48 protein-coding genes (2 of these 48 cut by a window edge) are annotated in these 56,225 nt (G+C 69.4%); 13 read left to right on the forward strand and 35 right to left on the reverse strand.

All coding sequences use genetic code 11. The annotated features are described in order from the left end of the window. From ABDJ40_RS20905 to ABDJ40_RS20945, 9 genes are all read right to left on the reverse strand, one after another. Positions 1-8: the beginning of a hypothetical protein gene (locus ABDJ40_RS20905; RefSeq protein ID WP_347612555.1), read on the reverse strand. It extends 931 nt beyond the left edge of the window; 8 of the gene's 939 nt are visible here — the first part of the coding sequence; its start codon is at positions 6-8; its stop codon lies off the left edge, out of view. A 185-nt stretch (positions 9-193) separates the two neighbouring features. Continuing rightward, positions 194-1,408, reverse strand: coding sequence for an ABC transporter permease (locus ABDJ40_RS20910; protein ID WP_347612556.1), 1,215 nt, complete (start codon positions 1,406-1,408; stop codon positions 194-196). Further along, entirely contained in the window at positions 1,405-2,124 is a 720-nt protein-coding gene (locus tag ABDJ40_RS20915) for an ABC transporter ATP-binding protein (RefSeq protein WP_347612557.1), read from the reverse strand. Before ABDJ40_RS20915 ends, ABDJ40_RS20910 begins: the two co-directional genes overlap by 4 nt. A 14-nt stretch (positions 2,125-2,138) precedes the next feature. Beyond that, entirely contained in the window at positions 2,139-3,335 is a 1,197-nt protein-coding gene (locus ABDJ40_RS20920; protein WP_347612558.1) for an efflux RND transporter periplasmic adaptor subunit, read from the reverse strand. A gap of 24 nt (positions 3,336-3,359) precedes the next feature. Further along, positions 3,360-4,121 (reverse strand): hypothetical protein, encoded by a 762-nt coding sequence (locus tag ABDJ40_RS20925; RefSeq protein WP_347612559.1) that lies wholly within the window; start codon positions 4,119-4,121, stop codon positions 3,360-3,362. A gap of 2 nt (positions 4,122-4,123) precedes the next feature. Next, positions 4,124-5,494 (reverse strand): radical SAM/SPASM domain-containing protein, encoded by a 1,371-nt coding sequence (locus ABDJ40_RS20930; protein WP_347612561.1) that lies wholly within the window; start codon positions 5,492-5,494, stop codon positions 4,124-4,126. Between the two features lie 2 nt (positions 5,495-5,496). Further along, the gene (locus ABDJ40_RS20935; RefSeq protein ID WP_347612562.1) at positions 5,497-6,651 is read right to left on the reverse strand and encodes an LpxL/LpxP family acyltransferase; all 1,155 of its coding nucleotides are present in this window, start codon (positions 6,649-6,651) and stop codon (positions 5,497-5,499) included. Then, positions 6,623-7,795 (reverse strand): zinc metalloprotease, encoded by a 1,173-nt coding sequence (locus tag ABDJ40_RS20940; RefSeq protein ID WP_347612563.1) that lies wholly within the window; start codon positions 7,793-7,795, stop codon positions 6,623-6,625. Before ABDJ40_RS20940 ends, ABDJ40_RS20935 begins: the two co-directional genes overlap by 29 nt. 114 nt (positions 7,796-7,909) lie before the next feature. After that, positions 7,910-8,068 carry a hypothetical protein gene (locus ABDJ40_RS20945; protein ID WP_347612565.1) on the reverse strand — a complete coding sequence of 53 codons (159 nt, stop codon included), beginning with the start codon at positions 8,066-8,068 and terminating at the stop codon, positions 7,910-7,912. Between the two features lie 292 nt (positions 8,069-8,360). Here ABDJ40_RS20945 and ABDJ40_RS20950 point away from each other — a divergent pair, with 292 nt between their 5' ends. Then, the gene (locus tag ABDJ40_RS20950; protein WP_347612567.1) at positions 8,361-10,355 is read left to right on the forward strand and encodes a monovalent cation:proton antiporter family protein; all 1,995 of its coding nucleotides are present in this window, start codon (positions 8,361-8,363) and stop codon (positions 10,353-10,355) included. On the opposite strand, the gene ABDJ40_RS20955 is transcribed toward ABDJ40_RS20950, so the two are convergent. Further along, on the reverse strand, positions 10,341-12,338 hold the full coding sequence (locus ABDJ40_RS20955) for an acyltransferase family protein (RefSeq protein WP_347612570.1): 1,998 nt from the start codon (positions 12,336-12,338) through the stop codon (positions 10,341-10,343). The two genes, ABDJ40_RS20950 and ABDJ40_RS20955, sit on opposite strands and share 15 nt — an antisense overlap. 70 nt (positions 12,339-12,408) lie before the next feature. On the opposite strand from ABDJ40_RS20955, the gene ABDJ40_RS20960 reads away from it, so the two are divergent. From ABDJ40_RS20960 to ABDJ40_RS20980, 5 genes are all read left to right on the forward strand, one after another. Then, positions 12,409-13,173 (forward strand): histidine phosphatase family protein, encoded by a 765-nt coding sequence (locus tag ABDJ40_RS20960; protein WP_347612571.1) that lies wholly within the window; start codon positions 12,409-12,411, stop codon positions 13,171-13,173. Further along, positions 13,170-13,481: an EthD family reductase gene (locus ABDJ40_RS20965; RefSeq protein WP_347612572.1), complete on the forward strand. Its 312-nt coding sequence runs from the start codon at positions 13,170-13,172 to the stop codon at positions 13,479-13,481. Before ABDJ40_RS20960 ends, ABDJ40_RS20965 begins: the two co-directional genes overlap by 4 nt. A gap of 28 nt (positions 13,482-13,509) precedes the next feature. Next, complete coding sequence (locus ABDJ40_RS20970) at positions 13,510-14,772, forward strand: acyl-CoA dehydrogenase family protein (protein WP_347612573.1); 1,263 nt, start codon at positions 13,510-13,512, stop codon at positions 14,770-14,772. Between the two features lie 115 nt (positions 14,773-14,887). Then, complete coding sequence (locus ABDJ40_RS20975; RefSeq protein WP_347612574.1) at positions 14,888-16,441, forward strand: sensor domain-containing diguanylate cyclase; 1,554 nt, start codon at positions 14,888-14,890, stop codon at positions 16,439-16,441. Between the two features lie 37 nt (positions 16,442-16,478). Continuing rightward, positions 16,479-17,024, forward strand: coding sequence for an adenine phosphoribosyltransferase (locus ABDJ40_RS20980; RefSeq protein ID WP_347612576.1), 546 nt, complete (start codon positions 16,479-16,481; stop codon positions 17,022-17,024). Positions 17,025-17,066: 42 nt separating this feature from the next. On the opposite strand, the gene ABDJ40_RS20985 is transcribed toward ABDJ40_RS20980, so the two are convergent. After that, positions 17,067-18,584 carry a cytochrome P450 gene (locus ABDJ40_RS20985; protein WP_347612577.1) on the reverse strand — a complete coding sequence of 506 codons (1,518 nt, stop codon included), beginning with the start codon at positions 18,582-18,584 and terminating at the stop codon, positions 17,067-17,069. A gap of 275 nt (positions 18,585-18,859) precedes the next feature. Here ABDJ40_RS20985 and ABDJ40_RS20990 point away from each other — a divergent pair, with 275 nt between their 5' ends. Further along, complete coding sequence (locus tag ABDJ40_RS20990; protein ID WP_347612580.1) at positions 18,860-19,771, forward strand: dienelactone hydrolase family protein; 912 nt, start codon at positions 18,860-18,862, stop codon at positions 19,769-19,771. A gap of 40 nt (positions 19,772-19,811) precedes the next feature. Here the strand turns inward: ABDJ40_RS20990 and ABDJ40_RS20995 are convergent, their stop codons facing one another. From ABDJ40_RS20995 to ABDJ40_RS21040, 10 genes are all read right to left on the reverse strand, one after another. Continuing rightward, positions 19,812-22,964 carry an efflux RND transporter permease subunit gene (locus ABDJ40_RS20995; protein ID WP_347612581.1) on the reverse strand — a complete coding sequence of 1,051 codons (3,153 nt, stop codon included), beginning with the start codon at positions 22,962-22,964 and terminating at the stop codon, positions 19,812-19,814. Between the two features lie 9 nt (positions 22,965-22,973). After that, positions 22,974-24,566, reverse strand: coding sequence for an efflux RND transporter periplasmic adaptor subunit (locus ABDJ40_RS21000; protein WP_347612582.1), 1,593 nt, complete (start codon positions 24,564-24,566; stop codon positions 22,974-22,976). After that, positions 24,563-25,903: a TolC family protein gene (locus ABDJ40_RS21005; RefSeq protein WP_347612584.1), complete on the reverse strand. Its 1,341-nt coding sequence runs from the start codon at positions 25,901-25,903 to the stop codon at positions 24,563-24,565. The genes ABDJ40_RS21000 and ABDJ40_RS21005 overlap by 4 nt, the downstream gene beginning before the upstream one ends. A gap of 115 nt (positions 25,904-26,018) precedes the next feature. Beyond that, complete coding sequence (locus ABDJ40_RS21010; protein ID WP_347612585.1) at positions 26,019-26,372, reverse strand: hypothetical protein; 354 nt, start codon at positions 26,370-26,372, stop codon at positions 26,019-26,021. 239 nt (positions 26,373-26,611) lie between these two features. After that, a complete protein-coding gene (locus ABDJ40_RS21015) occupies positions 26,612-27,787 on the reverse strand; it encodes an MFS transporter (protein WP_347612587.1) in 1,176 nt (391 codons plus the stop codon). A 2-nt stretch (positions 27,788-27,789) separates the two neighbouring features. Next, positions 27,790-29,682: an arsenic resistance N-acetyltransferase ArsN2 gene (gene arsN2 / locus ABDJ40_RS21020; RefSeq protein ID WP_347612589.1), complete on the reverse strand. Its 1,893-nt coding sequence runs from the start codon at positions 29,680-29,682 to the stop codon at positions 27,790-27,792. Then, on the reverse strand, positions 29,673-30,188 hold the full coding sequence (locus ABDJ40_RS21025; protein WP_347612590.1) for a MarR family winged helix-turn-helix transcriptional regulator: 516 nt from the start codon (positions 30,186-30,188) through the stop codon (positions 29,673-29,675). Before ABDJ40_RS21025 ends, arsN2 begins: the two co-directional genes overlap by 10 nt. Positions 30,189-30,298: 110 nt before the next feature. Then, entirely contained in the window at positions 30,299-31,000 is a 702-nt protein-coding gene (locus ABDJ40_RS21030) for an aquaporin (RefSeq protein WP_347612591.1), read from the reverse strand. A 10-nt stretch (positions 31,001-31,010) separates the two neighbouring features. Next, complete coding sequence (locus ABDJ40_RS21035; RefSeq protein WP_347612592.1) at positions 31,011-31,514, reverse strand: arsenate reductase ArsC; 504 nt, start codon at positions 31,512-31,514, stop codon at positions 31,011-31,013. Between the two features lie 47 nt (positions 31,515-31,561). Continuing rightward, entirely contained in the window at positions 31,562-31,885 is a 324-nt protein-coding gene (locus ABDJ40_RS21040) for an ArsR/SmtB family transcription factor (protein ID WP_347612595.1), read from the reverse strand. A gap of 108 nt (positions 31,886-31,993) precedes the next feature. Between ABDJ40_RS21040 and arsD the strand changes: the two genes are divergently transcribed. Both arsD and arsA read left to right on the forward strand, forming a co-directional pair. Beyond that, positions 31,994-32,353 carry an arsenite efflux transporter metallochaperone ArsD gene (arsD, locus tag ABDJ40_RS21045; RefSeq protein WP_347612597.1) on the forward strand — a complete coding sequence of 120 codons (360 nt, stop codon included), beginning with the start codon at positions 31,994-31,996 and terminating at the stop codon, positions 32,351-32,353. 13 nt (positions 32,354-32,366) lie between these two features. Continuing rightward, a complete protein-coding gene (gene arsA / locus ABDJ40_RS21050; RefSeq protein WP_347612599.1) occupies positions 32,367-34,130 on the forward strand; it encodes an arsenical pump-driving ATPase in 1,764 nt (587 codons plus the stop codon). Positions 34,131-34,309: 179 nt separating this feature from the next. On the opposite strand, the gene ABDJ40_RS21055 is transcribed toward arsA, so the two are convergent. The 14 genes from ABDJ40_RS21055 to rpmH all read right to left on the reverse strand — a co-directional run bounded on the left by ABDJ40_RS21055 (position 34,310) and on the right by rpmH (position 49,957). Next, entirely contained in the window at positions 34,310-35,044 is a 735-nt protein-coding gene (locus ABDJ40_RS21055) for a type 1 glutamine amidotransferase (protein WP_347612601.1), read from the reverse strand. Positions 35,045-35,185: 141 nt separating this feature from the next. Further along, positions 35,186-35,887 carry a two-component system response regulator KdpE gene (kdpE, locus tag ABDJ40_RS21060; RefSeq protein WP_347612603.1) on the reverse strand — a complete coding sequence of 234 codons (702 nt, stop codon included), beginning with the start codon at positions 35,885-35,887 and terminating at the stop codon, positions 35,186-35,188. Next, positions 35,880-38,600: a DUF4118 domain-containing protein gene (locus ABDJ40_RS21065; RefSeq protein WP_347612604.1), complete on the reverse strand. Its 2,721-nt coding sequence runs from the start codon at positions 38,598-38,600 to the stop codon at positions 35,880-35,882. The genes kdpE and ABDJ40_RS21065 overlap by 8 nt, the downstream gene beginning before the upstream one ends. Next, positions 38,600-39,574, reverse strand: a complete 975-nt coding sequence (locus ABDJ40_RS21070) for a magnesium and cobalt transport protein CorA (RefSeq protein ID WP_347612605.1) — start codon at positions 39,572-39,574, stop codon at positions 38,600-38,602. Before ABDJ40_RS21070 ends, ABDJ40_RS21065 begins: the two co-directional genes overlap by 1 nt. A 63-nt stretch (positions 39,575-39,637) precedes the next feature. Continuing rightward, positions 39,638-40,462 (reverse strand): TorF family putative porin, encoded by an 825-nt coding sequence (locus ABDJ40_RS21075; RefSeq protein WP_347612607.1) that lies wholly within the window; start codon positions 40,460-40,462, stop codon positions 39,638-39,640. A 104-nt stretch (positions 40,463-40,566) separates the two neighbouring features. Beyond that, positions 40,567-41,145 (reverse strand): potassium-transporting ATPase subunit KdpC, encoded by a 579-nt coding sequence (kdpC, locus tag ABDJ40_RS21080; RefSeq protein WP_347612610.1) that lies wholly within the window; start codon positions 41,143-41,145, stop codon positions 40,567-40,569. A gap of 11 nt (positions 41,146-41,156) precedes the next feature. Beyond that, positions 41,157-43,274, reverse strand: a complete 2,118-nt coding sequence (kdpB, locus tag ABDJ40_RS21085; protein WP_347612611.1) for a potassium-transporting ATPase subunit KdpB — start codon at positions 43,272-43,274, stop codon at positions 41,157-41,159. 9 nt (positions 43,275-43,283) lie between these two features. Then, a complete protein-coding gene (kdpA, locus tag ABDJ40_RS21090) occupies positions 43,284-45,080 on the reverse strand; it encodes a potassium-transporting ATPase subunit KdpA (RefSeq protein WP_347612613.1) in 1,797 nt (598 codons plus the stop codon). Further along, entirely contained in the window at positions 45,081-45,170 is a 90-nt protein-coding gene (gene kdpF / locus ABDJ40_RS21095; RefSeq protein WP_285981846.1) for a K(+)-transporting ATPase subunit F, read from the reverse strand. Positions 45,171-45,514: 344 nt separating this feature from the next. Next, positions 45,515-46,921 (reverse strand): tRNA uridine-5-carboxymethylaminomethyl(34) synthesis GTPase MnmE, encoded by a 1,407-nt coding sequence (gene mnmE, locus ABDJ40_RS21100; protein WP_347612615.1) that lies wholly within the window; start codon positions 46,919-46,921, stop codon positions 45,515-45,517. Positions 46,922-47,221: 300 nt separating this feature from the next. After that, positions 47,222-48,940 (reverse strand): membrane protein insertase YidC, encoded by a 1,719-nt coding sequence (yidC, locus tag ABDJ40_RS21105; protein ID WP_347612616.1) that lies wholly within the window; start codon positions 48,938-48,940, stop codon positions 47,222-47,224. Beyond that, on the reverse strand, positions 48,937-49,212 hold the full coding sequence (gene yidD, locus ABDJ40_RS21110) for a membrane protein insertion efficiency factor YidD (protein ID WP_347612618.1): 276 nt from the start codon (positions 49,210-49,212) through the stop codon (positions 48,937-48,939). The genes yidC and yidD overlap by 4 nt, the downstream gene beginning before the upstream one ends. Before the next feature lie 52 nt (positions 49,213-49,264). Then, positions 49,265-49,597, reverse strand: a complete 333-nt coding sequence (locus ABDJ40_RS21115; RefSeq protein ID WP_347612619.1) for a ribonuclease P protein component — start codon at positions 49,595-49,597, stop codon at positions 49,265-49,267. Positions 49,598-49,822: 225 nt separating this feature from the next. Next, positions 49,823-49,957: a 50S ribosomal protein L34 gene (gene rpmH / locus ABDJ40_RS21120; protein WP_183106475.1), complete on the reverse strand. Its 135-nt coding sequence runs from the start codon at positions 49,955-49,957 to the stop codon at positions 49,823-49,825. Positions 49,958-50,433: 476 nt separating this feature from the next. On the opposite strand from rpmH, the gene dnaA reads away from it, so the two are divergent. From dnaA to ABDJ40_RS21140, 4 genes are all read left to right on the forward strand, one after another. Next, positions 50,434-51,918 carry a chromosomal replication initiator protein DnaA gene (gene dnaA / locus ABDJ40_RS21125; protein WP_347612621.1) on the forward strand — a complete coding sequence of 495 codons (1,485 nt, stop codon included), beginning with the start codon at positions 50,434-50,436 and terminating at the stop codon, positions 51,916-51,918. Between the two features lie 261 nt (positions 51,919-52,179). Then, entirely contained in the window at positions 52,180-53,304 is a 1,125-nt protein-coding gene (gene dnaN / locus ABDJ40_RS21130; RefSeq protein ID WP_269631214.1) for a DNA polymerase III subunit beta, read from the forward strand. A 107-nt stretch (positions 53,305-53,411) separates the two neighbouring features. Beyond that, positions 53,412-55,961 carry a DNA topoisomerase (ATP-hydrolyzing) subunit B gene (gene gyrB / locus ABDJ40_RS21135; RefSeq protein ID WP_347612624.1) on the forward strand — a complete coding sequence of 850 codons (2,550 nt, stop codon included), beginning with the start codon at positions 53,412-53,414 and terminating at the stop codon, positions 55,959-55,961. Positions 55,962-56,164: 203 nt separating this feature from the next. Beyond that, positions 56,165-56,225, forward strand: partial view of a restriction endonuclease subunit S gene (locus ABDJ40_RS21140; protein WP_347612626.1) — the start only. 533 nt of this gene lie beyond the right edge of the window; only the first 61 of its 594 coding nucleotides appear in the window; it begins with the start codon at positions 56,165-56,167; the stop codon falls past the right edge of the window.

A 56,225-nucleotide genomic window follows, 5' to 3' on the forward strand; every position in this document is an offset into this window, starting at 1 on the left:
AGGGTCATGCTGCCGGCGCCCATCGCCAGCAGGGCGAGGACCGTCAGGAGCAGGCGAAGGGGCGTCATCACCGTGTGAACGTGTCTGGAGGGCCAGGACCGAAGGCGCACCGTCCCCGGTGCGCCCGCTGCGGCGGCGAGTCTAGTGAGACTGGCGCCTCGGCGCTGCTGTCAGGCCTGACAGCAGCGAGCCCTCAATCCTGCCGCAGGCATTCGATCGGCAGCAGCTTCGAGGCGCGGCGCGCGGGGTAGTAGCCGAAGAACAGGCCCACCAGGCTGGCGAAGCCCACGGCCACGATCACATGCTGGGTCGAGAGGCTCACCACGACCTTGTCCAGCGCGTTGATGCCCAGGGCGCCCAGCGCGGCCAGGCCCAGGCCGATGAGGCCGCCGATCAGGCACAGCACCACGGACTCGCCCAGGAACTGCCACAGCACGTCCCGCGGCTTGGCGCCGATGGCCATGCGGATGCCGATCTCGCGCACCCGCTCCGAGACGCTCACCAGCATGATGTTCATGATGCCGATGCCGCCCACCAGCAGCGAGATTGCGCCGATCACGCCCAGGCCCACCGAGAGGCCGCGGGCGATGGCGCTGCCGGTCTCGGCGATGCTGGCGAGGTCGGTGATCGCGAAGTCGTCCTTCTTGTCGCCGGTGATGTGGTGGCGGTCGCGCAGCAGCTCCTCGGCGTCCTGGCGGGCATCGTCCATCTGGCTGGCGCTGCGGGCCTGCAGGCTGATGTAGTGGACCAGGCCCGGGCGGGCCAGGCGCAGGGGCATGGCGCTGATGGGCACCAGCACCAGCTCGCCCAGCTCGGTGCCATCCAGGGTGCGGCCCTTGCCGGCCATCACGCCGATGATGGTGAAGGGCTGGCCGTCCAGGCGCAGGACCTGGCCCAGGGGGTCGCGGTCGGCGTAGTACTTGCGGGCCAGCAGGGAGCCGATCACCACCACGCGGTTGGCGGACTGCACATCGCGCTCGTCCAGGGCCACGCCACGGTCGATCTGCCAGTTGCGCAGCTCCATCATCGCGGGGGTCACGCCCAGCACCGTCTGGTTGCTGTTGGCGTCGCCATAGTGCAGCTGGAAGAAGCCCTGCAGCGCCGGGGCGGCGCCGCGCAGGCTCGGCAGCTGGGCCAGGGCGCGGGCGTCGTCCACGGTGAGGTTGGGCACCTCGCCGGCGCGCCGGCGCACGCCGCCGTCCACCGGCGTGCCGGGCTGGACGATCAGCTGGTTGCTGCCCAGCACCGACAGCTCCTTGGCGATGAAGGCGCGCACGGAGTCGCCCACGCTGAGCATCAGCAGCACCGAGGCGATGCCGATCACCACGCCCAGCATGGTCAGCGCGCTGCGCAGGCGGTTGCCGTTGAGGGCGCGGAGGGCTTCGATGAAGATCTGCAAGGGGCTCATGCGTAGGCCTGTTCTTCAGGGCGCCCGTCGAAGGCGATCAGTCCGTCCTTGAGCCGCACCAGGCGCTTGGCCTTCAGGGCGACATCCGGCTCGTGCGTGACCAGCACGATGGTCAGTCCCGCCTCGCGGTTGAGGGTGTCGAAGACTTCCAGCACCTCGGCGGTGGTCTGGGTGTCGAGGTTGCCGGTGGGCTCGTCGGCCAGCAGCAGGGGCGCCTCGTTGCCCAGCGCGCGGGCGATGGCCACACGCTGCTGCTGGCCGCCGCTGAGCTGGTTGGGCATGCGCGAGGCCATGGCGCCCAGGCCGACCTGGTCCAGCATGTGACGGGCGCGCTCGCGGGCCTCGCCGCGCTTGCGCCCGGCATAGATCATGGGCAGGGCCACGTTCTCCAGCACGTTCATGCGCTTGAGCAGGTTGAAGCTCTGGAAGACGAAGCCGATCTGCTCGTTGCGCACGGCGGCATGCTGCGTGCTGCTGAGGCCGCTGACGTCCTGGCCCTGCAGGGTGTAGCAACCGTCGTCGCTGCGGTCCAGCAGGCCCATCAGGTTCATCAGCGTGCTCTTGCCGGAGCCGCTGGAGCCCATCAGGGCCACGTAGTCGCCGGGCTGCACGTCGAGGTCGATGCCGTGCAGCACCGGCGTCTGCACGTCGCCCGTGCGGTAGCTCTTGCGGATGCCGCGCATGCTCAGCACGGGCGGGCGCTGCGGGGGAGTCATGGCCGGGGCGAGCATCACGCGCCCTCGCGGCTGTCGGCCTTGGCGCGGCGGATCACCACGGTGTCGCCCGGCTTCAGGTCGCCGCTGAGCAGCTCGGTGTAGCGGGTGTTGGAGATGCCGATGGTGACCTCACGAGCCTCCAGCTTGCGGTTCGCGCCCTCGGTGTAGACCTTGAACACGCGGTCGCCGCCGCGCAGGCTGCTGAGCACGCCGTCATCGGTGGAGGTGGCGCTGGCCGTCGCTTCGGCAGGGGCCTTCTTGCCACCCTTGCCCGGCAGCTCGTCGTCATTGGGCTTGAAGCGCAGGGCGGCCGTGGGCAGGCGCAGGGCCTTGGGGCTGCTGGCCACGACGATGCGGGTCTGCGCCGTCATGCCCGGCTTGAGCAGGCCCTCGGGGTTCGACACGTTGACGATCACCGTGTAGGTCACCACACCCTGGGTGTTGGTGGGGTTGAGGCGGAACTGCTGCACGCTGCCCTCGAACTCGCGCGACGGGAAGGCATCGACCAGGAAGCGCACCTTCTGGCCCTCGCGGATCTGGCCCACGTCGGCCTCGCTGACATTGGCCTGGATCACCATCTCGTTGAGGTCGCGGGCGATCAGGAAGAGCTCGGGCGTCTGAAAGCTGGCGGCCACGGTCTGGCCGACGTCGATGCTGCGCTTGATGACCACGCCATCCACGGGGGCGCGGATGATGCTGTTGTTGAGGTCGGTGCGGGCTGCATCCAGCTGGGCGCGGGCGAGTTCGCGATCAGCGCGCGCGGCCTCGGCCTCGCGCAGGCTCTGGTCGCGCTGCGGCGTGGAGATGAACCCCTGGGCCGCCAGCGCCTCGTTGCGGCGCAGCGTGCCTTCGGCAAAGGCCAGGCGGGCTTCGGCAGAGGCCAGCTGCGCGCGGGCCTGGCGCTCGCGGGCTTCGAAGTTGGCCGAGTCCAGACGGGCCAGCACCTGACCCTTGACGACCTTGTCATTGAAGTCGACCAGGCGCTGCGCCACGGTGCCGCTGACGGGCGTGCCCACGGTAACGGTGGAGACCGGCTGCAGGCTGCCATTGGCCATGATGACCTGGGTGATGGCGCCCTCATCGATCTGCGCGGACTTGAAGGGCGAGGGTCGGGTGTTGCTCGAGGCCTGGCTGTTCCAGGCCCAGCCGGCGAGCACGGCACTGGTGATCACGCTGCCCAGCACGACCCAGCGGCGACGGTTCTTCAGCATTTTCATCTCCTTGGGGTTTCGGGCTCAGAGCAGGCGGAAGCCGATCAGGGCGACGGCGTGCTCGGGCAGGGTGAGGCGGACCTTGTCGTCCCAGGCGGCATCGGCCTTGATGCTGGCGCAGTAGAGGATGCGGCCGGTGGTCTGGCTGTGCTCCTTGAGCTTGTTGTCCAGCCGCAGGGTGGCCAGCTCGGTGCCGTCGGCGGCACGGGCCTGGATGGCCTGGTCTTCCTTGGTGGAGCAGACGTCGAAGCTGGCGTCCGAGCGCGAGAGCAGCCGCCACTTGAAGGGGAAGCGCTCGCGGTAGACGGCCTGGTACTCGCGCAGCACCTGGCGCACCCAGCCCATGTCGGAGGCGGGGCCGGCCAGCTGCGGGACCAGGGCGAAGTTGCCCACGCCCCAGGCGCCGTCGACGCGGTTGACGGTGAGGTCGGCCTGCTTGACGTCCACCGGCAGGTCATGCGGCACGACGTAGAGCTCGCCGAGGGTCGGCGAGATGGCCACGTCCTTGTCCTCGTCGTAGACGCTGACGCGCAGGGGCGTGCTCTTGTCGCGGCTGAAGAGGCGCATGCCCTGGCGGATGTGGCCGTGGCTGAGCTCGTGGATGGGGCGCACCGTGCTGGCCCAGGTGGCGTAGGGCATGACCGAGCTGCGCTTGCCGGCAATCTCGACGGCGTCCAGGCTGGCGGCGGGCTCGGTCTCGATGCTGGCGGGCGCGGCATGCGCCAGCAGGGCGCAGGACAGCAGCACGGTGCACAGCAGGCGGCGGGGCAGGGGGGAGGTGTCCATGTTCACAGGCTCCTGTTGACGAGACGGCCCTGGCGGTTCAGGCGGACCATCTCCAAGGTGAGGCGGGATTCGATGTTGTGCTTGATGGAGGGGCAGGGCGAGATGCCGTCCGTCCAGTGCTTGGGGCACTTGCCGCCGCAGATGGGCAGGATGCGGCAGCTGTGGCAGGGCACCTCGCCGGCCTGGATGCGGTCGTTCCAGTCGGCGAAGGGGCGCGGCCGGGCGACGGGTGCGGGAGGCTGGCGCACATCGTCCAGGCGGTAGAAACGCACCTCCTTGTAGGCCGGCACCTGCGAGATCTCGGTGCAGTTGAAGGCCTCGCCGTAGGGGTCGATGAGCTCGGCCTCTTCGCGCACGCTCATGCAGACGATGGGCTTGAGCGCCTTGGGCAGCAGGCTGGGCGCCTGGCCGGCCTCGATCAGGCGGGCCATCAGCTCCAGCTCGAACTCGGCATAGCGCTGCTGGCTCAACGAGCCCAGGTGGGCGTCATTGCCCCAGCTGTGGACCGGCGCGGTGTAGAAGCGGAAGTGGCGCAGCAGGTCATGCTCGCGCAGCACCTCGACCAGGGCCAGCGTGCCCTCGTGGTTGCGGGTGTCCACGTTGCAGCGGATGAAGACGGAGGCGCCGCAGCCGGCAAGTCGCGGATCCGCGGCAATGCCGCGCAGGTTGTTGAGGATGGTGTCGAAGGAGGGCCGGCCGTCCTTGGTGACACGGCGGCGGTCGTGGTACTCGCGGGCGCCGTCCAGGGTGATGTCGAAGGCCATCACGCGGTGCTGCTCCACCAGCTCGAAGAAGAGCTTGGGGGTGAGGGCCACGCCGTTGGTGGCCATCTGCGCGCTGTAGTCCAGCTGGTGCTCGCGGGCCAGGGCCTGCAGGCGCGGCGTCAGGCTGCGGATGGAGGCCAGGCCCAGCAGCGGCTCGGCGCCGAACCAGCCGATCTGCAGGCGCTGGTAGCCCTGGCGGCGGGCCAGCTTCTGTTCCGCGCGGCGCATCACGCCCTGCATGACCTCGTCGTCCATGCGCTTGTTCTCGTGCTGCTGGCCGCAGTAGTCGCAGCCCAGCTGGCAGTTGGCGGAGGGCGAGATGCCGAGGTAGAGCATGTCGTCGTCCCGGATGGCCGCCTTGTTGTGGGCGATCACCAGGGCCTGCTCGTCCTCGCTTTCGGGCACGAGGATCTTGTGCTCCAGCAGGGACTGGCGCAGCGCCTCGGGCAGGGCCTCGCAATGGCCTTGCTGGACCTGGGTCCAGTCCTCGTCGCTGACCAGCGCGGAGCGGGCGCTGCGCGTCGAATAGACCATGCGGAAGGCGCGGCGGCCGACGGCAGGGCTGATCGCCAGGTAGCGGCTGACGCGCAGGGCAGGAGTGGTGCTCATGGTCATTGGGCCACCAGCAGTTCGCTGGCGAAGATTTGTTGCAGGGATTGCGGGTCCTTGAAGAGCTGGCTCAGCCATTGGCCCGGGATGCCCTCGCGGCTGCCGCGCAGGCGGTCCATCCAGCCGGCATAGGCGGGTGGCACGCGCTTGAGCTCGTCCGTCTGCGCATCCAGCAGCAGGCCCTGGGCCGGCTCGTAGAGGTGGTAGCGGTCCTCGTTGAAGCGGTAGAGGCGCTGCGGCTCGAAGGCGTTCATGCGGCGCTGCTGGGCCCGGGTGCGGTAGCTGTACCAGCCCATCTCCCACTGCCGGGCATGGTGGACGGTCCGGTCCTCGAAGCGGGTCCACAGCTGCTGCAGGGCCAGGCGGGCGAAGTCGTCGCGCGAGCCTTGGGGCGGAATGGGCTCGCCGATCTCGGCGCTGACCGTGCCGTCGGCCTCGCGCCAGGACAGCATGGGCACCAGCGGCAGGCCCAGCTTGTGCGCCAGATAGGCCGCGCCCATGCGGGCCAGGATCTCGCGGCCGGCGAAGCGGATGGGCACGGCGTGGCGCTCCTCGTCGGCCGCGTTCATCTGGCCACGCTGGCCGCGCTGGCCGTCGATGCAGATGTAGAGGCTGCGCCCTTCGCGCAAGGCCCGCATCATCTGCATCAGGGCGCTGCTGCCGTCGCTGCTGATCACGCTCAGCTCGGCCTGCCACAGCTGGCGTTCGCGGCCCTGGTGGTTCATCTGCACCATCGCCCCGCCATGGTCCTGGGCCATGCCCGGGCCGGCCACGATGGCCATGGGGATGCCACGACGCAGCAGCAGCACGGGCTGGATGGCCCAGGCGCCCAAGTGGTAGGAGCAGTAGATGGCGGGACCGGCGGCGGGGCGGCCGCGCTGCAGGTTCAGCAGGCCGGCGGTCTCCAGGTCGCAGATGCTGCCGAACTCGAACTTCTTCATCTCGCGATGGCGGAAGTTGTCCCGGTACTGCTGGCGGCTCTGGCCATGGGCCTGCTGCGGGAAGAAGTATTCGTTGGCGATCTGGAAGCGCAGCCAGTCCAGGCGCAGGGGGCCCGAGGCGTCCAGGTCCAGGGCCGCGGCGAGGTCGCCGGCATCAAAGAAGGCCTTCTGATGCGCTTCCCTCAGCTCATGTAGTTTGGAATCTGCTTTTGACATGGGTATAGGCTCTCAGCAGGAAGGGGCGGGTGAAGATGAAGAGGACGACCAGGCTGATGGCGGAGGACACCAGCAGGCGGGGGTGCTCCAGGGCGAGAAACTCCCAACTGTGATGAACAAGAATCTCCAGGGTCTGGCTGAAATTGCGGTAACTGGAATTCAGCAGGCCGTAGCAGACAAAGCCGAGGAAGGAGTAATTGCAGACGGCGTAGACGGCGATGAACCATTCGGTGCCGCTGATGGCGGCTTTCTCCCGCAGTTTGCGGTAGACGATCCAGCACATGCCGCCGGCACGCTGGTACAGGTCGTGCAGGCCCAGGAAATCAGCCAGCAGCCAATAGCCGTCATTGCGGATGAAGGGAATCAGCACGAACAGGGCCGTGGCCAGGTTCGATTTGAAGGCCAGGCTGAGCCAGGCCTGGGTATGGCCCTCGGTCAGCGCGATGCCGATATAGAGAATCACCGACGCCAGCAACTGGAAGTAGATACCACCCAGATTCACCACGAATCTCGAATGGCGGTCCACCAGCCAGGCATTGCTGACATTGGCGAAGAAGACGGGGAATATCAGGTAGAAACCGAAGCCGATCTCGTGCGGCGGTTGCCCTACATGGCGCATGCCGGCAGCATGGCCCAGCTCGTGAAAGAGCAGCACGGCCAGCACGCAGAGGTAGCCCATCAGCAGGTCGCGGCCGCTCAGGTCCAGGCTGCGCAGCTGCGTGCCGCCCACCTGGTGGAAGAGGAACAGGTCGCCCAGGACCAGCAGGGCCAGCAGGCAGACGGTCCAGACCACGGGGCGGCGGACGAGCAGGGCCAGGTGGACGGACAGGCGCTGCACCAGCGAGGCGGGCAGCACGGTGACGGAGGCCTGGATGTAGGAGGTGCTGGCGCGTTCGGGGGCCAGGCGTGCGACCTGGTCCAGCAGTTCGGCCTTGAAGGAGGGACGGGATTCGGGGGCGATGCCCCAGCGCTCCATCAGGCGCTCGCTGCCGGCATCCACGCCGTCTTGCTGGAGGACACCCAGGGCCTCGTACATGCGGGGCTGGATCCGGAAGTGGCGGCCATTGAATGCGGCCTGGTAGGCACCATCGACGACCTTGACCTGCACCTGGGCGATCAGGTTTGAAATATCAAGGGTACTCATGATGGTCAAGGTTCCAGGAAAAATGGGGCGGGATGCACTGTCGTCATGGGCATGGCCGGCATGCATCCCGCAGCCTGAGAATCACCCGAGGTGAATCCCAGGCCTCGGGCCGGATTACTCGGCGGACGGCTCTGCTTCGCCCTTGCTGGGCGAGCAGATGAAGTTCTCGATGTCGACGATGGCCAGGTCGGGGGTGGCGTTGACCATTTCGAAACGCTGGTCCAGTTCGACGGTGGCCAGTTCTTCCTTCAGGGTGGCGATCTTGTTGTCCATGATGTTTCCTTTTGAATTGAGGTAGGATTTGAAATAGGCTTTTTGAGCCTGGGTTCCGGACGCCGGATATTCCCGGTGTCATGGCTTCTTGAAATTAGAGGCGACCTTCTTCTGCAGCTTTCCGGTTGCTTTCTGATATTCGTTCAGCGCATGGGTTGAACTCTAAAGATGACCCCGCCGGGTGGCTACTAACAAAAGTGGTAGGTGCAGGCTGGCGGCGGACGCTGCAGGCAGGGGCGGCGCCTGCGGGGTTTCGCGCAGAGGTCGGCAGGGCAGGCATTACCATGGCCGCATGAGTTCGCTGGACCTTGCCTTGCTGTATCTGGTGGCCGCCGTACTGGGCGTGGTCGCCTGCCGATCCCTCAAGCTGCCGCCCATGCTGGGCTACCTGACCGTGGGGGTGCTGATCGGCCCCAACGCCATGGCGCTGTCGGGGGAATCGGAAGGCGTGCGCTACCTGGCCGAGTTCGGCGTGGTCTTCCTGATGTTCGTGATTGGGCTGGAGTTCAACCTGCCCAAGCTGCGCAGCATGCGCGCCCTTGTCTTCGGCCTGGGTCTGCTGCAGGTGCTCATCACCATCCTGGGCACCATCGTCGGCAATGTGCTGCTGGACCATCTTTTCGACTGGCTGGGCATCCGCTGGGACCTGGGCTGGGAGGGCGCCCTGGTGCTGGGCGCGGCCATGGCCATGAGCTCCACCGCCATCGTCGTGAAGCTGATGGCCGAGCGCCTGGAGCTGGAGAGCGAGCATGGCCGCCGCGTGATGGGCGTGCTGCTGTTCCAGGACCTGGCCGTGGTGCCGCTGCTGGTGCTGATCCCCGCGCTCAAGAGCGATGGCGGCACCATGGCCGTCTCCCTGGCCTGGGCGGGCCTCAAGGCGGTCGCCGTGCTGGCCGTGCTGCTGGCCGGCGGCCAGAAGGCCATGCGCTGGTGGCTGACCCTGGTGGCGCGGCGCAAGAGCGAGGAGCTCTTCATGCTCAACCTGCTGCTCGTGACCCTGGGCCTGGCCTGGGTGACCGAGCACGCCGGACTCTCGCTCGCGCTGGGCGCCTTCGTGGCCGGCATGCTGATCGCCGAGACCGAATACAAGCACCAGGTGGAGACCGACATCCGGCCCTTTCACGACGTGCTGCTGGGCCTGTTCTTCATCACCATCGGCATGAAGCTGGACTGGCGCCCGGTGGTGGCGCAGTGGCCGCTGGTCGTGCTGCTGACCCTGCTGCCGCTGGCGGCCAAGGCCACGCTGATCGCGGTGCTCGCCAAGCTCTTTCGCGCGCCCACGGGCGTGGCCATCCGCACCGGCCTGTACCTGGCGCAGGCGGGCGAGTTCGGCTTCGTGCTGCTGAGCCTGGGCGCGCAGCACCAGCTGATCGCGCCGCAGTGGGTGAGCCCGGTGCTGGCCTCCATGGTCATCTCCATGCTGGCCACGCCGCTGATCGTGATGTACAGCAACCGCATCGTGATGAAGCTCTCGTCCAGCGACTGGCTGCTGCAGTCGGTGCAGCTCACCACCATCGCCAAGAAGTCCATCAAGGCCGATGCCCACGTGATCATCTGCGGCTACGGCCGCAGCGGCCAGAACCTGGCCCGGCTGCTGGAGACCGAGCACATCCCCTACATGGCCCTGGACCTCGACCCCGACCGCGTGCGCCAGGCCGCGGCCGCGGGCCAGAGCGTGGTCTTCGGCGACGCCGCCAAGGTGCAGAGCCTGATGGCCGCCGGCCTGGCCCGCGCCAGCGCCGTGGTGATCAGCTACCACGACACCCCCTCGGCGCTGAAGATCCTCCAGCTGGTGCGCGAGCACGCCGCTCATGTGCCGGTGGTGGTGCGCACCATCGACGACAGCGACCTGGAAAAGCTGCGCGCCGCCGGCGCCACCGAGGTGGTGCCCGAGGCCATCGAGGGCTCGCTGATGCTGGCCAGCCATGCGCTGGCGCTGGTGGGCGTGCCCATGCGTCGCGTGATCCGCCTGACGCGCGACGCCCGCGATGCCCGCTACGGCCTGCTGCGTGGCTACTTCCATGGCGCCGACGACGACAGCGCCGAGGAGCGCGATCAGGCCCGCCTGCGTCCCGTCACCCTGCCGGTGGCCTCGCCCTATGCCGGCGAGCCGCTCGGTGACCTGGTTCTGGAGGCCATTGGCGTGCAGGTGGTCTCGGTGCGGCGCGCCAGCGGCGCGGTGCGGCCGGCCCAGGACGGCCTGGAGCTGCAGGGCGGCGACACCCTGGTGCTGTCCGGCACGCCCGAGGCCCTGGCCCTGGCCGAGGAGAAGCTACTGCGCAGCTGAGGCCGCCGGCCAGGCCAGCCGGGGCAGCAGCCAGGCCGATCCGGCCTCGCTGAGATGGCCCTGGTCGCGGTAGAGCATCACCTCGTCCCGCATCACGTCGCAGCGGCCGTTCCGGCACAGCAGCGGCTCGAAGCGCAGCACCGGCAGCACGCCCTCTGCCTGCGTCAGCCAGGCCTGGACCGCGGTGTCGCTGGCGTCGCGGTGCGCGCCGTCGATGCGGCAATCCGGCGTGGCGCCCAGGGTCCATCGGCCCAGGGCCCGGCGCTCCAGGCAGGCCGCCACATTGAAGGCGGCCCGCGGCGGCGGCGCGACCAGCACCACCTGCCGGCCCAGGGCCCGCAGGCGCTGCGCGGTGCGACGCAGATCGTCCAGCAGGGCCTGGCGCAGCCCGGCTTCGTCCAGGGCCTGCCCGGACAGCTCGCCCTGCGGCGTCAGCCGGCGCGGGCTGTACTGGCGCGTATCCAGGTACTGGGTCAGCAGGCTGGACAGCACCACCGTCCTGACCTCCGGATGCCGTACCAGCCAGTCCAGCACGGACTCGTTGAAGGCCCGGCACTGGGCGATCCAGCGCGGCGCGAAGGTGGCGCCCGGCGCCGCCTCGGGCTTGTAGGGTGCAAGGTCCGGGAAGGGGCCGCAGGAGGACTTGGTGGCCTGGATGAGGCCCGGTGCGCCCTGCCTCTCCAGGTAGGAGGCAAGACCTGGCACCAGGTGCATGGCATAGGAGTCGCCCCACACCATCCACCGGGGCTGCCTGCCTTGCTGGCATTCCGGGCGCGGGGCGTAGGGGCGCTCGGCATCGCAGTGGGCGGAGAAGCCGTAGTTGGGCCGGGTGAGCCGGGCGAAGTCATGCCCCTCGGGCGCCTGCACCCAGCGCTGGGTGAGCACGGGCAGCAGGGCCAGGGACAGGCTGCCGGCGATCAAGGCGACCCATCCCGGTGTTCCCCGCAGCCCGGCCTTGCCGGGCAGCTCCACCCAGCGGTGCAGCAGCCAGGCCAGGGGCAGGGCGGTGGCCAGCGCAGCGAGGCGCCAGGCCATCAGCTCGGGTGGGGCATCCCGGCCGGTCCCGACCCAGGCGTTGTGCACCGCCGCCATCAGCGGCCAGTGCACGAGGTACAGCGAATAGCTGCGATCCCCCAGCCAGACCAGGGGCCGCAGGCCGCGCGGCGCGGGGTGATGGCCGGCCGGATGCTGCACCAGCAAGGCCGTGGCCAGGCAGGCGCACAGGGCCAGCGGCCCGGGATGCGGCCAGCCGGGCAGCTCCAGCAGGGGCAGCACCAGCAGGACGATCGCGGCCGCGACGCGCAAGCCGGCGGGCACCGCCCAGGGCCGCGGCCGCAGTGCCATCAGGGAGCCCAGCCCCAGCTCCCAGGCGCGGCTGGGCAGGGCATAGAAGGCCAGGTTCGCGTCGCGCATGAGCCAGTAGCCGCACAGCGCCAGGCTGGCCAGGCCCAGCGCTCCCACCGCGAGGCGACGCCAGCGCGGCGGGCTCAGCCACAGCAGGGCCGGCAGCAGCAGGTAGTACTGCTCCTCCAGCGACAGCGACCAGAAGTGCAGCAGCGGCTTGAGCTCCGCCGCGCCCTGGAAGTAGCCGCTCTGCTGCCACAGCACCCAGTTGCTGGCGAAGAGCAGGGCGGCGCGGGCCTGCGCGGCCAGGTCCAGCTGCTCGCGGGCATTCTGCAGCCAGGGGCTGGCCAGCAGGGTCAGCGCCAGCGTGACGTAGGCCGCGGGCAGCAGGCGGCGGGCGCGGCGGGCGTAGAAGTCCAGGAAGCTGAAGCGGCCGGCCAGGAGGGCGCGTTGCACCAGGCCCGTGATCAGGTAGCCGGAGATCACGAAGAAGATGTCCACGCCCAGGTAGCCGCCGGCAATGCCGGGCAGCTGGGCATGGTGCAGCAGCACCCAGGCGACGGCGAGGCCGCGCAGGGCCTGGATGTCCCAGCGCAGGGGCTCGGCTGTCGCCAAGGAGACGGAGTGGGGGGGCGTCATGTCGCGCCGCATTGTCGGGCCTGCCGCCTGCGCGACAGCCGGGCCTGCCGCGCTGGGCCACACTGCGCGCATGTCCCACGCCCCGAGTCCTCCAGGCCGACGCCGGCGCCTCTACCTGATGCGCCACGGCGAGGTCTGCTACTTCGATGCGGCCAGCGGCCGCCCGGTGCTGCCCGAGCAGGTGAGCCTCACGGCCCATGGCCAGGCCCAGGCCCGCGCGGCCGGCGCCTACCTGCGCGAGCAGGGTGTTCGACTGGACCGCGCCATCACCTCGGGCCTGCCGCGCACTGCCCAGACGGCGGCCCTGGTGCTGCAGGCCTCCGGCCACGAGGCGCTGCGGCCCGAGGCGTGGCCTGAGTGGGAGGAGATCCGCGGCGGCCGGCTGTCGGCCATCGCGCCGTCCGAGTTGCGGCAGGCCTTCTGCGGGCTGCACCAGGGGCAGGTGCCCGAGGACCAGCGCTTCCTGGCCGGGGAGTCCGTGGGGGAGTTCCTGGACCGCGTCCTGCCGGCCCTGCAGCGCCTGCGCGCCGATCCGCACTGGGACAGCGCCCTGCTGGTGCTGCACGGCGTGGTCAATGCCGCCCTGCTGTCCCACGCCCTCAGCGCAGGGCAGCGCCTGCTGTACGGCAGCCTCATGCAGAGCCCGGCCTGCCTCAATGTGATCGACGTCGGCGAGGCGCCCGGCGACTGGGTGCTGCGCGCCCTGAACATCGCGCCACTGGATGGCCTGCGGCACGAGGACCGTCTGACCACCATGGAGCACCTGCTGGCGCAGTACCAGCACTACCTGGCTCTGCGCCGTGCGCGGGAGCCCTCGACCAGGGAACAACCATGATCCGCGTGATGGGCCTCTACCACTGGGCCGACGGCGCCCGCTTTGACGCTGCCGTCTATGCCGGCGAACATGCCGCCCTGAGCCGCCGCCTGCTGACGCCCCTGGGCCTGCAGCGCCTGGAGCTGGCCCGCTTCCTGGGGGGCGCTGCGCCCCGGCCCGGCGAGCTGATCGCCGCCACCTTTGCCGACTTCCCCGACCTCGCCAGCGCGCAGGCCGCGCTGGCGGCAGCCGGTCCGGAGCTGGCTGCTCATGTGAGTCGTTATTCAAGCATTCAGCCGCAGATCCGCCTGTGCGAGCTGCTGACCTGAGCCTTCCCGTCTTACCCAAGGACCCGCCATGAACTTCGACTACAGCCCCAAGGTCCAGGCCTACCGCGAGCGCCTGCTGGCCTTCTTCGATCAGCACATCTATCCCAACGAGCGCCGCTTCCACGAGGAGGTGGAGGCCAACCGCCGCGCCGGCAATGCCTGGGTGCCCACCCGGCTCATCGAGGAACTCAAGCCCCTGGCCCGCGCCGCCGGGCTGTGGAACCTCTTCCTGCCGCAGTCGGACCGTGCGCCGGAAGGGCTGTCCAACCTCGAGTACGCGCCGCTGTGCGAGATCATGGGCCGGGTGTCCTGGGCGCCGGAGGTCTTCAACTGCTCCGCGCCCGATACCGGCAATATGGAGACCATCGAGCGCTACGGCAGCGAGGCCCAGAAGGACTGCTGGCTGGAGCCCCTGCTGCGCGGCGAGATCCGCTCGGCCTTCCTGATGACCGAGCCCGAGGTGGCGTCCTCCGATGCCACCAACATCCAGTGCCGCATCGAGCGCCAGGGCGACGAGTACGTGATCAACGGCACCAAGTGGTGGTCCAGCGGCGCCGGCGATCCGCGCTGTGCCCTCTACATCGTGATGGGCAAGACCAATCCGGACGCCGGCCGCCACGAGCAGCAGTCCATGGTGCTGGTGCCGGCCGATGCGCCGGGCGTCACCGTCAAGCGCGCCCTGCCGGTCTTCGGCTATGACGACGCGCCGCACGGCCACATGGAGATCGAGCTGAAGAACGTGCGCGTGCCCGTTTCCAGCATCCTGCTGGGCGAGGGCCGCGGCTTCGAGATCGCCCAGGGTCGCCTGGGCCCGGGGCGCATCCACCACTGCATGCGCTCCATCGGTGCGGCCGAGCGGGCGCTGGAGCTGATGTGCCAGCGCGCCGTCGCCCGCGTGGCCTTCGGCAAGACGCTGGCGCAGCAGACGGTGACGCAGGAGCGCATTGCCGAGGCCCGCTGCCTGATCGAGCAGTCGCGCCTGCTGACGCTCAAGGCCGCCTACATGATGGACACCGTGGGCAACAAGGTCGCCAAGGCCGAGATCGCGATGATCAAGATCGTGGCGCCGAACATGGCGTTGAAGGTCATCGACTGGGCCATCCAGGTCCATGGCGGCATGGGCGTCTCCGATGACACCCCGCTGGCCATGATGTGGGCCCATCAGCGCACGCTGCGCTTTGCGGACGGCCCCGACGAGGTGCACCGCAATGCCTTGGCCAAGCTGGAGCTGGCCCGGCACATGAAGCTCCCCTCAGACAAGGTGTCGATGCCGGTGACGCGCGGCGCCTGAGGCCGCTCCCCCTAAGGTTGGGGGCCTGGACGGGGCTTGCCCATCTGGGCAGAGGCAGGGCTTGTCCCTAGGATGCCGGCTTTGCCCGGCCTGCCGCTTCGGCCCCTCCAGCCCCATGACCCCCCGCCCTGCCACCGTCCCCCCGCGCCGCCACCCACGGATGCGCTGGCATGCCGCCCTGCGCGGCACACAGGACCTGCTGCTGCGCAAGGGCATGGCCGTGCTGCTGCTGGCCTGCCTGCTGCTGCAGCTGGGCTGCTTCGTGGGCGGCCTGCGCGCGCAGGCCCTGGGCGAGCCGGTGCTGGGCTGGGCCATCGCCGGCATGGCGCCCGGACTGCTGGCCGCCGTGCTGGGCCTGCTGATGCTGGCCCAGGGGCGCCACCAGATCCAGCGCGCCTACGACCAGCTGGAGGAGGCCATCGATGCGCTGCCCGCCAGCGTCGAGATCTTCGATGCCGACGACCGCCTGGTCGCCTACAACCGCAAGCTGATCGAGATCTACCCGCACATGTGGGGCGCCTTCGACCGCGGCGCCAGCTTCCAGGAGATGGCGCGGGCCTCGGCCTACAGCGGCGGTGTGCCCGAGGCGCGGGGCCGCGAGGAAGCCTGGCTCGCCGAACGCCTGGCCCAGCGCGGCCAGCAGGTCGAGCCCCTGCTGCAGCGCGTGCATGACAACAAGTGGCTGCGCATCCACGAGCAGCGCACGGCCTCGGGCGGCATCGTGGGCGTGCGGCTGGATGTCAGCGACCTGGTCCAGGAGCAGCAGCGTCTGGCCGCGAGCCAGGCCCATCTGCAGGCCGTGATCCAGGCCGCGCGCAATGCCATCATCACCCTGGACACCGATGGCCACATGCTCGAAGTGAACCCCGCCTGCGAGGCCCTGTTCGGCTACACGGCCGGCGAGCTGCAGGGCGCGCACCTGGGCATGGTGCTGGACAGCGGCGAGCGCGGCGAGTCCCGCCTGCAGCCCCAGCTGCTGCTGGGCCGCCAGCACGAGCTCAACGGCCGCCACCGCGGCGGCACCGTCCTCGCCCTGCAGCTCAATGTGGCCGAGGTGAAGACGGCCACCACCCATCTCTTCGTCTGCATCATCGCGGACTTCACCGAGCGCAAGCGCCAGGAGCTGCGCCTGCGCCAGGCCAACGAGCTGCTGGCCCGCCAGACCACGACCGATGGCCTCACCCGCGTCGGCAACCGCCGCCTCTTCGACGAGCTGCTGCGCCAGGCCTGGCAGCGCAGCCAGCAGCAGCAGCAGCCGCTGTCCCTCCTGCTGCTGGATATCGACCATTTCAAGCAGTACAACGACTGCCACGGCCACGTGGCCGGCGACGACTGCCTGCGCCGCGTGGCCAGCCTGCTGCAGTCCTGCGTGGCCGAAGCCGTGCTGTGCCGCTACGGCGGCGAGGAGTTCGCGGTGCTGCTGGAGGAGGTGGACGCCAGCGAGGCCCGCCAGGTCGCCCAGCGCTGCCTGGACAGCCTGCGCCTGGCGGCCATCCCCCACGGCGCCAGCCCCCTGCGCGGCGGCGTGACCCTCAGCATCGGCCACGCCACGCGCGTGGCCCAGGCCGGTGAGGACGGCGGCCTGCTGGTCGAGCTGGCGGACGCGGCGCTGTATGCGGCCAAGCGCAACGGGCGGGCGCGGCTGGTGAGCGACAGTCGCTGCGCCTGAGCCCGCCGCGCCGGGTGGCGGCGGCACAATCCGGCCCATGAGCCACAGCGACCTCGACTTCATCCGCCAGCAGATCCGCACCGTGCCCGACTGGCCCAGCGCGGGCGTGCAGTTCCGGGACATCACGCCCCTGCTGTCCAGCCCCAAGGCCTTCCGGGTGCTGATCGACCAGTTCGTGCACCGCTATTTCGATGCCCGCCCCACGGCCATCGCCGGCCTGGATGCGCGCGGCTTCATCATCGGCTCGGTGCTGGCCTATGAGCTCAACATCGGCTTCGTGCCCATCCGCAAGAAGGGCAAGCTGCCCTTCACCACGGTGCAGGAGAGCTACGAGCTGGAGTACGGCAGCGCCACGGTGGAGATCCACACCGATGCCGTGGGCCCGCAGGACCGCGTGGTGCTGATCGACGACCTCATCGCCACCGGGGGCACCATGCTCGCCGGCCTGCGCCTGCTGCAGCGCCTGGGCGCCGAGGTGATCGAGGGCGCGGCCATCGTGGACCTCCCGGAGCTGGGCGGCTCCGACCGCATCCGCGCGGCCGGCCTGCCCCTGCACACGCTGGTGAGCTTCGAGGGGCACTGAGCACCCCCGGGCGGCGGCACAGCCCTCGGGCCGCGCTCCGGCTCAGCCACAGCGGCTGCTGAGCTTCCAGCGCAGGTCCAGGGCGGCGGGCCTCAGCGTCACCTCCAGCACCTCGGCCGGCAGCGGCGCCTGGCTGGGCAGCAGGTCCAGGGCCGGCGCCAGCAGGGCCAGCAGCGTCTTCATCTGCAGCAGGGCGGCGTAGCGGCCCGGGCAGGTGCGCGCGCCGGCGCCAAAGGGCATGGACGACGCGCAGGGCGCCTGGCCGTCCACGGCCAGCCAGCGTTCGGGGCGGAAGTCATGGCGGTCCTCGGGGCCCAGCTTCAGGGCGCTGTAGCGGTTGAGGGTCATCAGGCCAGCGCCCTTGGGCACCAGCACGCCGCCCACCACCTGGTCCTCGGCGGCCTGGAACATCAGCAGGCTGATCACCGGCTTCAGGCGCTGCGACTCCTGGATCAGGGCTTCGGCGTAGGGCAGGCGGCGCAGGCTGTCGTAGTCGGGTCCGTGGGCGGGACCGTCTGCGGGGCAGGCCTGGGCGATCTCCGTCTGCAGCTGCTGCCAGGCGCCGGGGTGGCGGCTGGCCAGGGTCATCAGCCAGGCCAGCGAATGGGCGCTCGTGTCCTCGCCAGCAAAGACCAGCTCGGTGAGCAGGCGCACCAGCTGCTCGTCGGACAGCTCGATGGGCTGCTCGCCCGCCTCAGGCCGGGCCTGGGCGATCAGCAGGGCGTCCAGCAGGTGGCGTGGCGTGGCCTCGGGCTGGGCGGCGCGGTGGGCTCGGGCTTGCTCGACGATGGGCAGCAAGGCCTGGCGCACGCGCTCGATGGCGGCATCGACGGCCCGCTCCGGGGCGGTCTTGAACCAGCGCCACAGGGGCACCGTCGCGTTGATGCGGCGCCAGACCTGGCCGATCAGGAATTCGATGTCGGCCTGCAGCTGCAGGCTGCCGGCGCCGGGCTGGCCCCGCCCGTCATGGCCGGCGCCCAGGTCCACGCCCATGGCCAGGGCCACACCCACTTCCAGCGAGAAGCGCGGCAGGTCGCGCGCCAGGTCCGGCTGGTGCCCCTGGCGCAGGGCCGCGACCCAGCGCTCGCGCCAGCGCTGGCCGATGGCCAGCAGGCGCGGATGAAAGCCGCGCAGCATCTCGGGCGTGAAGGCCCGCACCGTCAGGCGGCGCAGGGCCTGCCAGCGATCGCCCTCGCTCATGAAGAGGCCGTCCACGCCCAGTTCCTGGCAGACGCGGCGCGTCGTGGGGCTGCGCAGCACACGCTGGGGGCGCCGCCGCATGACGTCCTGGGCCAGTTGGTGGTCGGCCACGACCAGCACGGGGCGCCGGCCCAGCTGGAGGCGGTACAGGGCGCCATGCGTGCCGGCCCAGCACTCCAGCTGCTGCTGCAGACGGCGGCGGTCCAGGATGGGCAGGTGGCCCAGCAGCGGCCAGCCGGGCGGCCCGCCCAGCTCGCGCAAGGGCTGGGCCGGGCTGCTGAAGGCGGCGGGCCGGGGCAGGCCGAAGTCGGCGGGACCCGGTCGCGGTCCAGGCTCCGTGGCGTCACGGGTGGGTTTCATGTCTCACTCCCTCGTTGTGGCGCGATGGTAGTAGCGCTCCGAGGACGTGGCCTGGGGGCAGACCCTCAGGCTGTGAGCAAATGAAAGGCCCCGTGCGAGCGATGGACCGCTGCGGGATCAGACACGGCGCAGGGCGGGGGTCAGGACTTGCCCAGATCCGCGGGCGCACAAGGGACCGCGTTTTTCATGCTTGGCGCCTCGGTGCATCGGCCTTACGCTGCCCAGTCTGGGTGACCTGGCCGCCGTGGCGGATCGCCCGAAGCCAGGAGCCCTGAATGACCGATTCCCGCCATGCCTCTGCACCGCGCCTCAGCGCCGCCGACTTCAGCCCCGACATCCTCCGCCTCTTCGACCGCTATGTGCATGGCGACGCCAGCCGCCGCGACTTCCTCGACGCTGCCCAGCGCCTGCTCGGCAGCGCGGCCGCCGCCACGGCCACGCTGGTGGCGCTGAGCCCGCGCTTTGCCGCGGCCCAGCAGGTGAAGCCGGACGATGCACGCCTGCGCTCGCGCTGGCTCAGCATCGACTCGCCCGCCGGCCATGGCACGGTACGCGGCCTGCTCGCCGCGCCGGCCCAGGCCAAGGGGCCGCTGCCGGCCGTGCTGGTGGTGCATGAGAACCGCGGGCTGAATCCGCATATCGAGGACATCACGCGCCGTCTCGCGCTCGAGGGCTTCCTGGCCTACGCTCCGGACGCGCTGCAGAGCCAGGGCGGCTATCCGGGCGACGAGGACCAGGCCCGCGAGCGCTTTGCCAGGCTGGACCCGGTCAAGGTGCGCGCCGACTTCGTGGCCGCCGCCCAGGCGCTCAAGGCCCTGCCTGAGAGCACGGGCGCGCTGGGTGTGGTGGGCTTCTGCTTTGGCGGCAGCATCGCCAACTACCTGGCGACCCAACTGCCCGAGCTGCGCGCCGCTGTGCCCTTCTACGGCGGCCAGCCGCCGGTGGAGGACGTGCCCCGCATCAAGGCCAGCCTGCTGATCCACTACGCCGGCCAGGATGAACGCATCAACGCCGGCTGGCCGCGCTACGAGGCCGCCTTGAAGGCGGCCGGCGTGCACTACGAGGCCCATGTCTACGAAGGCACGCAGCACGGCTTCAACAACGACACCACGCCACGCTTCGACCCCCAGGCCGCTGCGCTGGCCTGGTCGCGGACGCTGGCGTTCTTCAGGAGCCGGCTGGGCTGAAGGCCGACGTGAGGTCGGTCCGCCAGCTCAGTCCCCTGGCTCAGTCCGCCGGCTCGACCAGCGCCGGCAGCGCTTGCCTCCGTCCCCGGCGGCGCAGGCCATGGGCCCAGCGGTACAGCAGCGGCAGCACCAGCAGGGTCAGTGCCGTGGACGACACGATGCCGCCGATGACCACGGTGGCCAGCGGCCGCTGCACCTCGGCCCCCGTGCCGGTGGCCAGCGCCATGGGCACGAAGCCCAGCGAGGCCACCAGGGCCGTCATCAGGACGGGCCGCAGGCGGGTGAGGGCGCCGTCGCGGACGGCAGCCTCCAGGCCCAGGCCCTCCTCGCGCAGCGAGCGGATGCAGGCGATCATCACCAGGCCGTTGAGCACCGCCACGCCCGAGAGCGCAATGAAGCCCACGCCCGCTGAGATCGACAGCGGGATGCCGCGCAGCCAGAGCGCGACGAGGCCGCCGCTCAGCGCAAACGGGACGCCGGTGAAGACCAGCAGGCCGTCCCGGACGTTGCCGAACATCGCGAACAGCAGGACGAAGACCAGCAGCAAGGCCACCGGGACCACGAGCTGCAGCCGCGCCGTCGCCGACTCCAGCTGCTCGAAGGTGCCGCCCCAGCTGATCCAGTAGCCGCTCGGCAGCTTGAGCTGCTCCTGCAGGCCGGCCTGCGCCTGCGCCACGAATGAGCCGATGTCGCGGCCCCGCACATTGGCCGTCACCACCACCCGGCGCTTGCCCTGCTCGCGGCTGATCTGGTTGGGGCCGGGCGCGATCTCGAACGCGGCGACCTCGCCCAGCTGCACATAGCCCCCGCCCGGCAGGCGGACCGGCAGCCGCTTCAGGGCGTCGAGGTCCCCGCGGATGCGCTCGGGCAGGCGCACCTGGATGTCGAAGCGCCGGTCGCCCTGGAACACGAAGCCGACCTCGCGCCCGCCGATGGCCGTTGCTGCCGTCTCCTGCACGTCGGCCACGCTCAATCCAAGCCGGGCCAGCCTGCTGCGGTCGATCTGCAGCGTCAGCATCGGCAGGCCCGCCGTCTGCTCGACCTTGACGTCGGCCGCGCCGGGCACGGCCTTGAGCAGGCGGGCGATCTGCTCGGCCGAGGCTTCCATGACCGCCATGTCGTCGCCGAAGACCTTGACCGCCACATCGCTGCGCACGCCGGAGATCAGCTCGTTGAAGCGCATCTGGATGGGCTGCGTGAACTCGTAGTTGTTGCCCGGCACCTGCTCCACCGCTTCCTGCAGCGCAGCCATCAGCGAAGCCGTGCTGCGCTTCGGATCCGGCCAGGCGCTGCGCGGCTTGAACATGATGAAGGTGTCGGCCACGCTGGGCGGCATGGGGTCGGTCGCGATCTCGGCCGTGCCGAGCTTGGCGAAGACCTTGTCCACCTCGGGGAAGCGCCGGATGACGTGCTCCAGCTCCATCTGCATGGTCACCGCCTGGCTGAGGCTGGTGCCGGGAATGCGCAGGGCATGCAAGGCGACGTCGCCCTCGTCGAGGCTGGGAATGAACTCGCTGCCCATGCGCGTGGCCAGCAGGCCGCTCAGGGCCACGGACACGCCGGCAATGGTCAGCACCAGCGGCTTGTTGGCGAGGCTCCAGTCCAGCAGCGGGGCATAGGCGCGCTTGGCCCATCCCATCAGCCGGTTCTCCTTCTCGTCGACCTTGTCGCCGATCAGCAGGGCCACGGCAGCCGGGATGAAGGTCACGGACAGCAGCATGGCGCCCACGAGCGCAGTCACGACCGTGAAGGCCATGGGGTGGAACATCTTTCCCTCGACGCCGTTCAAGGCAAACAGGGGCAGGTAGACCACCATGATGATCAGCTGGCCGAACAGCAGCGGGCGGCGCGCCTCGCGTGCGGCGGCAAAGACCTCGGCAAAACGCTCGCTGCGGCTCAGCGGCCGGCCCGCCGCCGCCTGCGCATGGGCCAGCCGGCGCACGCAGTTCTCTACGATGACCACGGCCCCGTCGACGATGATGCCGAAGTCCAGCGCCCCCAGGCTCATCAGGTTGGCGCTGACCTTGTTGCCCACCATGCCGGTGAAGGTGAACAGCATGGACAAGGGGATCACGGTGGCCGTGATCAGCGCCGCACGGAGGTTGCCCAGGAACAGGAACAGGATGGCGACGACCAGCACGGCGCCCTCGATCAGGTTCTTCCTGACCGTGGCAATGGCCTTGTCGATCAGGACGGTGCGGTCATAGACCGTCTGCGCGATCACGCCGGGCGGCAGGCTGCGGTTGATCTCCGCCAGCTTGCGGTCCACGGCCTGCGACACCTTGCGGCTGTTCTCGCCCATCAGCATGAAGACCGTGCCCAGCACCACCTCGCGGCCGTTCTCGGTGGCCGCGCCGGTGCGCAGCTCCTGGCCCAGCCCCACCTCGGCGAGGTCACGGATCCGCACCGGCACGCCTTGGGGGGTGCCGACGACGATGTCCGCGATGTCCTCGAGGCTGGCGACCTGCCCCGGTGCGCGGATCAAGTACTGCTCGCCACGCCGCTCGATGTAGCCGGCGCCGACATTGGCGTTGTTGCGCTCCAGCGCTCGCACCAGGTCGTCCATGCCGAAGCCGTAGGCCACGAGCCTGTCGGGCCGCGGGGCCACCTGGTACTCCCTGGCGTAGCCGCCGATGGTGTTGATCTCGGTGACGCCGGGGACGTTGCGCAGTTGCGGCTTCACGATCCAGTCCTGGATCTCGCGCAGGTCGGTGGGGGTGTAGGGCGTCCCGTCCGGCTTGAGCGCGCCGTCTCCGGCCTCGACCGTCCACATGTAGATCTCGCCGAGCCCTGTGGCGATCGGGCCCAGGCTCGGGCTCAGGCCGGCAGGGAGCCGGGCCTTGACCTCCTGGATGCGCTCCCCGACCAGCTGCCGGGCGAAGTAGAGGTCGGTCCCCTCCTTGAACACCACGGTCACCTGCGAGAGACCGTAGCGCGACAGCGAGCGCGTCTGCTCCAGCCGGGGCAGGCCGGCCATCGCGGTCTCGATGGCGAAGGTGACGCGCTGCTCGGCTTCCAGCGGTGAATAGCCGGGCGCCTCGGTGTTGATCTGGACCTGCACATTGGTGATGTCCGGCACGGCATCGATGGGCAGTCGCTGGTAGCTGAACACGCCCAGCGCGGCCATGCCCAGCACGGCCAGCAAGACCAGCCCGCGGTGGTCGATGGCAAAACGTATGAGTCTTTCGAACATGGCAGGCCCTCAATGGTCGTGCTCGGCACCGGCCTTGCCGATGTCAGCCTTGATCAGGAAGCTGTTCCGGGCGGCGTAGGCTTCACCGGCGTTCAGGCCCTTGATCACCTCGACGAAGCGGCCGTCGCTGCGTCCCAGCTCCACCGGCCGCGCCTCGAATTGCTGCCCGTATCGGCCGAAGACGACCGACCACGCTCTCAGCGTCTGGACCGCGTCCACGGCCACGGCCACGGGCACCTGCGCCTCGTCGCCCTTGAGCGTCACCTGGACTGGCAGGCCCGGCCGCCACAGGCCCTTGGGATTGGGCAGCACCACACGGGCGACGGCGCTGCGGTTCTGCTCGCCGATCAAGGCGCCCACGTAGCTCAGCCGGCCTTGCGCCTGGGCCTCGAAGGCCGAGGCTTTGACGAGGGCGCTGGCACCGATGGCCAGCTGGCCGAGGTCCCTGGCCGGAACCGCCAGTTCGACCCACACGCTGGACAGGTCCGCGACCTGGAAGATCGGCGCATCCTCCTTCAGGGCCTCGCCGACGCTGATCTTCTTCTCGATGACGACGCCGTCAATGGGCGAGCGGATCTCCAGCCGCGTCAGCCCTTGCGTCGAGGGTGTCGCTGCAGCACCCAGCGCGGCCAGCTTCTGGCGAGCGCTCTCCGCGGCGATCTCGGCCTCCTGGAAGGCCTGGCGCGCCTGCAGGTAGTCCTGCTCGGCACTGATCTTGTCCTCAAACAACTTCTTCTCACGTTCGTGGCTGGTGCGTGCCAGCGCCAGGCGCTTCTGTGCGGCGAGCAGCTCGCCGCGCTGGTCGGCCAGGGCCTGGCTGGAGAGCACGGCCAGCACCTGGCCGCGGCGCACGCGGTCCCCGGCGTTGGCCGCAACCGACTCCACCAGGCCTGCCAGGCGCGGGGTCACCAGCACCGTGCGGTCCTGGTTGAGCCTCACCTCGCCCAGCAGCTGCAGCGAGCTCGCGATGCGGGCAGGACCTGCGGTCGCGATCTCGATGCCGTTCTGCTTGAGCTGGGTCTCGCTGAGCTGCACCCGACCCTCGACCTGCTCGAAGCCGAAGGCGTAGTCCTTGCCCGCCGAACGAGCCTGGATGGCCACTTCAAAGGAATGCGGTTCCGCGACGACGCCGACGCCCTTCAGATAGTCCTTCTCGGGCTTGAAACGGAAGGTCTCGGCTTCCCGGCCCAGGCGCTGCAGCGTCACCGTCACGGTGGCTTGGTGGGGCGCCAGCGGTTTGCCATCCCGGTACAGATAGAGGCGGAACTCCGGCTCGACGTCGGTCTCGAAGATCGTCAGCTCCAGGCCGAAGCCTTCCTGCGTGAACAGCTTGCCGCCATGCGGACCCGTTTGCGGTGCGGCCTGCGCCGCAGTGGCATGGTGTTCCTTGTCTTCATGGCCTGCTTCGTGGGCGTGGCCCTCGCTGCCTTTCCTGCCGTGGTGCTCGTCGTCGGCAGGGGCTGCGCTCTGCGCATGGCCGTGCTCGTCACCCGCGGGCTTGGCCTTGTCGGTGCGGAGGATGGCGATGCCCAGCACCACCCCCAGGGCCAGCACGATGGCGATGGCCACCGGCGTCTTCTTGTTCTTGGTCGCTTCCATCATGGATTCACTCCGGCTTGGGGCTTGAATTCGGGGGGCTGGGGCGGTCGGCCCAGCAGGCGGTCCAGGTCCGCCGCGGCGCGGAAGGCCTCGGCGCTGTCCCGCCACAGCTGGCGGCGCAGCTGGAACAGCGTGCGCTGGGCGTCGAGCACATCGAGGAAGGCGAACTTGCCGAGCTCGTAGCCCTTGAGTGCTGCCTCGTAGGCGGTCCGGGCCGTCGGCAGCGCTTCCTGGCGCAGCAGCCGGACCTGCTCCCGGCTCAGCCGGAGCCGCTCCAGGGCCTGCGCGACCTCGGTCTGCAGGCGCAGCGTCGCAGCACTCAGGGTTTCGCGAGCCTGGTCTTCGCGCCGCAGCGCCTCCAGCAGATTCCCCTGGTTGCTGTCATGCACCGGCAAGCGGACCGAGAAGCCCACGACCGCCTGCGTCTGCCCCTGCTCGGCATCGCGCTTGGCGCCAAGGGTGAGCGTCAGATCGGGCACGCGACGGGCGCGCTCTGCCTCGACCAGGGCCTGGCGGCGGGCGATGTCCAGGCGAGCGAGCTGAAGTGCGGGCGCCTCGGCCATCCCTGCTCCGACCTCCTGTTCGGAGGGCAGCGCCGGCAGCGATTGCGCGTCGCTGCTGGCAGGGCCGATGGACTGCGGTGACTGCCCCCAGAAGGCGGCCAGCCGTTGCCGCGCCAGCAGTCGCTCGCTCTGCGCCTGGGCCAGCTCCGCGCGTGCGGCGGCCTCGGCGACCTGGGCCCGGGTCTGCTCCAGAGGCGGCACCTTGCCTGCCTGGAGCCGCTTGGCCGCCGCAGCGGCAGCACTGCTGGCCAGGTCCAGCGAGGATCGGGCCAGCTGCTCCTGCTCCTGCGCAGCCACCAGCTCGAAGTAGGCCGCCGTCACCTGGGCCCGGACCTCATTGCGCCGCGCCTGCAGCGCCACCGCGGCCTGCGCCCGGACCTGCTCGGCGGCGGCCATGCGGGCCGCGCGCTTGCCGCCCAACTCGATGGCCTGGGAGAGCTGCAGGGTGGTGGTGCGGGTGGCGCGATCCCTGCCTTCCAGCAGAAGCGCCAGCTCGGGATTGGGCCGCGCGCCGGCCTGCAGCGCAGCCGCTTCCGTGGCCTGCAGCTCGAGCCGGGCCGAGGCCAGCTCGGGGTTGTGCGCCTCCGCCAGGCGCAGTGCCTCGGCAAGACGCAGGACGGGAGCCTCGACGAGACCGGCTGGCGAAGCGGGTGTCAGCGAAGGCGGAGGCGCGGGATCAGGGCTCGCGGCCAGCGAAGAAGCGCCGGACAGGAGCAGGGCCAGAGCGCCCAGGGGCGCCGGTAGGCATTTCAACAAGCCAGGAACAGGGCTTTGCATCGAACTCTCCAAGGTTGCAGGACACAACGAGGGACGGTTCGGCGCGGCCGGTGCCGCCCAGACAGGCGGCACCACGCTGGATCAGCGTGCGAGGGAGGTCAGGCGGCGCGCCGAATCAGGCGCGCAGCCAGTCGGGGCGTTCGAGCCCTGAGGGGATGTGGGACTTGTGACGCTCGGCGGTGGCCGGCGTGGGCAGGGCCGCAGGGGCCGTCGCCGGCTGGGCCAGGGCCAGGGCCGGCGTTGCGCAGCCCGCGTGATGGCAATGGCAATGCCCCAGCTCACAGGCATGGGACGCCTCGCCGGGACTGCCCGCATGGGCGGTGTCCCCCATGAGCTGCATCGCCACCGGCCCTTCGTCAGCCGGCCCTTGCTTGCCGGCCAGCTCGCCCACGCAGCACAGCGACGCGCCCGCCCAGGACAGCTGGACGGCCACCATGAGGGTCAGGACCAGGACGAAGAAGCGGCGCATGGGCGGCAGTATATCGATGGCTCAGGGTTTCACCGGGGGCGAGGGCTCGATGGCTGCTGAGTCCCGGGGTCAGGTCTTGCGGGCCGGCGCATCGGATCCTCAACTGTCGACAGTTGAAAGCCTGTAGCAGCTCCGGAGTCAAGCGTGAAGCCGCGGACCGGCGGCCGCGCCCCTGTTTCAGCCGCTGCACCCACAGCTGCCGCGCCCGCGCAGCAGGGCGCTGCGGGCGCGCAGGGCGTTCAGGGCGGCGTCCGCAGACGCCCCAGCCCTATCAGCGTCCCGAAGGCCAGCAGGCCCAGCGCGGTGGTGAGCCAGAGGGCCTGCCCCTGCCAGCGGTCCAGCGCGAGGCCGAACAGCCACGGCGCGAAGGCCTGGGCGACGCGTGCCGGCAGCATCAACAGACCCTGGCGATGGCCGTAGCCTTGTGCGCCGAAGATCACCAGCGGCAAGGTGCCCTTGGCGATGGTCAGCACGCCATTGCCTGCCCCATGCAGGATGCCGAATGCCGCCCCCGCCGGGCCACCGAGGATCAGAAGACCGAGCGCGCCCAGCGGGTGCGCCAGCGTGGCCAGACGCGCCGACAGCAGCGGATGCACGCGGCGCAGGAATCCAAACTCGAACAGGCGCGCGGCCACCTGCGAGGGACCGATCAGTGCAGCAATGGCCACGGCACCCGCCACCCCAATGCCGAAGCCCTGGAGCAAGCGCGGGAAGTGCGCGGCCATGGCGGTGCTGGTGAACCAGGTCGTGGCGAACACCAGGGACAGGGCCACTACGGGGCCCAGGCCGGGCTCGGGGGTGGCCCCCAGCTCACCTGAATCGCCCTGGCTCGGGCCGGCCGCATCGTGTGCCGGTTCGGCCCGCGGCAGGCTCAGGTTCAGGGGCAACCCCGCCAGCACATGCAGCGCGGCCCAGGTCCAGCAGGCCTCGCGCCAGCCCCACTGCGCGCTCAGCCAGGCACTCAGCGGCCAGCCCACCGTGCTGGCGAAGCCGGCGATGAGGGTGATGCCGGTGATCATCTGGCGGGACTCCAGCCGATGCAGGCGGACCAGCGTCGCGAAGGCGGCCTCGTACAGCCCGCTGCCCATCGCGAGGCCCATGACCACCCAGGCCAGCAGCAGGCTGGTGAAGCCCGTGCTCGTCGCCATCAGCGCCAGGCCGGCCGCAAAGAGGCAGCTGGTGGCGGCGAGCACGCGCCGGCCGCCTTGCTGGTCGATCATCCGCCCCGCATGCGGGCCGACCAGTGCCGACACCACCAGGGCCACCGAGAAGGCCGCGAAGATGTCGGGTGTGGCCAGCCCCAGCGAGCGGGCCATGGGCTGGGCCAGCATCGCCGGGAGATAGTAGGACGAGGCCCAGGCCAGGGTCTGGGCCAGGCCCAGCGCGATGACCGTCGTGGTGCGGCGCTGGCGCATGCTCAGCCGCAGCACCGGGCGGCAGGCGCTGCCGCTTCCCGGGTGGGCTTGGGGCCGCAGCAGGACGAGCTTGCGGGGGCCGTGATCGAGAGGGGGGAGGCCCCCCCGGCAAGCGCCTCGGCGGCAGGCCTCGTCTCGGCCGGAGCGCCGCAGCAGGCGCTGCTGCCGGCATCCGCATCAGCGGCGCCGAGGGAGCACACGCCCGTCTCCGGCAGGTCCAGCTCGACCCGGTCGGCAGCTTCCAGGTCACCCGCCAGGGCGGCAACGACGGAGCGCGCCTGTTCGAAGCCGGTGGCCATCAGAAAGGTCGGCGCACGGCCATAGCTCTTCACGCCCACGGTGTAGAAGCCCGGCTCCGGATGCGACAGCTCGCGATGGCCGTGCGGCCGCACGGTGCCGCAGCTGTGCAGGTTCGGGTCGATCAGCGGGCCCAGGGCCTCGGTGGACTCCAGCCAGGGATCGAGCTTGAGGCGCAGCTCGCTGCCGATGCGCAAGTCGGGGCGCTGGCCGGTGGCGCAGATGATCTCGTCGATGCCGGGCACCTCGATGGGCTGCTGCTGCGCATCCGTGCCCAGGACGGTCAGCTGGCCCGAGGACTCCCGGCGGACCTCGGTGATGCGCAGGCCGCTGAAGAACTCCATCTCCGCGCTCTCGCGCAGGCGCTGCAGCGCGCTGCCGAGCTCGCCGCGCGCAGGCAGCGCATCCGCACTGCCACCGCCGAAGACGCGTTGCAGCGAGGGCGAGCGCACCGCCCACGCCAGCCGGGTGCCCGGGGCCTGCCGGGCCAGCTCGGCCAGGTACAGCAGGGCGTTGGCCGCCGAGTGCCCGGCGCCCACCACCAGGGTCCGCTTGCCCGTGTAGCGCAGGCGCTGCGCGCCGAGCACGTCGGGGATGCCATGGAAGATCTGAGACGCCGCTGCCGCCTCGCCGAGCGCCGGCAGGCCATTGGCGCCCAGGGGATTGGGCGTGCTCCAGGTGCCTGTGGCGTCGATGACGGCGCGGGCGCGCAAGCTCTGCTCGCGCCCGTCCTGCACATAGCGCACGACAAAGGCGGCCTGGTCTCGCCCGGTGCTCTTGACCTTGTCGTAGCCCTCGCGGCTGAGGGCGGTCACGCGGGCCCCAAGCTTCAAGGCACAGGCCACCGCAGGCAGTGCTGCGAAAGGCTTCAGGACGCGCTCGACCACCTCGGCCGCAAACGGCAGTTCGGCGTCAGGTGGAGCCATCCAGCCGGTCGGCGCCAGCAGCCGGGCCATGCTGGCGTCGATGTTGTACTGCCAGGGGGAGAACAGGCGCACATGGCCGTAGTCCTGGAGATGGGTGCCCACCTCACGCCCGGCCTCCAGCACCACGAAGGGCAGGCCGCGCTCGATCAGCTGGGCTGCCGCGGCCAGGCCCACCGGGCCCGCACCGAGCACGGCGACGGGCAGACCGTCCTGCGCCTTCGGCAGCTCACGCAGGGTCAGGCTCATGAAGGCGGCGCAGGCCGGGCAGGCGCCCTGGAACTCGGCCGAGGCCTTGAGGGCCGCCGGCGCCTCAGCCAGCGTGCCGCGCTTGAAGCCGTACTGTGCGAAGTACTCCGGCGCGGTCACGGTCAGCAGGTGGAGCGAGGCGATGTCCCGGGCGCGCGCCTGCTGCAGCAGGGTCTGCAGCATCAGCCGGCCGATGCCCTTCTTGTGCAGCCCCGGGGCCACGGCCACCGAGCGCAGCAGCGCCACGGCGCCATAGACCTCGGCGCCGGCACAGCCGACGACCCCGCCGTTCGAGACGGCCAGCACAGAGGTCGCGAGGTGCTCGCGAGCCCCTTCGGTGGGGAGCTTGTTGGCCAGCAGCAGGGCTTCGATGGCGGGCCAGTCGGAGGCGCCGGCCTGGCGAAGGGAGACTGGGTTCAGCAACATGATGGTTTGTCCTTGACGTTCTTGACGTCCTTGGCCTCGGGCGGCGGTAGGCAGCACATGGCCGCCTGGTCTTCCCGCAGGGCCTGAAGCAGCAGCAACAGGGATTGCTCGACGGCAGCGCGCTGGCGCTCGCCCAGGCGGTCCAGCAGCTGGTCCGCGTGGGCGTCGAGCGTGTGGTTCAGTTCACGGACGGTGCGCACGCCGTCGGCGGTGAGCGTGACGAGCCAGCTCCTTGCGTCGGACGGGTTCGGCTCCTTGGTCACCCAGCCACGGGCTGCCATGGCTTCCACCGCGCGCGACACCCAGCTCTTCTCCAGGCTGACCCGCGTGCCCAACTCCGACAGCGGCAAGGGCCCGGAGCGCGCCAGCTCGGTCAGCAGGTGGCACTGGGTGCTGGTGGTGCGACAGCAGTCCGCGACCACGCGCTGCGCTCGCGTGTAGAGGCGAGCCACTTCGCGCAGCAGGCTGCCGGGGCTGGATGCGGAGGAGGCGGGTGCTTTGGGCATGTGGGTGTGCAGGGCAACGACTTGGGCGCACGATAGAAAGCTCCTCATAGGTTGTCAATAGCAACTATCCGGGCCAAGAGAACGGGGCCGCGGCCCCGTCCGTCAGGGGGTCAGGTCTTGCGCGCTGGCCTGGCTTCTTCTTCCTCGCCCTGAGCTGATGCGCCCCTTGGGGACAGCAGGCGCGCCGCGCCGACGGCCAGGCCGGCGCCCACCAGCTGCGCCAGCACGAAGCCCGGTGCACTGGCCGGAGCGATGCCGGCGAAGCTGTCGCTGAACATGCGACCGAACACCGCCGCAGGATTGGCAAATGACGTGGAGGCGGTGAACCAGTAGGCCGCGCCGATATAGGCGGCCACCAGGGATGAGGCCCGCCCGGCAGGGGCCCGCAGGATCACCAGCAGCAGCCCGAAGGTGGCCACGGCCTCGGCGATCCACTGCCCCACGCCGCCCCTCAGCTTGCCGGACCACTGCAGGAGGCTCAGGTCGAACATGGCGTGGGCCAGCCACGCGCCTGCCATGGCACCGAGCAACTGGACCAGCACATAGGGTCCCAGTAGGCCCATGGGCAGCTCGCCGCGCGCGGCCATCACCAGCGAGACCGCCGGATTGAAGTGCGCGCCGCTGAGCGGGCCGAACACCTCGATGAGGACATAGAGGCCGCCCACGGTGGCCGCCGTATTGGCCAGCAGCGCGAGGGCCACGTTGCCGCCGGCCAAGTGCTCGGCCATGATGCCGGAGCCGATCACCACGGCCAGCAGCAGCGCCGTGCCCAGGCCTTCGGCCAGCAGCTTCTGAGAGGGGCGTGCAGTCATGACGTGCATCTCAGCTCTTGGCGATGGCGTTCAGGGCCGCCAGCAGTTCAGGCTTGCCCAGGGTTTCCAGCGGGAGCTGCAGCAGCTGCACCATGCGATAGCCGATGGCCTGGCGGGTCAGCTCGAAGGCGCGGCGCTTGCCCTCGTCGCCCCCTTCGGCATAGGAGGGATCGGGGTAGCCCCAATGCACCTTCACCGGCTGGCCCTGGCCGCCGAAGAAGACCGGACACTGTTCCGCTGCCGCGCTGTCGCAGACGGTGATCACGATGGACAGCGGCGGCGCCTCGGGCGTGGTGAACTCGTCCCAGCTCTTGCTGCGATAGCCGCTGACGTCGACGCCTGCGTTGCTCAGGGCCTCGAGCGCGAAGGGGTTGAGGCGGCCACTGGGCGCGCTGCCGGCGCTGAAGGCCTTCACGTCCTTGCCCAGCCTGGCGGCGAGATGGTTCAGCATGCCCTCGGAGAGCACGCTGCGGGCGGAGTTGTGGGTGCAGAGGATGAGGACGTTGGTGGTCATGGGGCGGACTTGGGTGGGTCGCGGGGCTGCCGGCGCAAAGCGTCCGCTCAGCAGGCGCAATGGGTCGTCGAGGCGGGCAGGCAGGCCTCGCCCTGGCAGCAGTTCTCCGTGAGAAAGGCCAGCAGCTCGTTCATGTGTTCGAAGGCGGCGCGGTACACCACATTGCGGCTGATGCGTTCCTGCGTCACCAGGCCGGCATGGCTCAGCTCCTTCAGATGGAAGGACAGCGTTGCCGCCGGCACTTCCAGCGCATCCGCGATGGCACCTGGCGTGAGGCCTTGCGGGCCTGCAACGACCAGCAGACGGAACACCTTGAGCCGATGGGCTTGCGCCAGGGCTGCGAGGGAACGGACGACTTGTTGCTCTTCCATAGCTTGATAATTCTATAGAATTGGAAATATTGATGCAAGACAAGGCGCAGGCCCGACCTCTGCGCGAACCTTGTGCCGGTTCGATGGCAACAAGCTCGGGAGTTCACGATGCCTACCCTCCAGATCTTTGATCCCGCCCTGTGCTGCAGCAGCGGCGTCTGCGGCCAGGATGTTGACGCCCGCCTGGTCCAGGCGGCGGCCGATGTCGACTGGGCCAAGGGCCAGGGCGCGTCCATTGAACGCTTCAACCTGGCCCAGCAGCCGCTGGTCTTCGCCCAGAACGAGGCCGTGCGCGCCTTCCTGGAGCGGTCCGGGCAGGACGCCCTGCCGATCACCTTGCTGGACGGCCAGATCGTGCTCGCGGGGCGCTACCCCAGCCGTCAGCAGCTGGCGCAGTGGGCAGGCTTGACGAGCTCCAGTGAGGGTGCAGGCGCTGCCGGTTGCTGCAGCGGCGGCAAGTGCTGCTGACCAGGGAGGCTCCATGAAATTCATTGAGCACCTGCCCCGCTTCGCGTTCTTCACCGGCAAAGGGGGCGTCGGCAAGACCTCCCTCGCCTGCGCCACGGCCGTCAAGCTGGCTGAGGCCGGCCAGCGGGTGCTGCTGGTCAGCACCGATCCGGCCTCCAACGTCGGCCAGGTGTTTGGCATCCGCATCGGCAACCAGATCACCGCGGTGCCCGAGGTGGCAAAGCTCTGGGCCATGGAGATCGACCCGCAGGCCGCCGCCCAGGGCTACCGGGACCGCATCGTCGGGCCGGTGCGAGGCGTGCTGCCGGCGGATGTCGTCAAGGGCATCGAGGAGCAGCTGTCCGGGGCCTGCACCACGGAGATCGCCGCCTTCGACGAGTTCACGGGCCTGCTCACGGATGAGTCGCTGGTCCAGCGTTTCGACCATGTCCTCTTCGACACGGCGCCGACGGGGCACACCATCCGCCTGCTCCAGCTGCCGGGCGCCTGGAACAGCTTCCTCGAGACCGGCAAGGGCGATGCGTCCTGCCTCGGACCCCTGGCTGGCCTGGAGAAGCAGCGCGCGCAGTACAAGGCGGCCGTGGATGCCCTGGCCGACCCGGCTCGCACGCGCCTGATCCTCGTGGCCCGCGCCCAGGCCTCGACCTTGCGCGAGGTCGCGCGCACCCACGAAGAGCTGGCCCGCATCGGTCTGACACGGCAGCATCTGGTCATCAACGGTGTCATGCCTGCTGCCGAAGGCGCGAACGATCCCTTGGCCGCCGCCGTGGTGCGGCGCGAGCAAGCCGCCCTCGCCGCCATGCCCGAAGTCCTTGGCGGGCTGCCCGTGGACCAGGTTCCATTGAAGGCCTTCGATCTGGTCGGTCTGGATGCGCTGCGCCAGTTCCTTGATGCGCCGCGGCCTCAGGAGCGGGCCGCCGATGCCGCGCCCGGCGAGCCTCTTGCTGCTCCAACGCTGGCCCAGCTGGTGGACGAGCTGGCGGCGCCGGGGCATGGGCTCATCATGGTGATGGGCAAGGGTGGCGTCGGCAAGACGACGCTGGCAGCGGCCGTTGCCGTTGAGCTCGCGCGACGAGGCTTGCCGGTGCACCTCACCACCTCGGACCCGGCCGCCCACCTGGCAGAGACGCTGGCGGGCCAGATGGAGCACCTGACCGTCAGCCGCATAGACCCTCGCGTGGAAACCCAGCGCTACCGCGACCAGGTCCTGGCGACCAAGGGCAAGAATCTGGACGCCCAGGGCCGCGCCCTGCTGGAAGAAGACCTGCGCTCGCCCTGCACCGAGGAGATCGCCGTCTTCCAGGCCTTCTCGCGCATCATCCGCGAGGCCGGCCGCAAGTTCGTCGTGATGGACACGGCCCCCACGGGGCATACCCTGCTGCTGCTGGATGCCACCGGGGCCTATCACCGGGAGATCGCCCGGCAGATGTCAGGCTCGGGTGTGCACTTCACGACGCCGATGATGCAGTTGCAGGACGAGGCGCGCACCAAGGTCCTGATCGCGACCCTGGCCGAGAACACGCCCGTGCAGGAGGCCGCCCTGTTGCAGGAGGACCTGCGCCGGGCTGGCATCGAGCCCTGGGCCTGGGTGGTCAACAACAGCGTGGCGGTGACGCCGACCCAATCGCCGTTGCTGCGTGCCCGGGCGGCCCGGGAGCGGCCCTTCATCGACGCGGTGGCGCAGCGCCACGCAAGGCGCCATGCCGTGGTGCCACTGATGGCGGAGGAGCCGGTCGGGGTGGTGCGGCTGCTGGCGCTGGCAGGCGGGCCGCGCTAGGACTGCCGCGGCCCCGGGGGGCATTTCCCGCTGCAGCAGGGGCAGTTCGGTCCAGAACGCGATGGACAGGGGCCTGTGGATGGAGAGCGTCCCGACTTGGACTCGCATTCGGACTCGGACAGGGGCGCTGCAGGGACCGATGGCATGGCAAGACCGGTCCCTACTGTGGCACGGCCGGATCACGCGCCAGCACCGGCAGGTACTCGCCGCCGGGGCGGTCCCTGCAACTGCCAGGCCCATTGGTGATACACCGCTCTTGCCATGCGCTGCAGCTGCATCGTGCGCGCCGGCAGGTCGCGCAGCATGTCCCCCCAGCGTTGCACCGCCGGGCCGCGCAAGCCCTCGACCTCCGCTCGGCCCGCCTCGCACCAACGACGCAGGCCCGCTTCGCTGGCCTCAAGATGGCACTGGAACCCCAGATGCGGGCCCAGCGCGAAGGCCTTGTTGAGGCAGTGCGCGCCGAAGAGCAGCCGCCTGGCGCCGCGCGGGATCTCGAAGGTGTCATAGTGCCAGTTGAACACCTGCAGCTCCTGCGCCCCGCAGAACAGGCGCCGGCCCTCCGGCGTGACCCAGACGCGCGACCAGCCGACGTTGGGCCAGGCGTTGCGACTCACCTGCGCACCGGCCACAAGGGCCAGCTGCTGCGCGCCGAAGCAGTGAGCCAGCACGGGCACCTCGTGCGCCAGCGCCTGCTGCAGCAGCACGCGTTCCGCCCCGATCCAGGACAGCTTGTCATGGACGCTGTGGTCGCTGCCCAGCACGGCGACACCTGCGAAGTCGCGCAGCTCACCCGGGATCCGGTCTCCCTGGTCCGGGCGCAGCACCAAGGTCTCCAGGCCCTCGTCGCCGAGGCATTGCTGAAGGAAGTCGGGGCCCTGCAGGTCTTCGTGCTGCAGGATGAGGATCGGTCTCATGGAAGCGGCCCGGGCCTGGCGCGGGCGGTGTTGCGATGAGGAGCAATCTACCGAGCGCTCCCTCAAGGCCTTGCAGAGACTGAGCCTCCCGGCATCAAGATGTTGTCAACGCTGGGGGCCGTCAACGCTGGGGTCTGACGCTCAAGGCACCAGCCGGTAGCCCACCGCCGTCTCCGTCAGCAGGTGCCTGGGGCTGGCCGGCTCCGCCTCCAGCTTCTGCCGCAGATTGGCCATGTAGACCCGCAGGTAGTGGCTGCTGTCGGTATGGCTGGGGCCCCAGACGGCCTTGAGCAGCTGACCATGCGTGAGCACCTTGCCCGCGTTGGCCACCAGGTGCGTCAGCAGGCGGTACTCGGTGGGGGTCAGGTGTACGGGCTGGCCGGCACGCAGCACGCGGCGGTGCACCAGGTCCACCTCCACCTCGCCGAAACGGAAGACGGTCAGCGCGGCCTCCTGGCCTCGCGTGGTGGTCGCCAGGCGGCGCTGGCAGACCCGCACCCGCGCCATCAGCTCGCCAATGCCGAAAGGCTTGCTCAGGTAGTCGTCGGCGCCCGCATCGAGCGCGGCGATCTTGTCGGCCTCGTTGCTGCGCGCCGAGAGCACGATGACGGTGACGTGGGACCAGCTGCGCAGGTCCCGCAGGTAATTCAGGCCGTCGCCATCGGGCAGGCCGAGGTCGAGGATGACAAGGTCCGGATGACGCGTACCAGCGTCGATCAGGCCCTGGCGCAGGGTCTCGGCCTCGTGGACGACCCAGCCTTCGGTCTCCAGGGCCAGGCGGACAAAGCGGCGGATGCTGGGCTCGTCCTCGACGATCAGGGCAACGGGATGCGGTTCACTCATGGTGTTCAGACAGGTCGGTCTCCATGGCCTCCAGCGAAGGCGGGTTGCCGCGGGGCAGGGCTATTTTGAAGGCGGCGCCGCCCAGGGCGCTGCGCTCGGCCCAGATGCGCCCGCCGTGGGCGTCGACGATGGCGCGGCAGATGGCCAGGCCCAGGCCCACGCCGGGGGTGCTGGACTCCTTCTCGCCGCGGCTGAACTTGTTGAAGAGATGCTCCTCGCGGCCTGCAGGCAGGCCGGGGCCGTCGTCCTCCACGCTGATGACGACCTGGTCTGGCTCCGCCACGGCGCTCAGGGCGATCTGGCAGCCCGCGGGCGTGTACTTCACCGCGTTCTCCAACAGATTGCACAGCACGCGCTCCATCAGTGCGGCATCCAGGTGCAGCAGCGGCAGGTCCGGCGGCAGGCGCATCTGCAGGCGGTGCTGCGAGAGGCTGTCGCCCAGGATCTGCAGCGAGGTGCCGACGACCTCCTCCAGCGGCTGCCATTGCCGGTTCAGCTGCAGGCTGCCGCTCTCCAGGCGGGCCATGTCCAGGAGGTTGTTGACCATGGCGCCCACGCGGCGCGACTGCTGCTGCAGGGTCAGGCTCAGCTCGCGCGCCTGGGCCGGCAGCCCCGGCAAGGTCTCCAGGGTCTGGGAGAGGCCGTAGAGCACGGCCAGGGGCGTGCGCAGGTCGTGCGAGAGCGCCGAGAGCAGGGAGTTGCGCAGGCGCTCGGACTCGATCTGCACCAGGGCCTGCTGGGCCACCTCCACGTAATGCACGCGCTCTAGGGCTTGGCCGATGATGCGGCCGCAGGTGGCGAGCTGGTCGCTCAGCTCGGGCTGCAGCACGGTGCCCAGCGCGCGCGGCCGCAGCGCCATCACGCCACGCAGGCGCATGGGCGCCTCCAGCGGCAGGTAGTGCCAGGGGCTGCCAGGCAGCGTGTCGGTCGAGAGCCCGGCCGCCTGGCGGTGGTCCAGCGCCCAGCGGGCGGTGCCGGCGTCGGGACGGTCCGCTTCGCTCAAGACGGCCTCACGGGGCGAGGGCTGCAGTTGATCTTTGAGGTCCAGGGTGTAGATCAAGACCTGACCCTGCACCTCGCGCGCCAGCGTGCGCTCGGCCACCTCCAGCACCTGCTCGGTCTGCAGCGCGCCGGCCAGGTCGCTGGTCAGCTCGAAAAGCAGGCGCGCGCGCCGCTCCCGCTCCGAGGCCACCAGGGCCTGGTAGCGCAGGCCGGCGGTGAGCTGGCCGGTCAGCAGGCCCACGGCCAGCATCACGGCGAAGGTCATCAGGTACTGCACGTCCGAGACCGCGAAGCTCAGCTTGGGCTCGACGAAGAAGAAGTCGAACAGGCCCACGCTCAGGAAGCTGGCCAGCACGGCGGGCCCGCGGCCCTGCCTCCAGCCCACCCACAGCACGGCCAGCAGGAAGACCATCACGATGTTGGTCTGTGCAAAGGCCCACTGCAGAGGCCAGCACAGCAGGGCCGCGCCGATGCAGGCGGCGGCGGTGAGACCGTAGCGGCGCAGGCGCTGCAGCCCGGGTTCGGCCTGCGCGGCCGTGGCTGCCGGCTGCTCGGCGCGTGCCGGTGTGCGGCGGGCGACCGTCAGCACGTCCAGATCCGGGCTCATGGCCTCCAGGGCGCGGGCCAGCGTCTGATGGCCCAGCCAGCGCCGCCAGGCCGGCAGGGCCTGTGCACGGCCCAGCACCAGCGTCGACAGATTGTGCAGGCGCGCATGGTCCTGCAGGGCCTGGGCGATGGACTGGGCACTGAGCACGGAGGTCTCGGCCCCCAGCTCATGGGCCAGGCGCACGGTGCGCAAGATGCGCTCACGCTGCGCGTCCGGCAGGCGGCTGAGCAGCGGCGTCTCCACGTAGACCGCATGCCAGCTGACATTGAGCTGCTGCGCCAGACGGGCCGTCTCGCGCACCACGCCGTCGTCCGAGGGGTCCGGGCCGATGGCGCACAGCAGTGCCGCCTCGGTCTTCCAGACCTCGCTCACCCGCTGGTTGCTGCGCCAGGCCTGGACGTCGTCCTCCACCCGGTCCGCCGTGCGCCGCAAGGCCAGCTCGCGTAGGGCCATCAGGTTGCCCTTGCGGAAGAAGTGCTGGGCTGCGCGCTCGGCCTGAGCGCCCATGTAAACCTTGCCAGCCGCGAGGCGGGAGAGCAGCTCGTCGGCCGGCGTGTCCACCATCACGACCTCGTGGGCCGCGTCGAAGAAGGTGTCCGGCAGCGTCTCCTGCACGCGCACGCCGGTGATGCCGCCGACGATGTCGTTCAGGCTCTCGAGGTGTTGGACGTTGAGGGTCGAGTAGACGCTGATGCCGTTGGCCAGCAGCTCCTCCACGTCCTGCCAGCGCTTGGGGTGGCGCGAGCCTGGCACATTGGAGTGGGCCAGCTCGTCCACCAGGACCAGGGCGGGCTTGCGCGCGAGGGCCGCGTCCAGGTCGAACTCCGGCAGCGTCTTGCCGCGGTACTCGACGGCCCTCAGCGGCAGCTGCGGCAGGCCCTCCAGCAGCGCTTGCGTCTCGGCCCGGCCATGCGTGACGACGATGCCCGCGAGCACGTCCACCCCGTCCGCCTGCAGCTTGCGCGCGGCGGCCAACATGGCGTAGGTCTTGCCCACGCCAGCCGAGGAACCGAAGTAGACACGCAGCCGGCCGCGCCGGGCCTCGCGGTCCTGCTGGTCGATTTGCGCGAGCAGGGCGTCGGGGTCGGGGCGTTGTTCCGTCATCACAGCCACCCCGCGCGCCGGAAGCGCCACCACAGCAGGCCGCAGACGCTGACGATCAGGCCCAGCGCCGCCGGGTAGCCCCAGGCCCACTTGAGCTCGGGCATCTGCTCGAAGTTCATGCCCCAGATGCCCGCGAAGGCCGTGGCCACGGCAAAGATGCCGGCCCAGGCCGCCAGGCGCTTGGTGACGGCGCTGTCGTCGATGGCGACCATGGAGAGGTTGGCCTGGATGGCCGTGGCCAGGGTGTCGCGCACGGACTCGATGGCGGCGTGGATGCGCGCCAGGTGGTCCGCCACGTCGCGGAAGTATTCGGTCGTGCGGCTGCACAGCAGGGGCACGCGACCGCCGTGCAACTTGGACAGCATCTCCAGCATGGGCGCCACCGCGCGGCGCAGGCGCATGAGCCGACGCTTGAGCTCGTAGAGGCGCTTGATGTTGTCCAGCTGCGCGCCGGGCGTGAAGATGCTCTGTTCGATCTCCTCGAGCTCGGACTCCAGCAGGTCCACGATGGGGAAGTAGCGGTCCACCACCGCATCCATGAGGGCGTAGAGCACGAAGCTCGGGCCCTGCATCAGCAGGTGGGGCTCGCGCTCGCAGCGCTCGCGCACGCCCAGGAAATGGACGCGGCTGCCGCTGCGCACCGAGATCACGAAGTTCGGCCCGCAGAACACCGCCACCTCGCCGATGCTGAGGTCCGCGTCCACCCAGTCCACCAGGTGCATCACGGCGAAGACCAGCTCGCCGTACTCTTCGACCTTGGGCCGCTGATGGCCGTGCGTGGCGTCCTCGACGGCCAGCTCGTGCAGATGGAACAGGCGCTGGAAGGGCTGCAGTTCCTCGGCGCTGGCGTCGCGCAGGGCGATCCAGACAAAGGTGTCGGGATCCGCCAAGTGGCGCCCCAAGGTGGCCTCGTCGTAGGGCGAGAAGTCCTCGACCTTGATGCCGGAGCGGTAGGCGGCGCAGTTGATCAGCATGCCGGCATTGTCAGCCTGGGAAGGCCGGTGTTTCCATCTTCACGTTCATGCGCTGCCCCGGCCTCAGAAGGTCTTGCCGACGCTGAGCACCAGCCCCGCCTTGCCCACGCGCTTGGCGTCCTGGCCGGCGGCGTTGCCCACCTGGTAGAGCGCCCGTTTCGCGTCGGTGGCGATGACGGCTGCCGTCCAGTTCAGCCCGATCATCTCCTGGGCCAAGGAGAGCTTGAGGTCGGTGTAGGACAGGTCGCCGTAATGGCGCACCTCGGTGCGGCCCACATGGGCGCCGAGGGTCAGGCCTTGCCCCAGGTCCACGGTGTAGTTCAGGTCCAGGTACAGGGTGCCCTTGGACGAGCCGTTCGCATCGAGCGCGCTGAAGTAGGCGTAGCCGGCGGTGTCGCCGTTGAGGCCGAAGTAGTCGGTGAGGGCATAGGAGAGCTTGCCGCTGAAGGCGCCCAGGCTCAGGCCGGCGTAGAGCTCCAGGTTGTCGTAGCGCTTGCTGCTGGCGACGCCGGGGGCGCTGTTGAGGCGCGCACCCGGGTAGACGTAGGCCAGGGCGCCCAGGTCCAGCGTGGCCTCGCCCATCACGGGCAGCTTCACGCCGCCGTAGAGGTCCAGCTCCAGGCCGGCGCCGTTGTTGTAGCTGTTGCCCGAGACGTTGGAGGCCCAGCTGCCGGCGTACCAACCGCTGCGATGCGCGTAGTCAAAACCGCCCTGCACGGCCGGCAGGGCCCAGGTCTGGCTGATGCCGCGGAAGCGGTAGTCGCTGACCAGGCTCAGGTTGCCGTTGAGGGTGTGCTCGGGCGCAGGTGCGGGATCGCTGCCCTGCGCCTGGCTGGCCAGGGAGGACGAGAGCAGGAGGGCGAAGGTCAGGAAGGAAAGCTTGTTCATGAAAGGTCGACAGTCAACGCGGCGGCCAGCGACGCAAGGCTGCTGGCACCGCAAGGGGTTCAAAAGAAGGGAGCTCGGTACCGGACGCGGGTCCGGGGGCTGAGTCAGCCTTGCCTGGCACGGTCCAGGGCGAGGTTGAGCTTCAGCACGTTCACCCGCGGTTCACCCAGGACTCGCAGGTCCGTGGGCTCGGTGTAGGCCTCGATCAGGCGCTGAACCTCCTTGACCGACAGCCCGCGCTCGCGGGCCACACGCGGCGCCTGGTAGCGCGCAGCAGCCAGGCTGATGTGCGGATCCAGGCCGCTGGCGGAGGCGGTGACCAGGTCCACCGGCACCGGCGCAGTGTTGCCCGGGTCCGCTGCCCGCAGCGCCTCGACGCGCGCTTGGACGGCCGCTTCCAGCGCCGGGTTCAGCGGCCCCTGGTTGGAGCCGGCCGAGTTGGTCGCGTTGTGGCTCATCGGGCCCGTGGCCGAGGGGCGACCCCAGAAGTACTTGGGGCTCGTGAAGGACTGGCCGATCAGCTCGGAGCCGACCACCTGCCCCTTCTCCTCGATGAGCGAGCCGTTGGCCTCCTTGGGCATGGTCATCTGGGCGATGCCCGTCACGGCCAGGGGGTAGAGCAGCCCGGTCACGGCGGAGAGCAGCAGCAGGCTCACCAGGGCGGGACGCAGATGTTGTTTCATGATGGATCTCCTCAGACCAGGTGCAGGCCGACCAGGATCAGGTCGATGGCCTTGATGCCGATGAAGGGCACGACGAGGCCGCCCAGGCCGTAGATCGCCAGGTTGCAGCGCAGCAGGGCCGCGGCACCGATGGCGCGGTAGCTGACGCCCTTCAGGGCCAGGGGGATGAGGGCGATGATGATCAGCGCATTGAAGATCACCGCCGACAGGATGGCCGAGGCCGGGCTGTGCAGCTGCATCACGTTGAGCGCCTGCAGCTGGGGGTACACGCCCACGAACATGGCCGGGATGATGGCGAAGTACTTGGCGACGTCGTTGGCAATGGAGAAGGTCGTCAGCGAGCCGCGCGTCATCAGCAGCTGCTTGCCCGTCTCCACGATCTCCAGCAGCTTGGTGGGGTTGGAGTCCAGGTCCACCATATTGCCGGCCTCCTTGGCCGCCTGCGTGCCGCTGTTCATGGCCACGGCCACGTCGGCCTGCGCGAGGGCGGGGGCGTCGTTGGTGCCGTCGCCGGTCATGGCGACGAGGCGGCCTTCGCTCTGGTAGTCGCGGATCATCTTCAGCTTGGCCTCGGGCGTGGCCTCGGCCAGGAAGTCGTCCACGCCGGCCTCGGCGGCGATGGCGGCGGCGGTGAGCTTGTTGTCGCCGGTGATCATCACGGTCTTGATGCCCATGCGGCGCAGCTCGGCGAAGCGCTCCTTGATGCCGCCCTTGACGATGTCCTTGAGCTCGACGACGCCCAGCACGCGCGAACCGTCGCTGACCACCAGCGGCGTGCTGCCGAGGCGAGCCACATCATCGACAGCCTGTTGGACTTCCGCCGGATAGCGCGCGCCCAAGGCCTCGACATGACGGCGGATGGCGTCGGCCGCGCCCTTGCGGATGCTGCGCAGCGGCGTGCTGGCGGTCTGCAGGTCGATGCCGCTCATGCGGGTCTGGGCCGTGAAGGGCACGAACTGGGCGCCGAGGCTGGCGAGCTCGCGCTCGCGCAGGCCGTAGCGCTGCTTGGCCAGCACGACGATGCTGCGTCCTTCCGGCGTCTCGTCGGCCAGCGAGGCCAGCTGCGCGGCGTCAGCCAGCTGCATCTCGCTCATGCCGGGTGCCGGCAGGAAGCGGCTGGCCTGGCGGTTGCCCAGGGTGATGGTGCCGGTCTTGTCCAGCATCAACACGTCCACATCGCCCGCGGCCTCGACGGCGCGGCCCGAGGTGGCGATGACGTTGGCCTGCATCATGCGGCTCATGCCCGCCACGCCGATGGCCGAGAGCAGCGCGCCGATCGTCGTCGGGATCAGGCAGACCAGCAGCGCCACCAAAGCCGTGATGGACACCACCGTGCCGCTGCCCGCGGCCTCCACGCTGAAGAGGGAGAAGGGCAGCAGGGTCACGGTCACGACCAGGAAGACCAGGGTCAGCGCCACCAGCAGGATGGTCAGCGCGATCTCGTTGGGCGTCTTCTGGCGCTTGGCGCCTTCCACCATCGCGATCATGCGGTCCAGGAAGGACTCGCCCGGGTTGACGGCGATGCGCAGCACCAGCCAGTCCGAGAGCACGCGGGTGCCGCCCGTGACCGAGGCGAAGTCGCCGCCGGACTCGCGGATCACCGGGGCCGATTCACCCGTGATGGCGCTCTCGTCCACCGAAGCCACGCCCTCGATCACCTCGCCGTCCAGCGGGATGAGGTCGCCCGCCTCCACCAGCACCACATGGCCCTTGCGCAGCTCATCGGACTGGACCGGGTGCCAGCGCGCACCATGCCGCGGCTCCTCCAGCTTCTTGGCCCAGGCCTTGGTCTTGAGCCCGCGCAGCGAGGCCGCCTGGGCCTTGGAGCGGCCCTCCGCCATGGCTTCGGCGAAGTTGGCGAAGAGCACGGTGAACCACAGCCACAGCGCGATGGCCAGCATGAAGCCCGAACCTTCGCTGCCGGCCACCGCCGGCTCGCCCAGGCTGGCCAGCCACAGTCCGGTGGTCAGCAGGCTCCCCGCGTAGACCACGAACATCACCGGGTTGCGCCACTGGATGCGCGGGTCCAGCTTGGCAATGGACTGGCCCAGGGCCTGCTTCATCAGGGCCGGGTCCAGCAGGGAAGTGCTGCTCGTTGCCGAGCTTGTTGCAGTTGTCGAATTGCTCATGATGATTCCTCAGGCGGTCCAGAGCATCAGCTGCTCGACGATGGGGCCCAAGGCCAGGGAAGGCACGTAGTTGAGAAGGCCGACCAGCAGCACGACGCCGATCAGCAGGGCCACGAAGAGCGGGCCGTGCGTGGGCAGGGTGCCGTTGCCGGTGGGGATGCGCTTCTTGGCGGCCAGACTGCCTGCCAGGGCCAGCACCGGCACGATGACGCCGAAGCGGCCCAGCCACATCACGATGCCCAGCAGGGTGTTGTAGAAGGGCGTGTTGGCCGAGAGGCCGGCGAAGGCGGAGCCGTTGTTGTTGCCGGCCGAGGTCAGTGCATAGAGCACCTCGGAGAAGCCGTGGGCGCCCGGGTTGGCGATGCCGGCCTTGCCGTCCGCCGCGAGCACCGCCAGGGCCGTGCCCATGAGCACGACCAGGGGCGTGACGAGGATGGCGACGGACACCATCTTCATCTCATGGCTCTCGATCTTCTTGCCCAGGTACTCGGGCGTGCGGCCGATCATCAGCCCGGCGATGAAGACCGCGAGGAGGGCGAAGACCAGCATGCCGTAAAGGCCCGTGCCCACGCCGCCGAAGACCACCTCGCCCAGCTGCATCATCACCAGGGGCACCATGCCGCCGATGGGCGTCAGCGAGTCATGCATGGTGTTCACGGCGCCGCAGGAGGCGGCCGTCGTGACCACGGCGAAGAGGCTGCTGGCATTGATGCCGAAGCGCGTCTCCTTGCCTTCCATGTTCCCGCCCGACTGCTCGGCCGTGAGGCGCTGGTCCACCTGCAGTGCCTGCAGGCGGGGATTGCCGGCCTGCTCAGCGGCGGATTCGACGACAACGCCGGCAATGAACAACACGCTCATTGCCGCCAGGAGGGCCAGGCCCTGGCGCCAGTCCCCGACCAGCTGGCCGAAGCTGAAGCACAGCGCGGCCGGGATCAGGAAGATGGCCAGCATCTGGGCGAAGTTGCTCAGCGGCGTGGGGTTCTCAAAAGGGTGGGCCGAGTTGGCGTTGAAGAAGCCGCCGCCGTTGGTGCCCAGCATCTTGATGGCCAGCTGGGAGGCCACCGGCCCCATGGCCAGCTGCTGGGTCGAGGACTCGGCCGCTTCGGTCAGCGGCTCGCCCTTCTCGTTTTTCAGGGGCTGGCCTTCGGCGCCGAGGCGCGGGGCGTCGTAGTGGTTCACCTCCAGCGTGTGGGCGTCCTGGTAGGCGTCCAGGTTCTGGATCACGCCCTGGCTCACGAAGAAGAGCGCGAACACGAAGGACAGCGGCAGCAGCAGCCACAGCGTGATGCGGGTCAGGTCTTGCCAGACATTGCCCACATCGCCGCTGAGCTTGCGCGAGAAGCCGCGGATCAGCGCGAAGACCACCGCGATGCCGCTGGCCGCCGACAGGAAGTTCTGCACCGTCAGCGCCAGCATCTGGGTCAGGTAGCTCATGGTGGACTCGCCGCCATAGCCCTGCCAGTTGGTGTTGGTGACGAAGCTGATGGCGGTGTTGAAGGCTGAGTCCGGGCTGATGGCGCCCATGCCTTGCGGGTTCAGCGGCAGCAGGTGCTGCAGGCGCTGCAGGCCGTAGACCGCCAGCACGCCCAGCAAGCTGAAGACCAGCAGGCCGATGGCGTAGTGCCGCCAGTGCATGCCTTCATCGGGCTTCACGCCGGCCAGGCGCAGCAGGCCGCCTTCGACCCGCAGCATCCATCGCGGCAGCCGCCCCTCGGCCAGGGCCGAGAGCCAGCGCGACAGCGGCCAGGCCGCCGCCAGGAGGATGCCCATGTACAGGGCGAGCTGGATCCATGCAGAGGTGCTCATTCAGAACTCCTCCGCGCGCAGCAGCGCATAGACCAGGTAGACAAACAAGGCCGCGGCCAGCAGGCCGCTGATCCAGTACAGCGCACTCATGACTTCTTCTCCAGCCGATGACTGGCCAGGGCGAGGCCAACGGCCAGCGCGAACAGCGCCAGGCTCAGGCCCAAAAACACTCCGTCCATAGACACTCTCAACAAGGGGTTGTGTGATGTCAGGAGCGTAGGTTTGGGGGCGTCAAGGCCGTGTAGAAGGTCCGGCGGCCGGTATCAAGATGATGTAAAGACGCGGCGCAGGCGGCCCCGGCGGGCAGCGCCGGCGCGGCGTCGTCATTGGAGGGGGCGCGGCTACGCAGGGCGCAGCGTCAGGCCCCGCCGCTCACGGCCCGGGGTGGGCGGTCAAGCGATGGCGGATGCAAGCCGGCGGGGGCGAAGGCGGGGCTACTTCCCGATGCAGAAGCGGCTGAAGATCTCCCCCAGCAGCTCGTCCGCCGAGAAGGCGCCGGTGATCTCGCCCAGGGCGTCGTGGGCCAGGCGCAGTTCCTCGGCCATCAGGTCCAGGGCGGGTGGTTCCACTTCGACCTGGGCGAGCGCGAGCGCCAGGTGCTCGGCGGTGCGGCGCAGGGCCTGGACATGCCGCTCTCGGGCGATGAAGAGGCCCTCGGGCACCGCGTGCCAGCCGGCATGGGCCAGCAGCTCGCGGCGCAGCTCGGCCAGGCCGGCGCCGGTCTTGGCGGACAGCTGCACGGCATCCGCCGGCAGGGTCAGGTCTTGCCTGCTGCGGGCGTCCGCGCCGGTGTCGGCCTTGTTGTAGACCTGCAGGAGGCGGGTGGGGTCGACCCGGGCCAGGCGTTCGCGGATCTCGGCGTCCCCGGCCTCGTAGCCGGCCTCGCCCATGCGGGTGAGGTCGTGCAGGAAGAGCACCACGTCGGCCTCGGCAATGGCGTCCCAGCTGCGGGCCACGCCAATGCGCTCGACCTCGTCGGAGGTCTCGCGCAGGCCGGCGGTGTCAGTGATGTGCAGGGGCACGCCCTCGATCTGGATGGTCTGGCTGACCTTGTCGCGCGTGGTGCCGGGGATGGGCGTGACGATGGCCAGCTCGGCGCCGGCCAGGGCGTTGAGCAGGGAGCTCTTGCCCACATTGGGCTGGCCGGCCAGCACCACCTTGATGCCCTCGCGCAGCAGGGCGCCCTGGCGGGTGCGGTCCAGCACGCTGTCCAGCCGGGCCTGGATGCGGCGCAGCTTGCCCAGGGCGTCGGCCGCCTGGAGGAAGTCGATCTCCTCCTCGGGGAAGTCCAGCGTGGCCTCGACCAGCATGCGCAGGTTGATCAGGCCGTCGCGCAGCTCGCCCACCTCGGTGGACAGCGCACCGGACAGCGCACGGCTGGCGCTGCGGGCAGCGGCCTCGGTGCTGGCGTCGATGAGGTCGGACACGGCCTCCGCCTGTGCCAGGTCCAGCTTGCCGTTGAGGAAGGCCCGCTGGGTGAACTCGCCGGGTTCGGCCAGGCGCAGGTGCTTCAGTGATTCGATGGCGCCGCCCAGCTCCAGGCAGCGCGCCAGCAGCAGCTGCAGCACCACCGGGCCGCCGTGGGCCTGCAGCTCCAGCACGTGCTCGCCGGTGTAGGAGGCCGGCGCGGGGAAGTGCAGGGCCAGGCCGTGGTCGATGGCATCGCCGTTGGCGGCGCGCAGGGGCAGGTAGTGGGCCTCGCGCGGGCGCAGGGCGCGGCCGCACAGCTGCTCGATCAATGGGGTCAGGTCTTGCGGGGACGAGACGCGCACGATGCCCACGGCGCCTCGTCCAGGGGCGGTGGCGATGGCGGCGATGGGGTCGAGGTGGCGGGCCAGCATGGGCGCATTGTCCTATGCCTCGCCGCAGGACGGTGGTTGGCAGTGCCCATGAAAACGGCCCCGGGCGCGATGCCAGGGGCCGTGGAAGATGGCGCGGGGGAGGCGGCCGCAGCAGTTCTCGTGAACCCCGCGGCGGGCCTGTGATGCGGCCCGGTTGAATGGACCTGCTGCATCAAGCTGCCCCGCATGAGCTCCATTAAAGGTGAGCGCCAAGGCGAAAAAAAGCCCCCGATCGCGGGGGCGATCGGGGGCTTTGTGCAGTAGTTCGCGAAGGCCTTCGCAATGGCCTTCGCGCGAAGCTCAGTTCTGCACGCCCATCTGCTTGTTGATGATCCACTGCTGCGCGATGGACAGCAGGTTGTTCACCAGCCAGTACAGCACCAGGCCGGCCGGGAAGAAGAAGAACATGAAGCTCAGCGCCAGCGGCATCATCCACATCATCTTGGCCTGGGTCGGGTCGGCCGGCGTGGGATTCAGCGCGACCTGCAGCAGGCTCGACGCCGTCATCAGGATGGGCAGGATCAGGAAGGGGTCGGCCGAGGAGAGGTCGGTGATCCAGCCGATCCAGGGCGCGTTGCGCATCTCGACCGTGCTCTGCAGCACCCAGTACAGGGCGATGAAGAAGGGCATCTGCAGCAGCATGGGCAGGCAGGAACCCAGGGGGTTGACCTTCTCCTCGCGGTAGATGCGCATCATCTCCTGCTGCTGCTTCTGCGGGTCGTTCTTGTAGCGCTCGCGCAGCTCGTTGATGCGCGGGCCCACGGCCTTCATCTTGGCCATGGAGCGGTAGGCGCTGGCATTCAGGCCGAAGAAGGCGATCTTCAGCAGCACCACCAGGGCCACGATGGACCAGCCCCAGTTGCCCAGCATGCCGTGGATCTTGTCCAGCAGCCAGAACAGCGGCTTGGCGATCACGTAGAACATGCCGTAGTCCTTGACGCGCTCCAGGCCCGGGGCGAGTTCGGTCAGCTTGTTCTCTTCCTGTGGGCCGGCGTAGAGCACGTTCTCGGCCACGCCCGAGGCGCCGGGGTTGATGGCGGGCAGGGGGAAGACCTGGCCCACGCTGTAGGCGCCGGACTCGTTCTTCTTGACGAAGAACTCGCGCGGGCCGGCGCTGTTGCGCAGCCAGGCGGTGGTGAAGTAGTGCTGCACCATCGCGACCCAGCCGTCATCGGCGTGCTTGTCGTAGTCGGCCTTGCCCTTGTCCAGGTCCTTGAAGTCGAACTTCTGGAACTTGTTCTTGTCCGTGTAGATGGCCGGGCCGATGAAGGAGGCCGGTGCCATGTAGCCGGACGAGGACTCCACCGCCTGCGGACGCACCAGCTGCACGTAGAGCTGCGGGCTGACTGGCGCGGCGCCGGTGTTGACCACCTCGTGCTTGACGTCGATGGCGTAGTCGCTGCGCTTGAAGGTGTAGGTCTTGACCAGCTTGAGGCCGCCCTGCTCGGGGGACTCGAAGCGCACCGTCAGCGAGCTGGCGCCGTCCTTGAGCTGGCGCTCGGTGCCCACCACGTTCATCAGCGTGAAGTGGTTGGGCGCGCCGGGCACGCCGATCAGGCCGGACTCGGGGCGGTAGCTGGCGGCATCGAAGAGCACCACGGGTTCGGGCTTGAAGCCGGACGGTGCCTTCAGCCCCACGAGGCGCATCAGCGGGTCCATGAGGCCGTGGGTCTCGGTGGTCAGGTGCTTGAGCAGCTCCACGCGCACCAGGCTGCCGCCACGGGTGTCGAAGGTCGCCTTGACCACATCGGTCGTGACCTCGAACTTCTCGCCAGCGGGCTGAGCCGCCGAGGCGGCCGCCGCGGGGGCTGCGGCGGCGCTGGCCGTGCCGGTGGCGCTGGCCGTGGGCAGGCCGGCCGATGCCGCACTGCCGGGTGCAGGCGCCGCGCTGGCGGCGGGCTTGGCCGGCGTGGGGCTGAACATTGAGGGGTGCCCGTTGTATTTCTGCCAGCCGTCCCACAGCAGGACGAGCGACGCGGTGAACACCATCCACAACACGGTGCGGCGTATATCAGTCATGGAGAAGCTTCTGGATTGGAAGAAGAGGGTGTCGCGCTGCCCCCGAGCCCGAGGCGCGAGAACAGACGGGGCGGATTGTCAGGCACGGGGTCATGTCCGCCCAGACAGAATGGGTTGCAGCGCAGGATTCTCGCTGCGGCCAGGTAGCTGCCGGCGATGCCGCCGTGCCGGCGCACGGCCTCCATGCCATAGGCGGAGCAGCTGGGGTAGTAGCGGCAGCCGGCCTGGATCCAGGAGCTGATCAGCAGCTGGTAGGCGCGGATCAGGCCCATCAGGAGCCATTGGAGGGGACTGCGGCGGGCCATCATGGCGGGCAGGGGGGGCTCAGCCTCGGGCCGCGGCAGGGGAGGCCGGGCCGGCGGGTGTGGCTTGAGCCGCGCGGGCCAGCTTGGCGCGCAGCTGCAGCAGCTCCTCACGCACCAGGGCCTTGAGCGGGTCGGAGGCGGCGCTGGGGAACTGCTTGCGATCCACGGGCAGGCGCAGGCGCACCACCCAGAGTCCGGGCGGCAGCAAGCCCGCGGCGTCAGCGAAGACGGCGCGGATCTGGCGTTTGATCAGGGATCGGGTCACCGCACGGCGGGCGTGCCGCTTGGGCACGACGCAGCCCAGCCACTGCCCGTCAGGGACGGCCGCTGGGGCCGCCGCTTCGGGCTTCACCCCCTCGGCAGATGCCGATTCGTCCACAGGACTGTGGGCAAGCGGTGGGTGGCCTGTTGATAACTCGGATTTCACTGTGGAAAAACCGGGTCCGGGCAGGCTGGGAGCGGCCATGAGGTGATGCACAGCAAAATGCTTGCTGCGGGCGCGGCTGGGCTGACCCAGCACGCGCTCAAAGTCGGCCGATCGTTCGATGCGGCCGATCATGGTCTTGATGCGGCTCGCTTAGACGGCCAGGCGCTTGCGGCCCTTGGCGCGACGGGCGCGGATCACGGCGCGGCCACCGCGGGTCTTCATGCGGACGAGGAAGCCGTGGGTGCGGGCGCGGCGGGTCTTGGAGCCTTGGTAGGTGCGTTTCATGTTGGAAAACCTCTGTGGACGTCTGTGGACGCGATAGCTGATGGGCCGATCAAAGATGCGGGAGCATCTCGGAACTGCAAGCCGCCACCTCCGTAAAGGTGTCTGCCTGCCGCACCGCTGATGTGCGCCGCGCCGGGGCGCCGCTGCTGCGTGCGCCCACATCAGGTTCCTGCTCGGTCTGCCGTCCTGGCGTGAGGCCAGGGCGGTGTTCCGGGGCAGGGCCCCTTGTTGGCGCGGTGGACCTACCGCCAGGGGTTTGACCTCCCAGAGCAGGGAAAGCCACGCGCCCAAGCAAATACATCCGGCGTCCGGAAAAGCCCGCGATTACACCAAACTTCTGGCTGCCGGTCAACTTCCTCCCGGAGTGCCGGGCTGCCGTGCCGGGGTAAGGCAGGCACGAAAATTTCTGTGGATAACCTCGTCTTTTGGGGCCGTGGATCCGTACAATCCGGCCGCTCAAGAAGAAGTTTTCCACAATGAGCGCAGATCTCTGGCAACGCGGCTGTGAACGTCTGGCCGCCGAGCTGCCTGAACAACAATTCAATACCTGGATCCGTCCTCTCCCCCCGGCCGATGTGGCTGATGGCGGTGAGCAGGGCGTGACCGTGTCCCTGCGCGTGCCCAACCGCTTCAAGCTGGACTGGATCCGCAACCAGTACGCCGGGCGCATCGAATCCATCCTCACCGAACTGGCCGGCCGCCCGGCGCGGCTGGAGCTGGCCGTGGCGCCGCGCGAGGCCATGCCGCGTGCGGCTACGGCCCTGCCGGCCAACCAGCCGGTGGCCGTGGGTCAGGTGCTGCACAACGGCCTGCGGCCGGTGCCCGTGAACCGCCCGGCGGCCGCGGAGCAGCCGGCGGTGAACGGCCTGGCCGCCGTGCAGCCGGCCCTGGCGCAGGCGCCCGTGGTGGCCGCCGGCGTGACGCCCGCGCCGGGTAGCACGCGGCATCGCATCAACCCCGCGCTCACCTTCGACACCCTGGTCCCCGGCCGTGCCAACCAGATGGCCCGCACCGCCGCCCTGCACGTGGCCGGCGCACCGGGGCAGATGTACAACCCGCTGTTCATCTACGGCGGCGTGGGCCTGGGCAAGACCCACCTGATCCACGCCGTGGGCAATGCCCTGCTGAAGGACAAGCCCGACGCCCGGGTGCTCTACCTGCACGCCGAGCAGTTCATCTCCGACGTGGTGAAGAACTACCAGCGCAAGACCTTCGACGAGCTCAAGGCCAAGTACCACTCGCTGGACCTGCTGCTGATCGATGACGTGCAGTTCTTCGCCGGCAAGGACCGCACGCAGGAGGAGTTCTTCAACGCCTTCGAGGCCCTGCTGGCCAAGCGCGCCCACATCATCATGACCTCGGACACCTACCCGAAGGGCCTGGTGGACATCGACGAGCGCCTCACCAGCCGCTTCGACGCCGGCCTGACGGTGGCCATCGAGCCGCCCGAGCTGGAGATGCGGGTGGCCATCCTGATCAAGAAGGCCGAAGCCGAGCAGGCGCCCATGCCGGAGGACGTGGCCTTCTTCATCGCCAAGAACGTGCGCGCCAATGTGCGGGAGCTCGAAGGCGCGCTGCGCAAGGTGCTGGCCTACAGCCGCTTCAGCCACAAGGAAATCAACATCCAGCTGGCCCGCGAGGCGCTCAAGGACCTGCTCTCCATCCAGAACCGCCAGATCTCTGTGGAGAACATCCAGAAGACGGTGGCGGACTTCTACAAGATCAAGGTCGCGGACATGTACAGCAAGAAGCGCCCGGCCAGCATCGCCCGGCCGCGCCAGATTGCCATGTACCTGGCCAAGGAGCTCACCCAGAAGAGCCTGCCCGAGATCGGCGAGCTCTTCGGCGGCCGCGACCACACCACGGTGCTGCACGCCGTGCGCAAGATCGGTGGGGAGCGCCAGAAGAACACCGAGCTCAACCAGCAGCTGCACGTGCTCGAGCAGACGCTGAAGGGTTGAAGGTCCACCCCCTACGCGCTTCGCGCGCCCCCTCAAGGGGGCGAGCCCGTGGGCCCGGCAGAGCCGGATCCCCGGGCTCCGTGCGGGTCAGTCCTGCAACAGATCAACGGCATGGTTTCCACTCCCCGGGAAACGCCCCATTCCTGGGTGACAATGCGCGCTGTCTCACGCGCGCGCGTCTTGCTTGTGACCGGCCCCAGGGCGCCGGTCGGGCCGGGAAGGCGGGCGCGGGTCGCCCCGAACAAGTGGAGAGAGGTTCACATGATTGTGTTGAAAGCCAGCCAGGACAAGGTGCTGAGTGCCCTGCAGGCCGTGTCCGGCATCGTCGAGCGCCGCCACACCCTGCCCATCCTGGCCAATGTGCTGATCCGCAAGCAGGGCTCGCAGGTGGAGCTGACCACCAGCGACCTCGAGATCCAGGTCCGCACCACCGTCGAGTTCGACGGCGATGAAGGCAATTTCTCCAGCACCGTGGGTGCGCGCAAGCTGATCGACATCCTGCGCTCCATGCCCTCGGACCAGACGGTGAGCCTCTCCAGCAACGCCAGCAAGATGACCCTGCAGGGCGGCAAGAGCCGCTTCACGCTGCAGACCCTGCCGGCCGACGACTTCCCGCTCGTGCAGGAAGCCGCCGACTTCGGCCCCGCCTTCAGCGTGCCGCAAAAGACGCTCAAGCACCTGATCAACCAGGTGCACTTCGCGATGGCGGTGCACGACATCCGCTACTACCTCAACGGCATCCTCTTCGTGGCCGAGGGCAAGAGCCTGACGCTCGTGGCCACCGACGGCCACCGCCTGGCCCTTGCGCAGGCCGAGCTGGAGACGGACATCCCCAAGCAGGAAGTCATCCTGCCCCGCAAGACCGTGCTGGAGCTGATGCGCCTGCTGAAGGACGGTGGCAAGGACGGCAGCGACGACCAGCCCATCGAGATGCGCTTCGCCGGCAACCAGGCCAAGTTCAGCTTCTCGGGCATGGAGTTCGTGACCAAGCTGGTCGAGGGCAAGTTCCCCGACTACAACCGCGTCATCCCCAAGAACCACAAGTTCCGCGTGACCCTGGGCCGCGCGCCCCTGCTGTCCTCCCTGCAGCGTGCCGCCATCCTGACCAGCGAGAAGTTCAAGGCCGTGCGCCTGTCCTTCGAGCCGGGCCTGCTGTCCATTGCCTCCAGCAATGCCGAGCAGGAAGAGGCCAAGGAAGAGATCGAGATCGACTACGGCGGCGACCTGATCGAGACCGGCTTCAACGTGACCTACCTGATGGACGCGCTGCAGAACATGGGCCAGGACATGGTCTCCATCGACCTGAACGACAGCGCCTCCAGCGCCCTGATCACCATCCCCGAGCAGAGCGGCTTCAAGTACGTCGTGATGCCGATGCGAATCTGATCGAGACCCAGAAATGAGAGCAGCGGGCAAGGGCCACAAGGCCCGGCCCGCTTCAGTGCTTTAAAGGGGTCATGCAAGACCTGACCCCGTGTGAGAGAGAGTTCCCGATGAGTGATGTCCCGAGCAACGAACACAAGCCTGAAGGCCTGACCGACAAGCAGCAGGCCGCCGTCACGGCCGAGGCCGCGTCGGGCGCGGTCTACGGGGCCGATTCGATCCAGATCCTCGAAGGCCTGGAGGCCGTGCGCAAGCGCCCCGGCATGTACATCGGCGACACCTCCGACGGCACCGGCCTGCACCACCTCGTCTTCGAAGTGGTGGATAACTCCATCGACGAATCGCTGGCCGGGCATTGCGACGACATCATCGTCACCATCCACACCGACAACTCCATCTCGGTGATCGACAACGGCCGCGGCATCCCCACCGGCGTGAAGATGGATGACAAGCACGAGCCCAAGCGCTCGGCGGCCGAGATCGCCCTGACCGAGCTGCACGCCGGCGGCAAGTTCAACCAGAACTCCTACAAGGTCTCCGGTGGCTTGCACGGCGTGGGCGTGAGCTGCGTGAACGGCCTGTCCAAGTGGCTGCGCCTGACCGTGCGCCGCGACGGCAAGGTGCACCAGATCGAGTTCAAGCAGGGCATCCCGCAGGACCGCCTGATCGAGGTGGTGGATGGCGTCGAGACCAGCCCCATGCGCGTGATCGGCGACACCGACAAGCGCGGCACCGAAGTCCACTTCCTGCCGGACACCGAGATCTTCCAGCAGAACAACGACTTCCACTACGACATCCTGGCCAAGCGCCTGCGCGAGCTCTCCTTCCTGAACAACGGCGTCAAGATCCGCCTGATCGACGAGCGCAACAACAAGGAAGACAACTTCGCCTATGCCGGCGGCGTGCGCGGCTTCGTGGAGTTCATCAACAAGGGCAAGAGCACCCTGCATCCGAACATCTTCCACGCCCAGGGCGACAAGACCTCGGACCAGGGCACCAACATCGGCGTTGAAGTCTCCATGCAATGGAACGATGGCTTCAACGAGAACGTGCTCTGCTTCACCAACAACATCCCGCAGCGCGACGGCGGCACCCACCTGACCGGCCTGCGCGCCGCCATGACCCGCGTGCTGAACAAGTACATCACCGACAACGACCTGGCCAAGAAGGCCAAGGTCGAGGTGGCCGGTGACGACATGCGCGAAGGCCTGGCCTGCGTGGTCTCCGTCAAGGTGCCCGAGCCCAAGTTCAGCAGCCAGACCAAGGACAAGCTGGTCTCCAGCGAAGTGCGCGGCCCGGTCGAGGAAATCGTCGCCAACAAGCTGACGGACTGGCTGCTGGAGAACCCGGTCGACGCCAAGATCATCTGCGGCAAGATCCTCGACGCCGCCCGCGCCCGCGAGGCCGCGCGCAAGGCCCGCGAGATGACCCGCCGCAAGGGCGTGCTGGACGGCCTGGGCCTGCCCGGCAAGCTGGCCGACTGCCAGGAAAAGGATCCCGCCCTGTGCGAGATCTACATCGTGGAGGGTGACTCCGCAGGCGGCTCCGCCAAGCAGGGCCGCGACCGGAAGTTCCAGGCCATCCTGCCCCTGCGCGGCAAGATCCTGAACGTGGAGAAGGCCCGCTACGAGAAGCTGCTGACCTCCAACGAAATCATCACCCTGATCACCGCCCTGGGCACCGGCATCGGCCGCGGCGCCGGCAGCGACGACTTCAACCCGGACAAGCTCCGCTACCACCGCATCATCATCATGACTGACGCGGACGTCGACGGCGCCCACATCCGCACCCTGCTGCTGACCTTCTTCTACCGCCAGATGCCGGAGCTGGTGGAGCGCGGCCACATCTACATCGCGCAGCCGCCGCTGTACAAGGTGAAGGTGGGCAAGCAGGAGCAGTACCTGAAGGACGGCCACGAGCTGGACGCCTTCCTGCTGCGCGTGGCCCTCAACGATGCCGAGCTGCACACCGGCCGTGGCGACGTGCTCAAGGGCGAGGCCTTCGAGGCCCTGGCCCGCCAGTACGTGCTGGCCGAGAACGTCATCGACCGCCTCTCCAACTGGATGGACTTCGAGGCCCTGCGCGCCCTGGCCGGCGGCTTGAGCCTGAACCTCGACAGCAAGGAAGCCGCGGACCAGTCCGCCGCTGACATGCAGGCCGCCCTGCACGAGGCCGAGGTCAGCGCCGAGTACGACGCCCGCACCGACAAGCTCTTCCTGCGCATCAGCCGCAAGCACCACGGCAACACCCGCTCCAGCGTCATCACCGCGGACTTCGTCCACGGCGCCGACTACGAAGTGCTCGCCACCGCCGGCAAGACCTTCAAGGGCCTGATGACCGCCGACGGCCTGGTCCGCAAGGGCGAGGGCGAGAAGGCCAAGGAAAGCAAGGTCGCCGACTTCCGCTCGGCCATGGGCTTTCTGATGACCCAGGCCGAGAACTCGGTGGGCCGCCAGCGCTACAAGGGCCTGGGGGAGATGAACCCCGAGCAGCTGTGGGAGACCACCATGGATCCGACCGTGCGCCGCCTGCTGCGGGTGCAGATCGAGGATGCGATCGAAGCCGATCGCGTGTTCACCATGCTCATGGGCGATGAGGTGGAGCCGCGGAGGGACTTCATTGAGACCAATGCGTTGCGGGCGGCGAATATTGACGTGTGATGCTGTAGAGCGCCCCATAAGGTGCGAAACGGGGCCCCATAAGCTGCGAAAGCTATGGGGCTCGCACTGTTGATTGGTGACCGCTGAACAAATCGGGTTCGGTTAGTGCGGCTGCGAAAAGGCCCGCTCATTTGAACAAATGACTCTACTGCTTGCGCGACAAGGCGGCTGACGCTACACTGCGTCAACAGTAGAGTCATTTGATGAATCCCGTTCGCACCCTCAACGATTTGGCGGAAGTCCACACAGCAGTGGTCTTTCGGG

The organism is Roseateles flavus, from assembly GCF_039872765.1.
GTDB classification, from domain to species: Bacteria; Pseudomonadota; Gammaproteobacteria; order Burkholderiales; family Burkholderiaceae_C; genus Roseateles_B; species Roseateles_B flavus.

What these genes read in the sequence shown, in the direction of transcription:
- ABDJ40_RS20910 (WP_347612556.1), bottom strand. Translation starts at nt 1,408, where the DNA reads ATGAGCCCCTTGCAGATCTTCATCGAAGCCCTCCGCGCCCTCAACGGC.
- ABDJ40_RS20915 (WP_347612557.1), bottom strand. Translation starts at nt 2,124, where the DNA reads ATGACTCCCCCGCAGCGCCCGCCCGTGCTGAGCATGCGCGGCATCCGC.
- ABDJ40_RS20920 (WP_347612558.1), bottom strand. Translation starts at nt 3,335, where the DNA reads ATGCTGAAGAACCGTCGCCGCTGGGTCGTGCTGGGCAGCGTGATCACC.
- ABDJ40_RS20925 (WP_347612559.1), bottom strand. Translation starts at nt 4,121, where the DNA reads ATGGACACCTCCCCCCTGCCCCGCCGCCTGCTGTGCACCGTGCTGCTG.
- ABDJ40_RS20930 (WP_347612561.1), bottom strand. Translation starts at nt 5,494, where the DNA reads ATGAGCACCACTCCTGCCCTGCGCGTCAGCCGCTACCTGGCGATCAGC.
- ABDJ40_RS20935 (WP_347612562.1), bottom strand. Translation starts at nt 6,651, where the DNA reads ATGTCAAAAGCAGATTCCAAACTACATGAGCTGAGGGAAGCGCATCAG.
- ABDJ40_RS20940 (WP_347612563.1), bottom strand. Translation starts at nt 7,795, where the DNA reads ATGAGTACCCTTGATATTTCAAACCTGATCGCCCAGGTGCAGGTCAAG.
- ABDJ40_RS20945 (WP_347612565.1), bottom strand. Translation starts at nt 8,068, where the DNA reads ATGGACAACAAGATCGCCACCCTGAAGGAAGAACTGGCCACCGTCGAA.
- ABDJ40_RS20950 (WP_347612567.1), top strand. Translation starts at nt 8,361, where the DNA reads ATGAGTTCGCTGGACCTTGCCTTGCTGTATCTGGTGGCCGCCGTACTG.
- ABDJ40_RS20955 (WP_347612570.1), bottom strand. Translation starts at nt 12,338, where the DNA reads ATGACGCCCCCCCACTCCGTCTCCTTGGCGACAGCCGAGCCCCTGCGC.
- ABDJ40_RS20960 (WP_347612571.1), top strand. Translation starts at nt 12,409, where the DNA reads ATGTCCCACGCCCCGAGTCCTCCAGGCCGACGCCGGCGCCTCTACCTG.
- ABDJ40_RS20965 (WP_347612572.1), top strand. Translation starts at nt 13,170, where the DNA reads ATGATCCGCGTGATGGGCCTCTACCACTGGGCCGACGGCGCCCGCTTT.
- ABDJ40_RS20970 (WP_347612573.1), top strand. Translation starts at nt 13,510, where the DNA reads ATGAACTTCGACTACAGCCCCAAGGTCCAGGCCTACCGCGAGCGCCTG.
- ABDJ40_RS20975 (WP_347612574.1), top strand. Translation starts at nt 14,888, where the DNA reads ATGACCCCCCGCCCTGCCACCGTCCCCCCGCGCCGCCACCCACGGATG.
- ABDJ40_RS20980 (WP_347612576.1), top strand. Translation starts at nt 16,479, where the DNA reads ATGAGCCACAGCGACCTCGACTTCATCCGCCAGCAGATCCGCACCGTG.
- ABDJ40_RS20985 (WP_347612577.1), bottom strand. Translation starts at nt 18,584, where the DNA reads ATGAAACCCACCCGTGACGCCACGGAGCCTGGACCGCGACCGGGTCCC.
- ABDJ40_RS20990 (WP_347612580.1), top strand. Translation starts at nt 18,860, where the DNA reads ATGACCGATTCCCGCCATGCCTCTGCACCGCGCCTCAGCGCCGCCGAC.
- ABDJ40_RS20995 (WP_347612581.1), bottom strand. Translation starts at nt 22,964, where the DNA reads ATGTTCGAAAGACTCATACGTTTTGCCATCGACCACCGCGGGCTGGTC.
- ABDJ40_RS21000 (WP_347612582.1), bottom strand. Translation starts at nt 24,566, where the DNA reads ATGATGGAAGCGACCAAGAACAAGAAGACGCCGGTGGCCATCGCCATC.
- ABDJ40_RS21005 (WP_347612584.1), bottom strand. Translation starts at nt 25,903, where the DNA reads ATGCAAAGCCCTGTTCCTGGCTTGTTGAAATGCCTACCGGCGCCCCTG.
- ABDJ40_RS21010 (WP_347612585.1), bottom strand. Translation starts at nt 26,372, where the DNA reads ATGCGCCGCTTCTTCGTCCTGGTCCTGACCCTCATGGTGGCCGTCCAG.
- ABDJ40_RS21015 (WP_347612587.1), bottom strand. Translation starts at nt 27,787, where the DNA reads ATGCGCCAGCGCCGCACCACGACGGTCATCGCGCTGGGCCTGGCCCAG.
- arsN2 (WP_347612589.1), bottom strand. Translation starts at nt 29,682, where the DNA reads ATGTTGCTGAACCCAGTCTCCCTTCGCCAGGCCGGCGCCTCCGACTGG.
- ABDJ40_RS21025 (WP_347612590.1), bottom strand. Translation starts at nt 30,188, where the DNA reads ATGCCCAAAGCACCCGCCTCCTCCGCATCCAGCCCCGGCAGCCTGCTG.
- ABDJ40_RS21030 (WP_347612591.1), bottom strand. Translation starts at nt 31,000, where the DNA reads ATGACTGCACGCCCCTCTCAGAAGCTGCTGGCCGAAGGCCTGGGCACG.
- ABDJ40_RS21035 (WP_347612592.1), bottom strand. Translation starts at nt 31,514, where the DNA reads ATGACCACCAACGTCCTCATCCTCTGCACCCACAACTCCGCCCGCAGC.
- ABDJ40_RS21040 (WP_347612595.1), bottom strand. Translation starts at nt 31,885, where the DNA reads ATGGAAGAGCAACAAGTCGTCCGTTCCCTCGCAGCCCTGGCGCAAGCC.
- arsD (WP_347612597.1), top strand. Translation starts at nt 31,994, where the DNA reads ATGCCTACCCTCCAGATCTTTGATCCCGCCCTGTGCTGCAGCAGCGGC.
- arsA (WP_347612599.1), top strand. Translation starts at nt 32,367, where the DNA reads ATGAAATTCATTGAGCACCTGCCCCGCTTCGCGTTCTTCACCGGCAAA.
- ABDJ40_RS21055 (WP_347612601.1), bottom strand. Translation starts at nt 35,044, where the DNA reads ATGAGACCGATCCTCATCCTGCAGCACGAAGACCTGCAGGGCCCCGAC.
- kdpE (WP_347612603.1), bottom strand. Translation starts at nt 35,887, where the DNA reads ATGAGTGAACCGCATCCCGTTGCCCTGATCGTCGAGGACGAGCCCAGC.
- ABDJ40_RS21065 (WP_347612604.1), bottom strand. Translation starts at nt 38,600, where the DNA reads ATGACGGAACAACGCCCCGACCCCGACGCCCTGCTCGCGCAAATCGAC.
- ABDJ40_RS21070 (WP_347612605.1), bottom strand. Translation starts at nt 39,574, where the DNA reads ATGCTGATCAACTGCGCCGCCTACCGCTCCGGCATCAAGGTCGAGGAC.
- ABDJ40_RS21075 (WP_347612607.1), bottom strand. Translation starts at nt 40,462, where the DNA reads ATGAACAAGCTTTCCTTCCTGACCTTCGCCCTCCTGCTCTCGTCCTCC.
- kdpC (WP_347612610.1), bottom strand. Translation starts at nt 41,145, where the DNA reads ATGAAACAACATCTGCGTCCCGCCCTGGTGAGCCTGCTGCTGCTCTCC.
- kdpB (WP_347612611.1), bottom strand. Translation starts at nt 43,274, where the DNA reads ATGAGCAATTCGACAACTGCAACAAGCTCGGCAACGAGCAGCACTTCC.
- kdpA (WP_347612613.1), bottom strand. Translation starts at nt 45,080, where the DNA reads ATGAGCACCTCTGCATGGATCCAGCTCGCCCTGTACATGGGCATCCTC.
- kdpF (WP_285981846.1), bottom strand. Translation starts at nt 45,170, where the DNA reads ATGAGTGCGCTGTACTGGATCAGCGGCCTGCTGGCCGCGGCCTTGTTT.
- mnmE (WP_347612615.1), bottom strand. Translation starts at nt 46,921, where the DNA reads ATGCTGGCCCGCCACCTCGACCCCATCGCCGCCATCGCCACCGCCCCT.
- yidC (WP_347612616.1), bottom strand. Translation starts at nt 48,940, where the DNA reads ATGACTGATATACGCCGCACCGTGTTGTGGATGGTGTTCACCGCGTCG.
- yidD (WP_347612618.1), bottom strand. Translation starts at nt 49,212, where the DNA reads ATGGGCCTGATCCGCGCCTACCAGCTGCTGATCAGCTCCTGGATCCAG.
- rpmH (WP_183106475.1), bottom strand. Translation starts at nt 49,957, where the DNA reads ATGAAACGCACCTACCAAGGCTCCAAGACCCGCCGCGCCCGCACCCAC.
- dnaA (WP_347612621.1), top strand. Translation starts at nt 50,434, where the DNA reads ATGAGCGCAGATCTCTGGCAACGCGGCTGTGAACGTCTGGCCGCCGAG.
- dnaN (WP_269631214.1), top strand. Translation starts at nt 52,180, where the DNA reads ATGATTGTGTTGAAAGCCAGCCAGGACAAGGTGCTGAGTGCCCTGCAG.
- gyrB (WP_347612624.1), top strand. Translation starts at nt 53,412, where the DNA reads ATGAGTGATGTCCCGAGCAACGAACACAAGCCTGAAGGCCTGACCGAC.